The organism is Streptococcus infantis ATCC 700779, assembly GCF_000187465.1.
GTDB lineage: Bacteria > Bacillota > Bacilli > Lactobacillales > Streptococcaceae > Streptococcus > Streptococcus infantis.
In genome coordinates, this window is record NZ_GL732439.1 from 1,379,913 (window position 1) to 1,437,583 (window position 57,671).

The 57,671-nt window shown below is 38.3% G+C and carries 49 protein-coding genes and 3 tRNA genes (1 of these 52 only partly in view); 12 read left to right on the top strand and 40 right to left on the bottom strand.

Going from position 1 to position 57,671, the window contains the following annotated elements:
* On the top strand, window positions 1-30 hold the 3' portion of the coding sequence (locus tag HMPREF9423_RS09305; RefSeq protein WP_006149051.1) for a DUF6574 domain-containing protein. 984 nt of this gene lie to the left of the window's left edge; only the last 30 of its 1,014 coding nucleotides appear in the window; its start codon lies off the left edge, out of view; the stop codon is at window positions 28-30.
* Between the two features lie 104 nt (window positions 31-134).
* Here the strand turns inward: HMPREF9423_RS09305 and HMPREF9423_RS09310 are convergent, their stop codons facing one another.
* The 9 genes from HMPREF9423_RS09310 to HMPREF9423_RS09350 form a co-directional block, all read right to left on the bottom strand.
* A complete protein-coding gene (locus tag HMPREF9423_RS09310; RefSeq protein WP_006149052.1) occupies window positions 135-995 on the bottom strand; it encodes a DUF4299 family protein in 861 nt (286 codons plus the stop codon).
* Window positions 996-1,118: 123 nt separating this feature from the next.
* Window positions 1,119-2,105 (bottom strand): oxygen-dependent tRNA uridine(34) hydroxylase TrhO, encoded by a 987-nt coding sequence (trhO, locus tag HMPREF9423_RS09315; protein WP_006149053.1) that lies wholly within the window; start codon window positions 2,103-2,105, stop codon window positions 1,119-1,121.
* A gap of 293 nt (window positions 2,106-2,398) precedes the next feature.
* On the bottom strand, window positions 2,399-3,883 hold the full coding sequence (locus tag HMPREF9423_RS09320) for an ABC transporter substrate-binding protein (RefSeq protein WP_006149054.1): 1,485 nt from the start codon (window positions 3,881-3,883) through the stop codon (window positions 2,399-2,401).
* Window positions 3,884-3,989: 106 nt separating this feature from the next.
* Window positions 3,990-4,910, bottom strand: coding sequence for a carbohydrate ABC transporter permease (locus HMPREF9423_RS09325; RefSeq protein WP_006149055.1), 921 nt, complete (start codon window positions 4,908-4,910; stop codon window positions 3,990-3,992).
* A gap of 13 nt (window positions 4,911-4,923) precedes the next feature.
* Window positions 4,924-5,853, bottom strand: a complete 930-nt coding sequence (locus tag HMPREF9423_RS09330; protein WP_006149056.1) for an ABC transporter permease — start codon at window positions 5,851-5,853, stop codon at window positions 4,924-4,926.
* 203 nt (window positions 5,854-6,056) lie between these two features.
* Window positions 6,057-7,937, bottom strand: a complete 1,881-nt coding sequence (locus HMPREF9423_RS09335; RefSeq protein WP_006149057.1) for a beta-N-acetylhexosaminidase — start codon at window positions 7,935-7,937, stop codon at window positions 6,057-6,059.
* Window positions 7,931-8,800, bottom strand: coding sequence for an ROK family protein (locus tag HMPREF9423_RS09340; protein ID WP_006149058.1), 870 nt, complete (start codon window positions 8,798-8,800; stop codon window positions 7,931-7,933). Before HMPREF9423_RS09340 ends, HMPREF9423_RS09335 begins: the two co-directional genes overlap by 7 nt.
* Window positions 8,801-8,884: 84 nt before the next feature.
* Window positions 8,885-11,530: an alpha-mannosidase gene (locus tag HMPREF9423_RS09345; RefSeq protein WP_006149059.1), complete on the bottom strand. Its 2,646-nt coding sequence runs from the start codon at window positions 11,528-11,530 to the stop codon at window positions 8,885-8,887.
* Window positions 11,531-11,716: 186 nt separating this feature from the next.
* Window positions 11,717-12,997 (bottom strand): glycoside hydrolase family 125 protein, encoded by a 1,281-nt coding sequence (locus tag HMPREF9423_RS09350; protein ID WP_006149060.1) that lies wholly within the window; start codon window positions 12,995-12,997, stop codon window positions 11,717-11,719.
* 172 nt (window positions 12,998-13,169) lie between these two features.
* On the opposite strand from HMPREF9423_RS09350, the gene HMPREF9423_RS09355 reads away from it, so the two are divergent.
* Together HMPREF9423_RS09355 and HMPREF9423_RS09360 are read left to right on the top strand one after the other, a co-directional pair.
* On the top strand, window positions 13,170-15,254 hold the full coding sequence (locus HMPREF9423_RS09355; RefSeq protein ID WP_006149062.1) for a GH92 family glycosyl hydrolase: 2,085 nt from the start codon (window positions 13,170-13,172) through the stop codon (window positions 15,252-15,254).
* Between the two features lie 427 nt (window positions 15,255-15,681).
* On the top strand, window positions 15,682-17,130 hold the full coding sequence (locus tag HMPREF9423_RS09360) for an APC family permease (RefSeq protein ID WP_006149064.1): 1,449 nt from the start codon (window positions 15,682-15,684) through the stop codon (window positions 17,128-17,130).
* Window positions 17,131-17,247: 117 nt separating this feature from the next.
* Here HMPREF9423_RS09360 and polA read toward each other — a convergent pair whose 3' ends face one another.
* The 9 genes from polA to HMPREF9423_RS09405 form a co-directional block, all read right to left on the bottom strand.
* On the bottom strand, window positions 17,248-19,881 hold the full coding sequence (gene polA / locus HMPREF9423_RS09365) for a DNA polymerase I (protein WP_025170207.1): 2,634 nt from the start codon (window positions 19,879-19,881) through the stop codon (window positions 17,248-17,250).
* A 64-nt stretch (window positions 19,882-19,945) separates the two neighbouring features.
* Entirely contained in the window at window positions 19,946-21,067 is a 1,122-nt protein-coding gene (locus tag HMPREF9423_RS09370) for an SH3 domain-containing protein (RefSeq protein ID WP_006149066.1), read from the bottom strand.
* Window positions 21,068-21,161: 94 nt separating this feature from the next.
* A complete protein-coding gene (locus HMPREF9423_RS09375) occupies window positions 21,162-21,428 on the bottom strand; it encodes a Veg family protein (RefSeq protein ID WP_004250994.1) in 267 nt (88 codons plus the stop codon).
* On the bottom strand, window positions 21,425-22,783 hold the full coding sequence (gene dnaB, locus HMPREF9423_RS09380; RefSeq protein WP_006149067.1) for a replicative DNA helicase: 1,359 nt from the start codon (window positions 22,781-22,783) through the stop codon (window positions 21,425-21,427). Before dnaB ends, HMPREF9423_RS09375 begins: the two co-directional genes overlap by 4 nt.
* 42 nt (window positions 22,784-22,825) lie before the next feature.
* The gene (gene rplI / locus HMPREF9423_RS09385) at window positions 22,826-23,278 is read right to left on the bottom strand and encodes a 50S ribosomal protein L9 (RefSeq protein WP_004250991.1); all 453 of its coding nucleotides are present in this window, start codon (window positions 23,276-23,278) and stop codon (window positions 22,826-22,828) included.
* Window positions 23,275-25,248: a DHH family phosphoesterase gene (locus HMPREF9423_RS09390; protein WP_006149068.1), complete on the bottom strand. Its 1,974-nt coding sequence runs from the start codon at window positions 25,246-25,248 to the stop codon at window positions 23,275-23,277. The genes rplI and HMPREF9423_RS09390 overlap by 4 nt, the downstream gene beginning before the upstream one ends.
* 152 nt (window positions 25,249-25,400) lie before the next feature.
* Window positions 25,401-25,949, bottom strand: coding sequence for a ribosome hibernation-promoting factor, HPF/YfiA family (gene hpf / locus HMPREF9423_RS09395; protein WP_004250989.1), 549 nt, complete (start codon window positions 25,947-25,949; stop codon window positions 25,401-25,403).
* Between the two features lie 79 nt (window positions 25,950-26,028).
* Window positions 26,029-26,691, bottom strand: a complete 663-nt coding sequence (locus HMPREF9423_RS09400; protein ID WP_006149069.1) for a ComF family protein — start codon at window positions 26,689-26,691, stop codon at window positions 26,029-26,031.
* Window positions 26,688-27,986: an ATP-dependent helicase ComFA gene (locus tag HMPREF9423_RS09405; RefSeq protein WP_006149070.1), complete on the bottom strand. Its 1,299-nt coding sequence runs from the start codon at window positions 27,984-27,986 to the stop codon at window positions 26,688-26,690. The genes HMPREF9423_RS09400 and HMPREF9423_RS09405 overlap by 4 nt, the downstream gene beginning before the upstream one ends.
* 55 nt (window positions 27,987-28,041) lie before the next feature.
* Between HMPREF9423_RS09405 and HMPREF9423_RS09410 the strand changes: the two genes are divergently transcribed.
* Window positions 28,042-28,677: a YigZ family protein gene (locus tag HMPREF9423_RS09410; RefSeq protein ID WP_006149071.1), complete on the top strand. Its 636-nt coding sequence runs from the start codon at window positions 28,042-28,044 to the stop codon at window positions 28,675-28,677.
* A 155-nt stretch (window positions 28,678-28,832) separates the two neighbouring features.
* Window positions 28,833-29,759 carry a cysteine synthase A gene (cysK, locus tag HMPREF9423_RS09415; protein ID WP_006149073.1) on the top strand — a complete coding sequence of 309 codons (927 nt, stop codon included), beginning with the start codon at window positions 28,833-28,835 and terminating at the stop codon, window positions 29,757-29,759.
* Between the two features lie 100 nt (window positions 29,760-29,859).
* Here the strand turns inward: cysK and tsf are convergent, their stop codons facing one another.
* The 12 genes from tsf to yfmF all read right to left on the bottom strand — a co-directional run bounded on the left by tsf (window position 29,860) and on the right by yfmF (window position 41,020).
* Window positions 29,860-30,900: a translation elongation factor Ts gene (gene tsf, locus HMPREF9423_RS09420; protein WP_006149074.1), complete on the bottom strand. Its 1,041-nt coding sequence runs from the start codon at window positions 30,898-30,900 to the stop codon at window positions 29,860-29,862.
* Between the two features lie 78 nt (window positions 30,901-30,978).
* Complete coding sequence (rpsB, locus tag HMPREF9423_RS09425) at window positions 30,979-31,761, bottom strand: 30S ribosomal protein S2 (RefSeq protein ID WP_004250981.1); 783 nt, start codon at window positions 31,759-31,761, stop codon at window positions 30,979-30,981.
* Between the two features lie 224 nt (window positions 31,762-31,985).
* The gene (gene pcsB / locus HMPREF9423_RS09430) at window positions 31,986-33,194 is read right to left on the bottom strand and encodes a peptidoglycan hydrolase PcsB (RefSeq protein ID WP_006149076.1); all 1,209 of its coding nucleotides are present in this window, start codon (window positions 33,192-33,194) and stop codon (window positions 31,986-31,988) included.
* A gap of 93 nt (window positions 33,195-33,287) precedes the next feature.
* Entirely contained in the window at window positions 33,288-33,782 is a 495-nt protein-coding gene (gene mreD, locus HMPREF9423_RS09435; protein ID WP_006149077.1) for a rod shape-determining protein MreD, read from the bottom strand.
* A complete protein-coding gene (gene mreC / locus HMPREF9423_RS09440) occupies window positions 33,779-34,600 on the bottom strand; it encodes a rod shape-determining protein MreC (RefSeq protein WP_006149078.1) in 822 nt (273 codons plus the stop codon). The genes mreD and mreC overlap by 4 nt, the downstream gene beginning before the upstream one ends.
* Window positions 34,601-34,630: 30 nt before the next feature.
* The gene (locus HMPREF9423_RS09445) at window positions 34,631-35,425 is read right to left on the bottom strand and encodes an energy-coupling factor transporter transmembrane component T family protein (protein ID WP_006149079.1); all 795 of its coding nucleotides are present in this window, start codon (window positions 35,423-35,425) and stop codon (window positions 34,631-34,633) included.
* A complete protein-coding gene (locus tag HMPREF9423_RS09450) occupies window positions 35,418-36,257 on the bottom strand; it encodes an energy-coupling factor transporter ATPase (protein WP_006149080.1) in 840 nt (279 codons plus the stop codon). Before HMPREF9423_RS09450 ends, HMPREF9423_RS09445 begins: the two co-directional genes overlap by 8 nt.
* Window positions 36,242-37,069: an energy-coupling factor ABC transporter ATP-binding protein gene (locus HMPREF9423_RS09455; RefSeq protein ID WP_006149082.1), complete on the bottom strand. Its 828-nt coding sequence runs from the start codon at window positions 37,067-37,069 to the stop codon at window positions 36,242-36,244. Before HMPREF9423_RS09455 ends, HMPREF9423_RS09450 begins: the two co-directional genes overlap by 16 nt.
* Before the next feature lie 2 nt (window positions 37,070-37,071).
* Window positions 37,072-37,611, bottom strand: coding sequence for a CDP-diacylglycerol--glycerol-3-phosphate 3-phosphatidyltransferase (pgsA, locus tag HMPREF9423_RS09460; protein ID WP_006149084.1), 540 nt, complete (start codon window positions 37,609-37,611; stop codon window positions 37,072-37,074).
* A gap of 11 nt (window positions 37,612-37,622) precedes the next feature.
* On the bottom strand, window positions 37,623-38,450 hold the full coding sequence (gene rodZ / locus HMPREF9423_RS09465) for a cytoskeleton protein RodZ (protein WP_006155809.1): 828 nt from the start codon (window positions 38,448-38,450) through the stop codon (window positions 37,623-37,625).
* Window positions 38,451-38,492: 42 nt separating this feature from the next.
* Window positions 38,493-39,773, bottom strand: a complete 1,281-nt coding sequence (yfmH, locus tag HMPREF9423_RS09470; RefSeq protein WP_006149086.1) for an EF-P 5-aminopentanol modification-associated protein YfmH — start codon at window positions 39,771-39,773, stop codon at window positions 38,493-38,495.
* Window positions 39,770-41,020 (bottom strand): EF-P 5-aminopentanol modification-associated protein YfmF, encoded by a 1,251-nt coding sequence (gene yfmF, locus HMPREF9423_RS09475; protein WP_006149088.1) that lies wholly within the window; start codon window positions 41,018-41,020, stop codon window positions 39,770-39,772. Before yfmF ends, yfmH begins: the two co-directional genes overlap by 4 nt.
* Before the next feature lie 159 nt (window positions 41,021-41,179).
* On the opposite strand from yfmF, the gene yaaA reads away from it, so the two are divergent.
* Together yaaA and recF are read left to right on the top strand one after the other, a co-directional pair.
* Window positions 41,180-41,548, top strand: coding sequence for a S4 domain-containing protein YaaA (yaaA, locus tag HMPREF9423_RS09480; protein ID WP_006149090.1), 369 nt, complete (start codon window positions 41,180-41,182; stop codon window positions 41,546-41,548).
* Window positions 41,549-41,550: 2 nt separating this feature from the next.
* On the top strand, window positions 41,551-42,642 hold the full coding sequence (recF, locus tag HMPREF9423_RS09485) for a DNA replication/repair protein RecF (RefSeq protein WP_006149091.1): 1,092 nt from the start codon (window positions 41,551-41,553) through the stop codon (window positions 42,640-42,642).
* Between the two features lie 54 nt (window positions 42,643-42,696).
* On the opposite strand, the gene guaB is transcribed toward recF, so the two are convergent.
* Together guaB and trpS are read right to left on the bottom strand one after the other, a co-directional pair.
* Window positions 42,697-44,175 carry an IMP dehydrogenase gene (gene guaB, locus HMPREF9423_RS09490; RefSeq protein WP_006149092.1) on the bottom strand — a complete coding sequence of 493 codons (1,479 nt, stop codon included), beginning with the start codon at window positions 44,173-44,175 and terminating at the stop codon, window positions 42,697-42,699.
* 162 nt (window positions 44,176-44,337) lie between these two features.
* On the bottom strand, window positions 44,338-45,363 hold the full coding sequence (trpS, locus tag HMPREF9423_RS09495) for a tryptophan--tRNA ligase (protein ID WP_006149093.1): 1,026 nt from the start codon (window positions 45,361-45,363) through the stop codon (window positions 44,338-44,340).
* Between the two features lie 207 nt (window positions 45,364-45,570).
* Between trpS and HMPREF9423_RS09500 the strand changes: the two genes are divergently transcribed.
* Window positions 45,571-47,193 (top strand): ATP-binding cassette domain-containing protein, encoded by a 1,623-nt coding sequence (locus HMPREF9423_RS09500; protein ID WP_006149094.1) that lies wholly within the window; start codon window positions 45,571-45,573, stop codon window positions 47,191-47,193.
* Between the two features lie 167 nt (window positions 47,194-47,360).
* Here the strand turns inward: HMPREF9423_RS09500 and HMPREF9423_RS09505 are convergent, their stop codons facing one another.
* Complete coding sequence (locus HMPREF9423_RS09505) at window positions 47,361-50,015, bottom strand: YhgE/Pip family protein (protein ID WP_006155806.1); 2,655 nt, start codon at window positions 50,013-50,015, stop codon at window positions 47,361-47,363.
* Window positions 50,016-50,143: 128 nt separating this feature from the next.
* On the opposite strand from HMPREF9423_RS09505, the gene HMPREF9423_RS09510 reads away from it, so the two are divergent.
* Window positions 50,144-50,686 (top strand): TetR/AcrR family transcriptional regulator, encoded by a 543-nt coding sequence (locus HMPREF9423_RS09510; protein WP_006149096.1) that lies wholly within the window; start codon window positions 50,144-50,146, stop codon window positions 50,684-50,686.
* A gap of 39 nt (window positions 50,687-50,725) precedes the next feature.
* Here HMPREF9423_RS09510 and HMPREF9423_RS09515 read toward each other — a convergent pair.
* The 7 genes from HMPREF9423_RS09515 to rlmH form a co-directional block, all read right to left on the bottom strand.
* Window positions 50,726-50,799 (bottom strand) — tRNA-Asn (locus HMPREF9423_RS09515).
* Between the two features lie 5 nt (window positions 50,800-50,804).
* Window positions 50,805-50,876: transfer RNA gene (locus HMPREF9423_RS09520), tRNA-Glu, on the bottom strand.
* Window positions 50,877-50,927: 51 nt separating this feature from the next.
* On the bottom strand, window positions 50,928-51,680 hold the full coding sequence (gene comE / locus HMPREF9423_RS09525) for a competence system response regulator transcription factor ComE (RefSeq protein ID WP_004250949.1): 753 nt from the start codon (window positions 51,678-51,680) through the stop codon (window positions 50,928-50,930).
* A complete protein-coding gene (gene comD / locus HMPREF9423_RS09530; RefSeq protein ID WP_025170208.1) occupies window positions 51,677-52,996 on the bottom strand; it encodes a competence system sensor histidine kinase ComD in 1,320 nt (439 codons plus the stop codon). Before comD ends, comE begins: the two co-directional genes overlap by 4 nt.
* 21 nt (window positions 52,997-53,017) lie before the next feature.
* Window positions 53,018-53,143, bottom strand: coding sequence for a competence-stimulating peptide ComC (gene comC, locus HMPREF9423_RS09535; RefSeq protein WP_006149099.1), 126 nt, complete (start codon window positions 53,141-53,143; stop codon window positions 53,018-53,020).
* A gap of 164 nt (window positions 53,144-53,307) precedes the next feature.
* Window positions 53,308-53,381 (bottom strand) — tRNA-Arg (locus HMPREF9423_RS09540).
* 41 nt (window positions 53,382-53,422) lie between these two features.
* Window positions 53,423-53,902, bottom strand: coding sequence for a 23S rRNA (pseudouridine(1915)-N(3))-methyltransferase RlmH (gene rlmH, locus HMPREF9423_RS09545; RefSeq protein ID WP_006149100.1), 480 nt, complete (start codon window positions 53,900-53,902; stop codon window positions 53,423-53,425).
* Between the two features lie 185 nt (window positions 53,903-54,087).
* On the opposite strand from rlmH, the gene htrA reads away from it, so the two are divergent.
* From htrA to dnaA, 3 genes are all read left to right on the top strand, one after another.
* Window positions 54,088-55,269, top strand: coding sequence for a serine protease HtrA (gene htrA / locus HMPREF9423_RS09550; RefSeq protein WP_006155808.1), 1,182 nt, complete (start codon window positions 54,088-54,090; stop codon window positions 55,267-55,269).
* A 59-nt stretch (window positions 55,270-55,328) separates the two neighbouring features.
* Window positions 55,329-56,090, top strand: coding sequence for a ParB/RepB/Spo0J family partition protein (locus HMPREF9423_RS09555; protein ID WP_006149103.1), 762 nt, complete (start codon window positions 55,329-55,331; stop codon window positions 56,088-56,090).
* A gap of 212 nt (window positions 56,091-56,302) precedes the next feature.
* A complete protein-coding gene (gene dnaA / locus HMPREF9423_RS09560; RefSeq protein ID WP_025170209.1) occupies window positions 56,303-57,661 on the top strand; it encodes a chromosomal replication initiator protein DnaA in 1,359 nt (452 codons plus the stop codon).
* Window positions 57,662-57,671 lie beyond the last annotated feature (10 nt).

Consider the following 57,671-nt stretch of genomic DNA (forward strand, 5'->3'; position numbering starts at 1 on the left):
GACTATCTTCGAATCCTTGCTTTTATGTAGGATAAAAACCTGTCACTCTGACAGGTTTTTTTGTGTACACAAAAAGCAGATCAAGCGACCTGCCTTTTCACATTATTTAAAACCAATCTCTTTCATTTATGCCTCTAGTTACCTTTTACTAAGTTATCAAAATCTTCCCCTGAAACAGGTCCTACTTCTACTTGGTTAGCATCCAAGTCCTGATAAAGTTCTCTTGGCAAAGCTCCTAAAAAGGCTTTGTAATCTAATCTGGCTACTGCTTCATAGTCTTCTGGTTTTGAGCCATCCCCAGAGATTTTTACCAAATCAATCTCCCAAACAAGTTCCTTGCCTACCAATTGCTCAACGTAAGGAGCAGGAATCACCGGTTCTTTTGGCAAAATGGTTTTTACTCCCTGAGCTAGGTGATAGACCCCATGAATCTTACCTTCACCATCTGGATAGAATTTGGCACTGGAAGGATAGGCATCTGATCCTTGAACTCTCTTAACTAGCTCTTCAAAACGTGCCAAGCCATCTTCTTCCAAGAAACTCTCCAAATCCTTCTTATCAAAGTAAATAGTTGATAGAATACCCTGACAGAAACCTAAACGAGCAGCCTTATCAGCTAGATAGTTCTTAACCGTTTCTTGGAAATAGTTTTCCAAATCAAAGTCTGCCAAGCCTTCAACTGCTTCACCAACCTTGCTAGACAAAGCTCGCAAGAGCTCTTCTACTATCTCCCAGTCAGCTCTTGTAATCAAGTCAGGAATGATGACTTGATAGCCGTTTTGAGAGTCAAGGTAGCGAACTTTAAAGAGAAACTGAGATTTTCCCACAACAGCACACTCGATATACTCAAGGCGATTGAGAGGTTGACGGAGGTAGACAGCATCATAACTATGCGACTCTAGGCCTTCTACTAAGCCTAAAATTGATTTAGCTGTATGAATCTCCTGTTGTCCTAAAATACTTTGTTTATTTGGAATAAAAAATGTCTTCACCATAATGGTCTCCTTTGAAATCGTTTACATATAGTATACACCATTTTCCTGAAAGATGCAGAAACAAATTTAAGATTTTTTAGTCAAAAGCATAGAAAAACAGCCCTTTAGGACTGTTAATGTTTATTATACAACTTCAGAATGGTCTAGGCTCTCACCGATTGCTACTAGACGCTCGATGACTTGATCTTGTGTCAATTCATGTTCTAAAACATAGCGATTACGTGGGTGAACACGACACTCGTGTGAGCAACCACGAAGATATTTGTCTTCGTTGTCTTCTGATGCCAAGATACGGCGGTTACAGAATGGATTTCCACAGTTGACATAGCGTTCACATGGTGTTCCATCAAACCAGTCTTTCCCTACAATGGTTGGATTTACATGGTTGACATCGACTGCAATACGTTCGTCAAAGACATACATTTTCCCATCCCAAAGTTCCCCTTGAACTTCAGGATCTTTCCCGTAAGTCGCAATTCCTCCATGCAATTGACCGACATCTTTGTAGCCTTCACGGACCATCCAACCTGAGAATTTCTCACAGCGGACTCCACCTGTACAGTAAACTACGACACGTTTATCCATGAATTTTTCCTTGTTATCACGAACCCATTGTGGTAATTCACGGAAGTTGCGGATGTCAGGACGGATAGCCCCACGGAAGTGCCCAAGGTCGTACTCATAGTCATTACGAGTATCAAGGACAACTGTATCTTCATCTAGGAGGGCTTCTTTAAATTCTTTTGGTGACAAGTAAGCACCTGTTGTTTCAAGAGGATTGATGTCGTTATCAAAGTTATCATCCTCTAAACCAAGGTGAACGATTTCCTTTTTGTAGCGAACAAACATCTTCTTGAAGGCTTGCTCACTTTCTTCGTCAATCTTGAACCAGAGGTCTTCCATACCTGGAAGGCTGTGAACGTAGTCCATGTATTTTTGCGTTGTTTCATAGTCACCAGAAACGGTTCCGTTGATCCCTTCATCAGCGACTAGGATACGGCCCTTGAGGCCGATTGATTTACAGAAAGCCAAGTGGTCTGCAGCAAATTGTTCCGCGTTTTCGATGGGAACATATTTATAGTAAAGTAAAACTCGAATATCTTTTGACATGTGCTTCTCTTTTCTAAGATTAAATTATCAGAATTTTTCATTCAACTATACCAGTATACTCTCCCAAGAAAGCGAATGCAATTTATTTGACCGAAAAATAAAAAACAAGACCCATTTTCAGATCTTGTTTTAATTAAATATTCGATGAAGAAAAGTTAACAAAAAGATATCCATGGCCTATCTTGAATAAAATACTAATCATGATGCAAAAAAGAATCACCACCCCGTCTGGAAAACTCCAGACAAGGCAGTGATCGCATCTTTTAGGAATGAATACACGAAATCAATCTATCTTAAGATTTTTTGTTTTTCAAGAATTCGTCGTATTGTTTTTGCATTTCATCCAATACTTTTTGGTAAGCACCTTCAGATTTAAGTTTTTCCATCAATTCTGGAATAGCTTTTTCTGGGTCTACAGTACCAGTGTTGATAGCTGTATCGAATTGTTGCATAGTGTTAGTGATAGCTGAGATTTCAGATTTCACGTTGTCAGTGTTGAAGATGAATCCAAGCGCTGGAGATTCTTTTGCAGTTTCCAAGTCTTTCTTAGATTGTGCAATTTGTTCATCTGTAACATTTTCGTTGATGTAAAGGATCCAGTTGTTACCAGTGTTCCATCCTGACATGTGAGTGTTTCCTTTGTATCCGTCAAGGACTTTAACACGGTTTTCTTTACCTGCAACTTTTTCCCAGTTCTTGCCTTCTGGTCCATAAACAAGTCCGTTCAAGAGTTCTGGGTTAGTGTTCAAGAGGTTCAATACTTCCATTGCTTTTTCTTTGTTCTTAGAGTTGTTTGAGATTACAAAGTTTGCAACTTGAGTTGTTTGGTTTTTCTTGATGAAGTTAGTAAATGGTTTGATTTGGATGTCTCTGTTAGCAACACGAGAAAGCAAGCTGCTACCGTAGTCAGCTGGTCCTACTGTTTCTTCACGAACAAGCCAAGTATCTTGAGTAAGATCATATGAAGTTTCACTTGTTGCTACGTCTTTTGGAATGTATCCTGCTTCATAGTATTTGTGAAGTGTCTTCAAGTGTTCTACGAAACGAGGAACTTCGTAACGGTTTACGATCTTAGTAGTATCACCTTCAAGGTCGATAACGAATGGAAGACCATTTGCAACTGGGTAGTCAAAGTTTTCTGATGGGATAAAGTTTTTACCAACAGCGAATGGCATTACGTCTGGAGCTTTTTCTTTGATTTGTTTCAATACTGGTTCAAGTGTTTCGTATGAAGTTACACCTGAGATATCGATTCCATATTTTTCAAGAAGTGGGCCGTTGAAAGCAAAGTTTTGTGAAGATGCTACGTTAGCTGCAACTGGAACAGAATAAATCTTACCGTTTATAGTGTTACCTTTGATGTAAGCTGGGTCAAGCGCTTTGTAAAGCTCAGCTCCTTCTTTTTTGTACAATTCTGTCAAGTCAGCATAAGCACCTTTTTGAGCGTTTACAACGTAGTTATCTGCAAATGCGATATCATAGTTTTCACCTGATGAAGTGATAACTGACATTTTCTTACCGTAGTCACCCCATCCAAGGTATTGGATATCTAATTTAGCACCAACTTTTTCTCCGATGATTTTGTTTGCATTTTCTAGCAACTCATCCAAGTTATCTGGTTTGTCACCGATTTGGTACATTTTGATAACAGTTTTGTCACCTGAAGCTGAGTCAGCAGCTTTTTGGTTGTTACCTTTAAGGTTTCCACAAGCAGCGAGGCTAGCAGCTAAAGCTACAAGGCTAGCAGATGCAAAAGCATATTTTTTCCAGTTTTTCATGATAAAAACTCCTTTTTTTATTTTTAAATTTAAAACAATTTTAGTGATCTACTTTTCAACAAAGAAAAGTTAGATAGGGTAGAGAAAGCTTGTTTCTCAGCGTCTCTTATTCTTTAACACCACCGATAGTTAAACCTTTTACAAAGTAGCGTTGGAAGAATGGATAGAGAATCGCAATTGGAACAGTCGCAACTACGACCATGGCCATACGACCTGTTTCTTTTGGTAGGGCAACTGCAAGTTGTCCTGACATCCCAACTGACTTAGCAATGTAATCCATGTTGTTTTGAATTTGCATGAGCAAATATTGCAATGGATACAAGTTGTCACTCTTGATGTAAAGAAGGGCATTAAACCAGTCGTTCCAGAATCCAAGTGCTGTCAACAGTGTGATAGTCGCAATCCCTGGAAGAGAGAGTGGTAAACAGATTTGGAAGAAGATACGAGCCTCGCTGGCACCATCGATACGAGCTGATTCGAGGATTGCTTCTGGGATGGTCTTCTTGAAGAAGGAACGCATCAACATGATGTTGAATGGTGATAGAAGCATCGGAACAATCAAGGCCCAAATAGTATCACCCAAGTGAAGTAACTGAGTTACCACGATATAGCCTGGTACCAAACCAGCATTGAACAACATACTAAGAAGAGCAAAGATTGTAAAGAATTTGCGATACTTAAATGTTGAACGTGAGATGGCATAAGCGTATGTTGTTGTGATGAATACGTTTGTCAATGTACCGACAACTGTCACAAATACTGAGATAAAGAGCGCTTGTAAAATCTTATCTTTGAACTGAGCTAAAAACTCAAAACCATCTAATCCAAACTGTGATGGGAAAAAGCTATATCCATATTGAACAATACTCTTCTCATCTGTAACTGAGATAATGATGACAAAGATGAAAGGCAAGATACAAGAGAAGGCTAGCAATCCAGATATGATACTAAAGAAGATATCTGCTTTCTTGCTGAAGGAGTGTATGCCAACATTATCAATTTTTTCTTTTTGAATTTTTTTTGCCATATGCTCCTCCTTTCTAGAATAGTGCTGAGTTAGGATCAACACGTCTTGCAAGTAAGTTTGATAGGATAACGAGAATCAAACCGACAACTGACTGATAGAGACCGGCTGCTGAAGCCATACCGATATCTGCTGTCTGAGTCAATCCGTTAAAGACATAGACGTCCAATACGTTTGTTACACTATAGAGCTGACCAGCGTTGTGAGGGATTTGGTAGAAGAGACCGAAGTCTGCACGGAAGATGTTTCCGACTGCAAGGATGGTCAATACTGTCACAAGTGGTGTCAACTGAGGAATGGTTACGTTGCGGATACGTTGCCATTTGCTAGCACCGTCCACTGTCGCTGCTTCGTAGTAAGTTGGGTCAATACCCATGATAGTTGCGTAGTACATCACACTACTGTATCCAAACCCTTTCCAAATTCCTAGGAAGAGGAGAAGATAAGGCCAGATACTGATGTCAGCGTAGAAGTTAATCCCCTTCATGCCAAGAGCTTCCAAGGTGTGGTTGATAAGCCCTTTATCGATGTTTAGGAAAGCATCTGTAAAGAAACTGATGATAACCCAAGATAGGAAGTAAGGGAACAACATAGAGGTTTGGTAGATTTTAACCATTCTCTTAGAGCGAAGTTCACTAAGGATAATGGCGATACCAACTGACACAATCAAACCGATAAAAATAAATCCAAGGTTGTAAAGAACAGTGTTTCGAGTGATGACAAAGGCATCTTTCGAACTAAACAAGAATTTAAAGTTATCTAGTCCGACCCATTTACTATTTATAATACTGTGGACGAATCCTTCACCAGTCATATGGTAGTCTTTGAAGGCAACCACATTCCCAAAAACTGGAATGTAGAAGAATAAAATCAACCAAATTGTTCCTGGTAAAACCATTAAGAGAAAAATCCAATTATCTCTTAAAGTTTTTGAAAACTTGTTCATAATTTCCTCCCTTTTTATTTTTCTAAAGCTTCATAATCTCACATTTTTGCATTTGATAACGTTTACAAAAATAGTATACTCTTATTTTTAGGACAGTTTAAACTACAAATTATAGAAAAAACTCCACAAATTATTTTATGTGGAGAACTTTTTTATATGAGAAGTGTGTTTCACGAGAAACATTCTTCCTGAATAGAGTTTTTCTAGGTCGTATAAATAGTAGATGCTGTCGCAATAGTATGCCACTGGTTGGCTGTCGTTGCTGCGAAGTCCTTATCTCCATAGAAATCATTAAATGGCAAGATGTCTACTTCTAGTTCGTCGATACGAGAGATTTCGCCTGCTAGATAGTTTTCAATGCGACTTTCTGCGCGCTTGATCCGTTGCAAGAGCCCACCCATACGAATGTCTACTGTATCCAAGCCAAAGACCTTGTTTTCTTTCAACCATTGCTGACTAAAGAGCTTGTGGAAGGTTTCAATCTGGCTTCTGAGTTTTGGTAATTCTTCCCTAGCGATTTGTTGCAAGCTCTCTTTATCATCTGCTTGATAGGCTTGACGGATACGTCGTCCCACATCAACCTTGCCACTTAAAATGGCATTCAACTGTGCCTGAGTTTCAAAGAGATAAGCGTAGGCGCCTGCTTTTTCTGTAATGTCAGAAAGGGTTTCAGCTGCCTGGGTAAAGTGAGGCTTGTCCTGTTCAGGAGTCATGTGCTTATCAAGAATCGGGCAAAGAACATCCTGGTAAAAGACATATCGGTTAGGATTGATGCCACTGAGATTGTCTGGTAGATCTGGCAAGAGATTGGCTAGGTCAAGTTGCATGAAATCTTCGACCGATAGACCTGTATTGGTCTTGAAGTGAGCAGACAAGCGTTCTAAATCATTGCGATAGCTGAGCTCGGTCCAAATTTGCAAGCTTGGTAGGACCGAAAACTGGGCAGTTTCTCCACCATTGTCTCCCCAACCCGTCACAATGACTTCCTTGATCTGATTAGCACGGCAGGCTTTGTTAGCTTCGACAGCGATGAGACGACTGAAATGGTTGTGTGGTGTGAAACCAATCCACTTCCAAGCACCACCTGCAAAGGCAATATCCCGGCTAATCTTGTGGTGGTTACCGAAGTTACGATTGTATTTTTCTTCGCTATCCTGATAATAATCCCAGTAAACCAAGGTCACACGGTCTTTGAGACGGTCAAGATAAACTCGTGTTTCTTCTGGAATTTCGACATCACGGTCGTACTGGCCATCTGCTGACATGAGTTTAAAGAACATATCGCTCCACATCTGGCAGTGGAAACCATACTTGTCTGCAATATCCAGCACGCGCTCCAAATGTTGACACATGAGGAGGCTACGGTCCACAACACCGTTTAAGATGAGATAGCGTCCCAAACCAACCAAGTGGGCTTCGTCCATGCCGATATTGACCTTACGTGTTTGTAGCTTAGACAAAGTCGCAAACATGCCGTCGATTAGGTCGTAAACTTTTTCTTCGCCGATGAGGAGAATGTCCTCTACATCACGAAGTTGCTGGACTTCTTTAACACCCCATTTAACAAAGGCTGATAAGTGGGCCAAGGTCTGGATACATGGTACAAAGGTCATGTCAAACTGCTGGGCGTAGGCTTCAATTTCCTGTAATTCTTCAGCTGAGTATGCTCCACGGAAATAGCCAAAGTAAGGTTGCCCTTCAATCTGATAGGTGTCTTCCATGTAGAGCTCAAAGGTTGAGTAGCCCATGAGAGCCAAGACTTCAATCATCTGCTTAGCAGATGAAACATTTAGAACCGCATTACGGGAACAATCCGCCATGTAGGCTAAGTCTTCGTAAGCCGCTTGCTCCTCAATCTCCACCTTATCACCTTCTACTAAAGCTGTTGCTAGAACAGATAAGGCGCGATAGAGTTGGTGAGGTTTGCGATAAGTCAATTGATATTCTCCGCCCTCACCCTTGATAGAGATAGAAGCTTGGTCAGACTGAGCGACAGCCACTTCTACATCTGGTAGAGAAATGTGCTTTTGAAGTAAGTCTATAGCTTGCTGTTGTTTACTGCTAATTCCGGTAAAATTTACCATTGGTTTTCCTCCTGTAACCAGTTGACAAGGGCACCGTAGAGATTGGCATCTGCCTGATAGGTGCAGGCTTGGATCACTGGCGCAATTGTATACTCTTCATATCTTTCCACAAAGACGTCTACCGCTTTTTGCACCCCTTTGATAAAATCTGGGTTCTGACTGATAGAGCCACCTAAGCTAATGACATCTGGGTCGATTAGATACTGGATATTGAGCAAGCCTTGAGCTAGATTACGATTCATACGCTCAATGGCTTCTTGGCAAAGGGCATTACCTGCTGCAGCCTCTTGGTAAACCTTTCGGCCATCCCAATCGGTTTGACCAGATTTTTCGATGACATAGCGAACCATGTTTCCTGTAGAAGCTAATAGTGACCAGTTGTTGAGTTTCTCTGCTGGTTCGATAGTGGTCATGTAACCAAACTCTCCACCCAAGCCATGGCGACCACGATGAATTTTGCCATTGATAATCATGGCCCCACCGATCCCTGTACCAATGACAACACAGGCTGCATTTTCAATCTCAGGATGAGCTAGCAGTTCACTAAGTCCAACACAGTTGGCATCATTTTCTAGATGGACAGGGAGTTGGTGATGAGCAAGGGCCTGGTACCATGAAAAACCATGGATATAAGGAATAGCACTAATTCCCTCGATCACTCCTGTTTCTTGATTGACCGCTCCTGGCACACTCATGGCAATCCCACGATAGTCCTGTTCTGACAAGCGTTGGTCCAACCAAGCCAACAAATCTTCTAGAGTTTCTGGAGTTGGGGTGCTGGTCTTATCTAAAATCTTTCCATCAGGAGTTAGACTAGCAAACTTAATGCCAGTCCCTCCGATATCAATCGTTGCAATGGTCATTGCTTTTACCTGCAAAAAGGAGCGAATCAGCAGTTGGTTCTTACTTTTTCGCTCCTCCTTTCTGTTTATGTTTACTTTTTGAAATTAAATTTCTTCTTTTTGAATGAGTTCTGTACGAATTTCCTGTGGTGCCAATAGTCCTGAATGGACTGGGTATGGGCGTTCCAGTAAGTCAAGAATGGTTTGTTGTTTTTCAGACACACGGATATTTTCTTGACTCATGTTGTAGTAACGAAGGACGTATCCTTCTTCATTTTCAGCAACTTTAAAGGCTGTTGGGCAGACTTGTGGCAAACTGAGTGCCGGATGGTTAAAGAGGCTACCCGTTGCTGCAACGCTACCTTCTTGTTTTGCAACTTGAAGAGCTGTAAATGGCACCTGGAAGGCTTTGGCACGACGGAAAGCTGAGAAGCGTTCCCCTGCTTGGTGGCATTCTACTGCAAATTCAACTTCGATATCACGCAAACACTGAGCTTCCGGCGTTGGGAAGTAACCCCAGTCACCGAGTTCGCCTGAAGCACGAAGAAGGGTTACAGCCATGGTGTCGTCTCCAAGAATTTCATACTCGTGCAATCCTTTATTGGATACGGTCACTCCTTTTACATCATCATACAAGCTGACAAAGGCTTGTTGGTGTTGTGGATTTTCAGGATTTTCCCAAGAAGCTGCTGGTTTATTTGGTCTTGTCACAACTTCATAGATGCTTTCAGAATCATTGCTTGGACGAGTGTTATGAGTTTTCACCAAGAGACGGATGCGGTGATCCTTGGCTGTGTTGGTAAAGCGAGTTTTAAAGCGAATCTGTGGATTGTCCACAAAGACGGTCATCTCAGTTTCAAGAGGAATGGTTGTCAACTCTTCTGAACGACCTGCATCTCGTTTCATGAACTCGATGATGCCTCTTTGTTCTGCATCCAATTTTTCATCTGCACTGACTGGAATAGTCAAGTCATGTTTGAGCAATACCTTAGCATAGCGAGCATTGTTTTCTAAGACTTCATAACCTTTCAGTTGAGCATAGATTGGATCAGTTCCTTTCGGCTGGAAGTAAATGTACTCGTTACCAATATCTCCACGGTCCTCGAATTGGATGAAATCTTCGTAAGCTTCATTAGTAGTCTTGTCGTAGAGTGTAATTCCTTCATCTACACTCACTGTTACGAATGGTGTATCAATGACTCCATTTTGGTAAATACCATCACGGTGATTTACTTGACCTTCGACCAATTGGAAGCTTGCCCAAGAAAGCGGTGCAAGGTGGACTGGGATTGTCACGCACACTTGGCGTGCAATATATGGTTGGCGGAATTTATCCTTAGGCAAAGTATAGCCAAAACTTGCTCCCAAATCTTCAATCTTGGCTTCAAGGATATGGCCGTCCAAATCTTCAACATGGTAATCTGGCAAGGTCACGGCTGCCATTTTCTTGTAACCTTCAGTCGGATGCAATTCTTTAAAATCACAAGTCACAACATCCACTACAACACTAACTGTATCAACCTTGTCATGTAAAGCTGTGTTGACAACGGTAAAGAGGTGGTCGCTTTGCGCATTTTGAGTAGCTAATTTACTCTTCCATTCGTTAAGAAGATTAGTCTTAACAAAATTCCCGACTTGATTAACCTTTGCAAAACGAGTTTCCATTTCACGGTGAACTTCGTCAATACTACAACCACAGATACTATCGTGCGGTGCATTTTGCAGAAGTACTTTCCAAGCATAGGTCAATTGATCCTTGTGGTTGTGGCCTCCAGTGATAATGGTTAATGGTTCCACGACCTGCTCTAACAAGTTGCTATTTTCTTGGAAGGCTTGTTTGAGGTAAACGCGTGAAGAAGAAGTATTGGCAAGGGTGTACCAGCCATCCGTTTCCTGACTGGTCAACTCACCTGTGACCGTTGATAATTGTTCAGGAAGGGCACTTTCCAGTGCTTGGACATATTCGTCAAATGAACTATGAATAAAGGTCACGTCAGGGAAGAGTTCATTTGCCACACGAATGGCTTCGCTCAGATTTCTCTGAACAGGCTGGTGGTCACAGCCGTTCATCATCAACCATTGGTTGGTCGATGCATAGTCACGAACGTCTGCTAATTTTTGCTTCCAGAAAGTCAAAGCCTCGTCTTTATCCACTGGAATTTCATTCCCGTTACTGTACCAGTTAGCAAAAAGAATACCGAGTACACGGCTACCATCAGCCCCTTGCCAGTACATCTCAGAAAATTGAGAGGTAAACTGTTCATCTTCAAGGACTTGATTGTCAAATCCGATTGGCTTGACACCGCGACCAAAGGCTGCTACGTGAATCCCTGATTTTTGAAGGATTTGAGGAGCCTGCCCCATATTTCCAAAGGTGTCTGGGAAGTAACCGATTTGAGTAGATTTTCCCCATTTGGCACATTCCGCTTGTCCAATCAAGGTATTGCGGACGTTAGCCTCACTGGAAATCAAGTAATCATCCTGCAAGATATAGAAAGGCCCAATTTTCAATTTGCCTTCGTCGATATAACGCTGCACCTTGTCACGGTTTTCAGGGCGAATTTCCAAGTAATCATCAAGAACAATGGTTTGTCCATCTAGGTGGAAGCTCTTGAACTCAGGATCATTTTCAAAAAGATCAAAAAGATTATCAAAAAGTTCCACCAATTGCATACGGTGACTTTCAAAAGGTAGATACCACTCACGATCCCAGTGACTGTGAGAGATAATATGTACAACAGCATTTTCCATGAGTAAAACCTCATTCTAACTTAAATTTAAAAATATATTTGTGATTCTTTCCTAGAATCAGTTGAGCAAAGACGTGCTCCTTATACTCAATGAAAATCAAAGAGCAAACTAGGAAGCTACCCGCAGGCTGTACTTGAGTACGGCAAGGTGAAGCTGACGTGGTTTGAATTTGATTTTCGAAGAGTATTAGCGAATATCTAGGTAATCCAAGACCAATTCGCAGAACATCATGTTGGCCCATGAAAACCATTCACGAGAGTAGAGAGTCGGGTCATCTACGTGGAAGCTTTCATGCATAACACCTGTTCCGCCATCACATGCAACTAGTTGGTCTAGCAAGTATTTTTTCTCAGCTTTATCTGTAGCTGTTAAGCCTTGAATTGATAGGGCAATCGGCCAGACATAACGATAGAAGGTATGAGAACTTCCGAGACCGCTAGTGTATTCTCCTTGGTAGAAGTAGGGATTTTCAGGGCTGAGAATGGTGCGACGAGTTGCTTGATAGACTTCGTCATTGACATCACAGTAACCAAGATATGGAGCAGCTAACAAACTTGGTACGTTAGGGTCGTCCATGATGCTAGCATTTCCTAGACCATCCACTTCAAAGGCATAGATCTTCTCGCCCTTGCTGTTAGTCGTGTAGGCGTAATTTTCGATCCCTTCTTGAATCTCAGCCTGCAGACGTTTAGCGTCAGCAATCATGCTTTCACTATCAGCTAGATTCAATGTAGCAAAAATTTCCTGGACATATCCCAAAACAACCACCGCAAACATATTTGATGGAATCAAGTAACTATATTGACAGCAGTCATCACTCGGACGAAAGGCTGACCAGGTCATTCCTGTCACGGCAAAATCAGGACCAAAGCCGTCATTTACCAAGGTATCTTCCTTACGATCGGTATCACGGACGAAACGGTATGGTGAGTTATTGTGATCTTGCTCCACTGTCCAGAGATGAAGGATTTCCTTGGTCGCTGTGACAAAGGTTTCATCAAATTGGCTAGTTTCACCAGTTTCTTTCCACAGAAGATATGCTAACTGCAAGGGGTAGCAAAGTGAATCTACTTCATACTTGCGTTCCCAAATCCAGCCATTGAGGTCTGTATGGTCTGTCTCGTGATGACCCTTCCAGTTCTCCTCAATATTGAAAGAGTTGGCATAGGGATCCTTGAGAATCAAAGTCATCTGACGTTTAACCAAACCAGCAATGGTCTGGCGCAAACGAGGATCTCTTTTTGCCACATGAAGGTATGGTCTAAGCTGAGCAGTCGAGTCCCGAAGCCACATAGCTGGGATATCCCCGGTCAGTACAAAAGTTGAGCCATCTTCTAAAATTTCAACTGTATTGTCTAGAGTGTCTGTATAGCAACGCTCAAAGACATCCACCCATTCAGGATGTTCCTTGGCTCTCTCCGCTACCTCATCTAGCCACTCTCTGACAATTTCTTTAGAATAAACCATAAACTATTTTGCCTCTTTCAAACAAATTTTCATTTTCAGTATATAGCTTTTAACCCAGAAAATATATACACAAATGTTAGTCATTATTCTACAAAATTGTTATATTTTAAAGTCACTTTCTAAAAGTATCCTTTTTCTGATATAATGTAGAAAACTACTGAAGGAAATCGCTATGAAACCTATACTTGAAACCATAGATACCCGATTTGGCACCGCTAGCAAGCATGCCTTTTCACGAGGCAATACACTACCATACACTGGAGTGCCTTTTGGGATGAATTACTTTGTTCCACAAACGAGTGACCAGGAAGGATCTTGGTTTTTTGATCCCCATCTTCCCATATTTCAGGGCATTCGACTAACCCATCAGCCTAGCCCTTGGATTGGTGATTATTCTTGGTTGCTACTGACTCCTATTACAGGAGAAATCAGTGGCGACACCCTCTTCCATCGTCAGTCTTCTTATAACCTTGATCGTGCTATTTTCAATCCCCATTATCTCAGAATTTTTTCTGAGCGTTATCAGATTGAAATCCAGTTAAGTCCGACTTGCTATGGGGCTTCTATTCAACTAAGACAGATACAAGGCAAGAAGCTCTCACTCTATCTGCATGCAGCTGATGATTTATCATTAGAGCAAGTAGATGAGCGTACTGTCAGCCTTGGTCAAAGCGGATTAACCGAAACCAACAAAAGTCCCCTCGTCATGTTTACTGCTCTCGTATTCTCTACGGATATTCTATCTATCAATCAAGTAGGGCAAGACTGGCGTATCGACTTGGCTGGAGCAGAAGTTCTAGTTCAACTAGCTACTTCTTTTATTTCTAAAGAACAGGCCCTCTTTAATCTGCCTAGAAAAAACTTTGAAGAAACGAAATCAGAGGCTAAAGCAAGTTGGGAAGATCTTCTAGGCCGTTTTGATGTCGTGGAAACTGGCTCTGTAGACCGAACATTTTTTGATCACTGTCTTTATAGACTCTTTCTTTTCCCACAAACCTTCTATGAGATAAATGAACAAGGCGAGACTATTCATATAGACCTTGCTTCAGGAACGATCAAGCCTGGTCTACTCTATACCAACAATGGTTTTTGGGATACATTCCGCACTTCATTCCCTCTCTTTGCCTTGATTATTCCAGAGTACTATCGTCAGTTCCTTGAAGGCTTCCTCAATAGCTACCGCGACACTGGATATCTTCCTAAGTGGCTTGCCCCTGACGAACGAGGAATGATGCCTGGTACTTTGATTGATGGCCTTCTTGCAGATAGTGCCTGCAAGGATATGGCACCTGAGCTTGAAGAAGAATTTCTCAAAGCCATGATCGAAACTGCAACCAAGGCAGATCCAAAAGCCATCAACGGACGACACGGCCTGGCTCAATACCAAAAACTAGGATACCTATCCACGGACTTCCACGAAAGTGTCAGTCATACGCTAGATTATGCTTACAGTGACTTTTGTATCTCTACTTGTGCAGCAAAATTAGGTCAAGAAGAGCTAGCCCAAACCTATGCTCAATATTCTAAAAACTATCAAAACCTCTTTGACCCTGAGACAGGCTACATGAGGGCGCGTGATGTAGATGGCAACTTCCGTCCTGACTTTTCTCCCTATAGTTGGGGTCGTGACTACGCTGAGTGTTCAGCTATTCAAGCCAGTCTCGGTGTCCTACACGATATTTCTGGACTTAGCCAACTAATGGGTGGAAAAGAAGCCTTTAGCAACTATCTTTTGAAAGCTTGTCGAAGTCTCCCACTTTTTGAAACGACCGGCTATGGATATGAAATTCATGAGATGAGCGAGATGGCAACAGCGCCATTTGGTCAACTAGCCATTTCAAACCAACCAAGCTTCCACATCCCTTATCTGTTCCGCTACAGTAGTTATCCCCAATATACCAGTCTCTTAGTCAAGACTCTCCGTCAAAAAGCCTTTCAAGCTGGCTGGGATGCTTATCCAGGCGATGAGGATAATGGTAGTCTATCGGCTTGGTATGTATGGTCTGCTCTCGGACTTTACCCAACCTGCCCAGGAAAAGCAAGTTATGACCTTGGAATTCCACTCTTTGATCACCTTCGTGTCTATCTGGCAGAAAAAAATCAGTGGTTGGATGTTCGTACTCAGCAAAATCATGCACACTTCCACTTTGTCCAAAGCTGTCAACTGGACGGAAAAGAAAAACAAAGTATCAGCCATCAGGAACTGCTCAATGCTAAGACTCTTGACTTTACCCTCAGCTGGTTGCCAAAGCATTAATAACCTAACCCCTTTGTCAGAGGCAAAGGGGTCTTCTTATCCATATAAAGTTATCCACAAACTGTGAATAACCTTCAACCTTTTTTTGGAAAAGATTTTCAAGTTTTTCCAAAATATCTTTCCAGTCCAAGTTCATAGGATGTACAAGAGAACAACGTCTATAAACCTTGTCCTAACAAGGTTTATAAAAGATTGATTTGTTTCCTACTCTATAAATTTCGTCTCTCTTTTTCCTATTAAAATTATAAAGAGACAGTTGTTGTTGATACCTTGACTTATCCACAAGTTGTGGATAAGTTTTTTCTCAACTAAGCAACCCTATTCCCTATCTGTTAGCTAGCTTTTACTTTTTTACAGTAAATTTCAAATTTTGTTAGGCGCTTTCAAAAAATCATGATATACTGAAATTATCAGAAAAGGAGACATTATGAAAAAAGATCAACACCAACTTAATTGGCTGATGGTTTCGCTGATTGCTTTCAACATGGTTTGGGGGCTAGGAAACGTCGTCAACAACTACTCTCAACAGGGAATTTCAGTAGTCGTATCTTGGGTTTTAATCCTCGCACTCTACTTTATCCCATATTCACTCATCGTCGGACAACTAGGTTCTACCTTCAAGGAAAGCGGAAGCGGTGTTAGTGACTGGGTTGAAAAAACATCAACCAAACGTCTCGCCTACTTTGCCGCTTGGACCTACTGGGTTGTGCATATCCCTTATCTGGCACAAAAACCTCAAGGAATTCTAATTCCACTTGGATGGGCCTTGCAAGGTAACGGACAATTTCTAAAACAAATCGACATCCACTGGATTGTTATTCTCTGCTTGCTAATCTTTGGGCTTTTCCTCTACCTTTCTACAAAAGGATTGACAACACTGAAAGTCATCGGTAGCTTGGCAGGAAGTGCCATGTTGATTATGTCTTTACTCTTTGTGCTTTTGGCTGTTGGCCTGCCTTTCATCAAGCCAGATATTCAGTTTGCGACACCACACATGGATCAACTGAGCACCTACATTCCAAACTTTGATTTTTCTTATTTCACAACGATCTCATTACTGGTCTTTGCCGTTGGTGGTTGTGAAAAAATTTCCCCTTATGTGAATCAAACTCGCAATCCTGCAAAAGAATTTCCAAAAGGTATGATTGTCATGGCTATCATGGTAGGACTCTCTGCTATCCTTGGTTCAGTTGCCATGGGAATGCTATTTGATGGTAATAACATCCCTGAAGACCTCATGCGTAATGGTGCTTATCAAGCCTTCCAAATGTTAGGAAATTCTTGGGGAGTTGGAAATCTTTTCGTTGTGATTTACGCTCTTACAAATATGGTCGGACAAATCGCTGCGCTTGCCTTCTCTATTGACGCACCATTGCAAATCCTTCTCAATAACGCTGATGAAGACTACATCCCAAGCTGGCTTCGCAAACGTACTGAAAAAGGTGTCCTCATTAACGGCTACCTCCTTACAGGCGTCCTTGTCAGTCTCATCATTATCCTCCCAATTTTTGGTATTCAGGAAATTGACGGACTTGTAAAATGGATGACAAACCTCAATTCGATCGTAATGCCAATGCGTTACCTCTGGGTATTCCTTGCCTATATGATGCTTAATCGCGCTTGGAAGACATACAAAAATGCCGAATACAAGTTTGTGAACAATCCTAAACTTGGCTTTATTATCGGTACTTGGTGCTTCCTCTTTACTGCCTTTGCTTGTATCCTTGGTATGGTTCCAAAAATTAGCTATGCTGAGAATCCGACTGCTTGGCAATTCTCGCTTCTTACAAACATCTTGACCCCAATTATTCTGATTGGATTAGGTGTGATTCTACCAGTACTTGCCAAAAAAGAACAAAAGAAACAAATCAAATAAATTCTACTACTAGCTAGATAAAATCGCTTTTATCTCTGCTTGCAAGAATTTTATCAGCAAAAATCCCCTTAAACGTTACTGTTCAAGGGGATTTCTTTTTGTTTAATAGTCTATTTTCTACTTGGCTTCATACCAAGTTACGCCTTCATTTTCATCAGCAATCAGGGGCACACTGAGTTGAATGGCTTCTTCCATGGTTTGTTTGACAAGTTTTTTAATAGATGCCAATTCTGACTTAGGCACTTCAAGAACAATTTCATCGTGTACTTGTAACAGCATCTTAGTTTGATAACGACCTGCTACCAAGGCTTTATCTAGCTGAATCATGGCGATTTTGAGAATATCTGCAGCCGATCCTTGAATAGGTGAGTTGATAGCTGTACGCTCTGCAAAACCACGAATGTTAAAGTTACGCGAATTGATATCTGGCAACTCACGACGACGTTTGAAGAGAGTCTCTACATAACCCTTATCACGCGCCTCACGAACCACTTCATCCATGTAGTTTTTAATACCTGGGAAACGTTCAAAGTAAGTGTCGATGTATGCCTTAGCCTCTTTACGGCTGATACCTAGGTTATTGGATAAACCAAAGTCTGAAATTCCGTAAACCACTCCAAAGTTGACAGCCTTGGCATTGCGACGGTCGTTTGGAGTCACATCCTCAGGACGTTCAATTCCAAAGACACGCATGGCTGTCGAGGTATGAATATCAGCTCCCTCTTGGAAGGCCTTGATTAAGTGCTCATCTTTAGAGATATGAGCCAAAACGCGCAACTCAATCTGTGAATAGTCAGAGCTGAGAAGGACACTATCCTCCCACTCTGGCACGAAAGCCTTACGAATGAGGCGACCTTGTTCCAAGCGAACAGGAATATTTTGCAAGTTTGGATCCACACTAGACAGACGCCCTGTCTGAGTCAAATCCTGCACATAGCGCGTGTGAATCTTGCCATCCGCTAAAATCCAATCCTGCAAACCAATCACATAAGTCGATTGAATTTTAGCAATCTGACGATAATCTAAAATTTTCTTGACGATTGGGGCAATAGGAGCTAGGCGCTCTAACACATCCACTGCTGTTGAGTAACCTGTCTTGGTTTTCTTGGTGTATTCTATAGGGAGACCTAGCTTTTCAAAAAGTAGTTCCCCCAACTGCTTAGGCGAGTTGATATTAAACTCCTCACCAGCCAATTCATAAATCTCTTGAGTCAGCTTTTCAATGACAAGCTCATTTTCAGCTTGCATCTCGAGTAGAGTTTCTTTTTTAACCTTGATTCCAGCGATTTCCATCTTAGCAAGAACAAGGGCCAGAGGTTGCTCCATGTCATAGAGAAGGTCTAATTGTCCGTTTTCACTTAACTTTTCAAGCAATACAGGCTCTGTCTCAACCAGCACAGCAACCTTACGAACTAAGTGCTCCAAGAAGGTTTCTCTCTCAGGGATAGCTTTCTTGACACCCTTACCATAGAAGGTTTCATCATCAACCAAATAAGTTTGGCCGTAGAGATTAGCAATGGTTGAAATTTCATTATTCTCTACTGTAGAGAGAAGGTATTTGGCCAAGCGACTGTCAAAAGCAGGAGCCTGCAAGTCCAAACCAAAGCGATTTAAGAGAACTTTAGCTTTCTTAAAGTCATATACTTTCAGAGGTGTTTTTTCTAGAAATTCCTTGAGAATCGGATCCTGCAGAAGTTCCAGCTTATCTGTAGCATAGAGCTTGTCTCCGCATGACCAGGCAAAACCAATCAAGTCATCTGTATGGTAGTTTTCACCAAAAAGTTCAAAGTGAAAGATAGAGTCGGCACTCAGCATGTCTTCACTCACTTTGTCCACCATGGTGAAATTCAAAGCCTCAGATTGATTCGCCTGAGAAGCATTCAAGGCTTGTTTGAGCTGTTTAAAGCCCATCTCATCGTAGAATTTTCCAAGGTTTTCAATATCTGGACCGCTATAAACCAAATCATCTAGACTGATTTCAATTGGCGCTTTCGTATCAATGGTCGCTAGTGTTTTAGACAGAAAGGCTTGTTCCTTGTCATTGACAAGATTTTCCTTCATCTTTGAAGCCTTCATGCTGTCAATATTTTCATAAATACCTTCCAGCGAGCCGTGTTCTAACAAGAGCTTGATCCCAGTCTTTTCACCAATCTTAGTCACCCCAGGGATATTATCAGACTTATCCCCCATAAGGGCCTTAAGATCAATAAACTGAGCTGGTGTAATTCCCATCTTTTCCATGAGATATTCTGGTGTAAAGGCCTCAAACTCAGCCACACCTTTCTTAGAAATCTCAACCACTGTATGCTCATCCGTCAACTGAATCAAGTCCTTATCTCCGCTGACGATGGTCACATCAAAAGAATCCTTTTTAGCCAAGCGACCAAGAGTTCCAATGATATCATCCGCCTCATACTGGGCTAATTCATAGTGGCGAATCCCAAGATGGTCTAGCAACTCACGAATGAAGGGAAATTGCTCACGAAACTCATCTGGAGTCTTAGCACGACCACCCTTGTAGTCTGCATACATCTCTGTACGGAAAGTCGTTTTCCCCGCATCAAAAGCAACCAAAATATGACTCGGTTGGACACGCTCCAGTAGGTGATTTAGCATCAGATGAAATCCGTAGATTGCATTGGTATGTAGTCCATTGTCATTTTTAAAACGATCCAGTTGCTGATAAAGAGCAAAAAAAGCTCGAAAAGCAACTGAAGATCCATCAATCAATAATAATTTTTTCTTGTCCATACACCCATTATAAAGGAAAGCAGGGAAAAATACCATTGCTAAGAGTTAGATTATCGGTCAATGTTTATTGGGGTGATTCTTCTACTCGCGCACCATTGCTGTCAACTTGGAACCCATCGATAGTCATATCTACTGCCAATTCTCCAGATGCATTCACGTAATAATATTTCCCTGAGACCTGGAACCACTGACTAGTCTTCATAGCTCCCGAGTTTTCAAGATAATACCAAATGCCCTTATCCTTCAACCATCCTGTCTGCATTTCTCCAGATGATTTCAAGTAGTACCACTTAGAACCGTCTTTTAGCCAACCTGTTCTCATTGAACCATTAGTTTGGAAATAGTACCAACTGCCGTTTATCTTTTTCCAACCAAGAGCGACTTTCCCATTTTCATAGTAGTACCATGTTATCCCCTGTTTTTCCCATCCATTCTTAGCAGTTGCTGTTTTAGCTAGCTGGACATATCTGCGATTTCCAGTTCGGGATAGATAACTAATCCATTTATAACCATCTTTTTCAAGAGTCTGATCGTAATGAACACTTTCTCCAGGGTAATAATAGTCAATAATCGCAGCCGCTTGTGATGGCTGGTTCATAATAGCAGCTTTTTCTGTAAAAACATGGGTTCCACTAGATACTAAAGTTGACTGATGATTTCCTGTACTAGCCTGTCCGACATCTTTAAAATGAATGAAACCAGACATAGAGCTTGCCTTCACAAGTCTACGATTGTACTTCTCTCTAATACCATAATTGTACTCCTCAATTTCAATCATATCACCAAAAACATTAGAAACCCATGCAACGTGGCCATATTCTCCGCTTCCGTCCCAAGCAATCGAACCAATTGTTGGAGTCTTGTCCACACGATAACCTTCTCGTTTAGCACGATAACCCCAATCCTTAGCATTCCCGTACGCAGCAGGCAACTCAAAACCATTGACACTACTTAAACGAAAGGCAGCGAAAGATGTACACTGTCTGGAGTATAGACGCCATTTATCAATTTCTTGACTTCCATTTTTATAATAATAGGGATAATCATCTCCTCGTGCCAGTGAGCCATTGTTTGCCTGATTGGCATGAACAGCTCCTCCACCAAACAAAAAAGCACCTGCTAACAGTAGGGAAGCTGTCCCCACTGTCGTTCTCTTAAGAAAAGTTCCCTTTTTACTATATGTCATTCATTCTCCTTCGAATAGATAAATTTTTGAGGTTGACCTCATTTATATCATTCGAAAGAAAAAGAAAAAAGTGAGAAAACTCCCACTTTCAACCTTAATCCAAATAGTGAATCAAATTCTTTTCCGTTAAAATATCAGAATACGTGAAGGATTCAACGTAGACGTTGGCCTGTTTGTCCCCTTCAACATCCCCAAATTCAACGATAAAGAGTGATGGATAGACTTCAATAAGTCTTCCTAAGCGGTTCTTTTGGCGTTTACGACCATTTTCCAAGGTCATTTCCACCACTTGTCCTTCATGCGCCTTGATTTCTTCTTTGATTTTTTTCATCTTGGCTACATCTGTAAATGCATCTGTCATCTTTGTTCCTCTCTCTTCGAAATACTTGAAAACTTGTTATACTCTTTTTGAAAAATCAATTCTACCGTTCCACGCGCACCGCTACGGTTCTTCTCAATAATAACTTCTACTTTGTTATTAGGAAGACCTTCCTCTTCTTCGCCACCACGTTCATAATAGTCATCACGATAGAGAAAGGCGACGATATCCGCATCTTGCTCGATAGATCCTGACTCACGAATATCTGATAGTACAGGCCTTTTATCTTGACGTTGTTCAACACTACGTGACAGCTGACTTAGCGCAATTACAGGCACCTTCAATTCCTTGGCTAGAATTTTCAACTGACGTGAAATCTCTGACACCTCTTGCTGACGGTTCTCACGACCAGTCCCTGTAATTAACTGCAGGTAGTCAATCAAGATCAATCCAAGATTGCCTGTTTCCTGAGACAATTTTCTGGCGCGTGAACGAATCTCCGTAATTCGAATCCCTGGTGTATCATCGATATAGATACTTGCTTTTGCAAGATTACCTTGAGCAATCGTATATTTACGCCACTCTTCCTCAGTCAATTGCCCTGTACGGATAGAGTGGGACTCCACTAGTCCTTCGGCAGCCAACATACGGTCGACCAAACTCTCTGCCCCCATCTCGAGAGAGAAAATTGCAACGGTCTTGTCAAGCTTGGTTCCAATATTTTGAGCAATATTCAAGGCAAAAGCAGTCTTACCAACCGCAGGACGAGCAGCAAGGATAATCAACTCCTCCTCGTGCAAACCAGTTGTCATATGATCCAAATCTTGATAACCAGTAGCAATCCCCGTAATATCCGACGTTTGTTGTGATCGAACTTCCAGATTCCCAAAATTAAGATTTAAAATGTCACGAATGTTTCTAAAACCACTACGATTTGCATTCTCACTGACATCGATCAAACCTTTTTCTGCTCGCGCAATGATTTCATCTGCAGGACTAGAGGCTTCATAAGCTTGGTTTACAGACTCTGTTAACTTAGTAATCAAACGACGAAGCGTGGCTTTCTCTGCTACAATTTTTGCATAGTATTCAGCGTTTGCAGAGGTTGGTACAGAGTTGATAATCTCAACAAGGTAGGACAAGCCACCAATATTTTGCAAATCACCTTGATCATCTAATATCGTACGAACAGTCGTTGCATCAATGGCTTCGCCTCGATCTGACAAATCAACCATGGCCTGAAAAATCAAACGGTGAGCATACTTAAAGAAGTCTCGAGAGTCAATATATTCTCGAACAAATACGAGTTTACTCTCATCGATAAATATAGCTCCCAATACCGATTGTTCTGCCAAAATATCCTGGGGCTGAACTCGTAGTTCCTCTACTTCTGCCATCAGACTTTCCTTCCTTTTACAAAATCATTACTCAAATCTAGCTTATCCTTCTTTTACACGAAGATTGATGACGCTAGTTACATCCTGATAAATTTTTACCGGAACATCAATCAAGCCAACTGCTCGAATTGGAGATTGAACTTGAATATGACGTTTATCAATTTTAATTCCAAATTGTTTTTGGAGTTCTTCAGCAATTTTCTTGCTAGTAATTGAACCAAAAGTTCTTCCATCTGGACCAACTTTTTCAACAAACTCGACGATTGTTTCTTCTGCTTCAAGTTTCGCCTTAATTTCTTGTGCTTCTGCAAGAAGTTGAGCATGTGCTTTTTCTTCAGATTTTTGCTTCCCGCGCAACTCCCCAATTGCTTGAGAAGTCGCTTCTTTAGCAAGGTTTTTCTTAATCAAAAAGTTTTGCGCATAACCTGTTGGCACTTCCTTGATTTCGCCTTTTTTTCCTTTGCCTTTTACATCTGCTAAAAAGATTACTTTCATTCTTCTGTCTCCTTTTCTCTAATTTCATTAGAAATAACGGTTTTTAGTTTATCACCTGCTTCTTGCAGAGTCATATCTGTCAGTCGGGCAGCTGCCAGGTTGAAGTGGCCTCCACCTCCCAACTCTTCCATAATCCGTTGCACATTGATCTTACTTCGACTTCGTGCAGAAATGGAAATATCCCCTTGGCTGTTTTTAGCAATGACAAAGCTAGCTTCAATACCTGACATAGCTAACATAGTATCAGCCGCTTTACTAATCACTACAATATCATACTCCTTATCATCCTTGGCCTGAGCTACAAGAATAGAAGGTTGTACGGCCTGTCCTTGCAAGATTAGCTCATTAACCAATCGATACTCTTCAAAGTCAGTCGCCGCAAGTTCTTGAATTACAATACTATCACTACCACGTGTTCTTAGATAACTTGCCACGTCAAAGGTTCGGCTAGTTACACGAGAAGTGAAATTCTTAGTATCCAGCATCATACCGCCCATAAGAACACTAGCTTGGATACGACTTAAGCGTGCTTTCTTAGAGTTTTGGAATTGAATTAACTCTGTTACAAGCTCGCTCGCGCTACTTGCTCCACTCTCGATATAGGTGATAACAGCATTTTCCGGGAAATCTTGATCTCGTCTATGGTGGTCAATAATGATGGTTTGTGTAAACAAATCATAAAACTCTTTTGACAAGGTTAAAGCTGTCTTAGAGTGGTCGACCATCACTAGCAAGGAACGATTAGTGACCATTCCCATAGCTTGAGTTAGAGGGATGAGTTTTGTTACTCCCTCATTCTCTAAGAATTGAATGGCACGATGAATGTCCGGAGACATTTGTTCTGCATCATAGACCACATAACTTTCATCCAAGACGTTACTCGAGAACAATTGCATACCAACAGCAGAGCCTAAAGCATCCATGTCTAAGTTTTTATGACCAACTACGAAAACATGGTCAACACTTCTCAACTTTTCAGAGATTGCCGTCATCATTGCTCTTGTACGTGTTCTTGTTCGCTTAATAGAAGCTGCAGAACCACCACCAAAATAAATTGGATTTTTCGTCTCATCATTTTCTTTTACAACGACCTGGTCTCCACCTCGAACTTCTGCAAGGTTGAGATTTGATAAAGCAACTTTACCAATACCCTCATGATCGCCATCACCGTATGACAAGCCCATACTCATGGTTAAGGCTAAATCTCTCTGCTTAGCTTCTTCACGGAAGGTATCAATTACAGAAAATTTATCCTGCATCAATTGCTCTAATACCGTATAGTCGGTAAATAAGTAAAAACGATCCATGGTCACTCTACGAGAAAACATCTGATATTTTCCAGTAAATTCTGATACAAAATTTGCGACAAAACTATTAATTCGACTGATGTCAGATTCAGATGTTTCGTTCTCTAAATCATCGTAATTATCTACCGAAATAATACCAATAACAGGGCGACTCGTCACCAATTCAACTGTGGCTTCGTACTCTCCAGAAACGTCAAAAAAGTAGAGGACACCAGAATTTCTATCTAGATGTACCGCATAACGTTTTTCTCCCACATTTGCATAAATCCCAGGAGAAGATATGGATGTTTTTATAATTTCTTGAACTTGAGGAAGGTCAATTTCTCCATCTTCCGTTGTCAACATTAACTCTGCGTAGGGATTGAACCACTCAATCTCACTGCTTTCCATGTTTAGCTTGACAACTCCAACAGGCATCTGTTCTAAGAGTGAACTTAAACTATCTTCCGCCTGATGGTTTACGTATTGGATTTGTTCAATTTCTGTTTTTTGATAAGATTTCCTCTGAAAATAAAATAGCAAAAGAAATGCCACCATCAAGAAAAATAAGCATGCTATTGTGACTAGGTTATTTTGAAGAAAAATAACCAATACAGTCATGATTATAAAGGCAATCCCAACAAATAAGTATATAAAAAAGGGATTCATTTCATTTTTTTTCATTACAAACCTCTTGCGCAATATTATACCATATTTGCACTGAAAAAGCGACCTTTAAAGAAGGAATAGCACTTGTGCTCAAATGTAGTATTCATGAACACAAAAGGTGGTTTACACTAGTGTAAACCACCTTTTTAATCTAAGCATATTAAGTATTATGATTCTTTCACTTCAAGAAGACCAATATCTCCATCTTCGCGTCGATAAATGACATTTGTTGTTTCATCTTCAACATCGATATAAATGAAGAAATCATGGCCCAATAAGTCCATCTGAAGAAGCGCTTCTTCAAGGTCCATTGGTTTTAAATCAATTTGTTTTGAACGAACAACTTTAGGTTGAGCAGCATCTGTCTCTTCTACCAAGGTATCTGTAAATAGTTGGCTAGTAGAAACTTTATTTCTGTTCTTACGTTCAATTTTAGTTTTATTTTTACGGATTTGACGTTCAATCTTATCTGTCACCAAATCAATAGATCCATACATATCTTGAGAAACGTCTTCTGCACGAAGAGTTATAGACCCAAGCGGAATTGTTACTTCTACCTTAGCAGTCTTTTCACGATACACTTTCAAATTGACACGCGCATCTAGTTCTTGATCTGCTTGGAAGTATTTTTCGATCTTTTCGAGTTTAGAAACTACATAATCACGAATTGCTTCAGTTACTTCTAGGTTTTCACCACGGATACTATATTTAATCATATAAGTACCTTCTTTCTAAACATATTTGTTTTTCTACATTTATTATAACGCTTTCATTATCTTTTTGCAATCTTTTTCCTCATCTTACGAGGGAAAATGTTTTAACCTCTTCTGCTCCTGCATTCTCTAGCATACTCTTGACACGGTTAACAGTCGCTCCTGTCGTATAAATATCATCAATCAATAGAATCTTTTTTGGAATCCTACTGTCTTCTTTAATAAAAAACGGAAGTTCCGTGGCCAAACGCTCCGAACGATTTTTAGAAGAACTGGCTTTCTCTTCTCTTTTCCCTAATACATCCAGATGGGAAAGTCCTGCCGCTTCTATTAGGCCTGCAACCTGATTAAAACCTCTTTTTGCATACCTCTCAGGGCTTAAGGGTATTAAAATAAAATGATAATCCTTGTATTTTTTTAAATTCTCTTTTAAAATCATAGCAAAAACTTTTCGGAGCATATAATCACCATCAAATTTATAACGATTAAAGAAGTCTTTCATGGCTTGATTATAACTAAAAATCGCTTCATGGCTTACTTCAATCCCTTCTTTACACCAAAGTTGACAATCTTGACACGAACTTGACACTCCTTTTTTATAACAATTTGGGCAATGTTCTTCCCCAATCATTTCAAAACTTGAGTAACAAGCTAAACAAAGTGTGCTCTCCTCCTTTTTCAAAAAAAGAAGCTCTCCAAAGGTTAGATTTTTCTTCAAATGTTGGGCACATAGTAAACAAATCATAGGCCTGCCTCCTTGTTCATCAGTTTAATTTCCTTTATAGCATTCTTAATCGAACGATTTAATCCATTATGAAAGAAAATTAGATCTCCTGTAGGTCTATCCATGCTACGACCTACACGTCCTCCAATTTGAATGAGACTTGATTTTGTAAAAAGACGATGGTTTGCTTCTACGACACAGACATCAACACAAGGGAAGGTAACTCCGCGCTCCAATATTGTTGTGCTTATCAATATGGTCAATTCCCTATCCCTAAAAGCTTGAACTTGCTCTAATCTATCTTCAGTAACTGAGGATACGAAACCAATTTTCTCATTTGGAAATTTCTCTTGTAAGATTTCCTTCAACTTCTCTCCCTTTGTAATTTCTGATGCAAATATTAGTAAGGGGTAGCCAGTTCTTCTCTGGTTTTCAACATATCTTTTTAGCTTTGGTGGTAGGCGAAACTTATCCAAACATTTATCCAGATCAGATAGCCAAACGGGTTTTGGAATAATTAAAGGATTTCCATGGAACCGCCTTGGCAGGCTTAATCGTTTTAGCTCCCCTAAGCGAACCTTCTTATCCAACTCATCTGTAGAAGTTGCAGTGAGAAAAATTCTGAGTCCATTTTCCTTTACACAATTCTTTACAGCTTTGTAAAGCATCTTGTTGTCAACATAGGGAAAAGCATCTACTTCATCTACTATTAGTAAATCAAAAGCGTGGTAAAACTTTAATAATTGATGAGTTGTTGCAACAACTAGTGGTGTCCGAAAGTATGGTTCAGACTCACCATGCAGTAAAGCTATTTCGCAAGCAAAGTCATTCTGCAATCGCTTATACAATTCCAAACAAACATCTATCCGTGGACTTGCTAGACAAACTGCGCCACCATCATTAATAACTTTCGCAACAACTTTATAAATCATCTCTGTCTTCCCAGCGCCAGTCACTGCATGAACTAAAGTCGGTTGCTGGTTCTCTACTGCTTGAAGTAAGCCTTCTGATACTTTCTCTTGAAATGGAGTCAATTGTCCCTTCCATTTAAGAACATCTTGTTTAGGATAATCTTCTTGAGGGAAATAATATAAGGCCTGATCACTCCTAACTCGCTTCATCAACAAACATTCTCGGCAGTAATGAGCATTAATAGGTAGAGACCATTCATCTTGAATCATACTATCACATCGTTGACAGAAGAGTTTCCCCTTCTCTTTTCTCATGCTTGGCAGCTTCTCCGCCAGTTGTCGTTCTTCAGGGCTTAATTCTTGTTCTGTAAAAAGTCGACCAAGATAATTTGGATTTATTTTCATACTTCTTTATTCGTAAAATCTAGAACTTTAGACTATTTTTTAGTACAATAAAAATATGGAATTTAGAACGATAAAAGAGGACGGACAAGTCCAAGAAGAAATCAAAAAATCACGATTTATTTGTCATGCAAAACGTGTCTATAGTGAAGAAGAAGCTCGTGCCTTTATCACTGCTATCAAAAAAGAACACTATAAGGCTACTCACAACTGCTCTGCTTTTATTATCGGTGAGCGCAGTGAAATCAAGCGAACCAGTGATGATGGGGAGCCAAGTGGAACTGCTGGTGTACCTATGCTAGGAGTTCTAGAAAATCACAATTTGACCAATGTTTGTGTAGTTGTTACCAGATATTTTGGTGGTATCAAACTGGGAGCAGGAGGTCTTATTCGCGCTTATGCAGGTAGTGTTGCCTTAGCTGTCAAAGAAATTGGAATTGTTGAAATTAAAGAACAAGCAGGAATTCAAATTCAAATGAGCTATGCTCAATATCAAGAGTATGGAAATTTTCTTAAAGAACATAATCTTATGGAACTCGAAACCAACTTTACAGATCAAGTTGACACAATTATCTTTGTTGATAAAGAAGATAAAGAGGATACCAAAGCTGCCCTCATAGAATTTTTTAATGGGAAAGTTATCCTAACAGATCAAGGCTTACGAGAAGTTGAAGTTCCTGTAAACCTTGTGTAAAGCACGTTTAAATATCTTCCCTCCATTTTTAGATTTACACTAACTATTTTTCTGATTGTTATAAAAAAATCCTATCGCTTCGATAGGATTTCTATATTTTACAAAAGTCAAAGTTAGCGTTATACTAGAAGCATCTTATATAAAGAGGTGCTAACATGGCTATTTATAACAATATCACAGAACTTATCGGAAAAACACCGATTGTTAAATTGAATAACATTGTACCAGAAGGTGCAGCAGACGTTTACGTAAAACTAGAAGCTTTTAACCCAGGTTCATCCGTTAAAGACCGCATCGCTCTTAGTATGATTGAAAAAGCAGAACAAGAGGGTAAATTGAAACCAGGCTCTACAATTGTTGAAGCAACAAGTGGGAATACTGGTATCGGTCTTTCATGGGTTGGCGCTGCTAAAGGTTATAAAGTTGTCATCGTTATGCCTGAAACAATGAGTGTTGAACGCCGTAAGATCATCCAAGCTTATGGTGCTGAACTAGTCCTCACTCCCGGTAGTGAAGGAATGAAAGGTGCGATTGCAAAAGCGCAAGAAATTGCTGCTGAACGCGATGGTTTCCTACCATTACAGTTTAATAACCAAGCTAACCCAGAAGTTCACGAAAGAACAACAGGAGCTGAAATTCTAGCTGATTTCGGTGCTGATGGTTTAGATGCCTTTGTTGCTGGTGTTGGTACTGGAGGAACTATTTCAGGTGTTTCTCATGCTCTTAAAACTGCTAACTCAAACATTCAAGTTTTTGCAGTTGAGGCAGACGAGTCAGCAATCTTATCAGGTGAAAAACCAGGACCTCACAAAATTCAAGGTATCTCTGCAGGATTCATCCCAGAAACACTTGATACAGAAGCTTATGATGGTATCGTTCGCGTGACATCAGACAATGCTCTTGCACTTGGTCGCGAAATTGGTGGAAAAGAAGGCTTCTTGGTAGGTATTTCTTCTGCCGCAGCTATCTATGCAGCAATCGAAGTTGCTAAAAAACTTGGGGCAGGTAAAAAAGTCCTTGCGCTTGCACCAGATAACGGAGAACGTTACCTATCTACAGCGCTCTATGAGTTCGAAGTATAGTCTCTTAAATACACAAAGCCCTTTAACAAGGGCTTTTTAATTTTTTTTATAAAGTTTTTCTATATGAAAAAGGAAGCAAAGCTGCTTCCTCTTTTTATTATTAGTTATTCAAAGCTGCTGCCATTGTAGCTGCAACTTCAGCTTCAAAGTCATTTGCAGCTTTTTCGATACCTTCACCAACTTCAAAGCGAGCGAACTCAACTACTGAAGCGTTAACTGATTCAAGGTATGCTTCAACTGTCTTGCTGTCATCCATGATGTAGACTTGTGCAAGAAGTGTGTATGCTTGGTCAACTTTAGTGTTGTCAAGCATGAAGCGATCCATTTTACCTGGAATGATTTTATCCCAGATTTTTTCTGGTTTACCTTCTGCAGCCAATTCTGCTTTAATGTCAGCTTCAGCTTGAGCGATAACTTCATCAGTTAATTGTGCTTTTGATCCATACTTCAAGTGTGGAAGAGCTGGTTTGTTAACCATTGCACGGCTTTCGTTATCTTGGTCGATTACGTGGTTCAATTGAGCCAACTCATCTTTAACAAATTGCTCATCCAATTCTTTGTATGAAAGAACTGTTGGTTTCATCGCAGCAATATGCATTGAGATTTGTTTAGCAAGTGCTTCGTCTCCACCTTCGATTACAGAGATAACACCGATACGTCCACCGTTGTGTTGGTAAGCACCGAAGTGTTGTGCATCTGTTTTTTCAATCAAAGCAAAGCGACGGAATGAGATTTTTTCTCCGATAGTCGCTGTTGCAGACACATAAGCTGCTTCAAGAGTTTCACCTGAAGGCATTGTCAAAGCAAGAGCTTCTTCGTTGTTAGCTGGTTTTCCTTCAGCGATTACTTTTGCAGTTGCATTTACCAATTCAACGAATTGAGCGTTTTTCGCAACGAAGTCAGTTTCAGCATTTACTTCAACTACTGCTGCAACGTTACCGTTAACATAAACACCAGTCAAACCTTCAGCAGCAACACGGTCAGCTTTCTTAGCTGCCTTAGCCATACCTTTTTCACGAAGCAATTCGATTGCTTTTTCGATGTCACCGTCAGTTTCTACAAGTGCCTTTTTAGCGTCCATAACACCAGCACCAGATTTTTCACGCAACTCTTTAACAAGTTTAGCTGTAATTTCTGCCATTTTGATTCTCCTATATTTTTTAAAAATAGGAGAGCCGGGCTAAGCCCCGCCCTCCTAGGTAATTACTATTTATACGAATTAAGCGTTGTCGCCTTCAACAACTTCAACGATTTCTTCGATTGAGTCTGCTTGAGCTTCTGAAGCTGCAAATTCTGCTTCAACTGCTGCTACAGCATCTTCACCTTGGCGACCTTCGATGATAGCGTCTGCCAATTTAGCTGTGATCAACTTAACTGCGCGGATAGCGTCATCGTTAGCTGGGATGATTACATCGATATCATCTGGATCAGTGTTTGTGTCAACCATCGCTACAACTGGGATACCCAATTTTTTAGCTTCTTTAACAGCGATTTGCTCTTTATGTGGGTCAACTACGTACATTACATCTGGGATGCGAGGCATGTCTTCGATACCACCCAAGAATTTTTCAAGACGAGCGCGTTGTTTGTTAAGAAGTGCAACTTCTTTCTTAGGAAGAACGTCGAAGATTCCTTCTTCTTCCATGCGTTTGATTTCTTTCAAACGAGCGATACGTTTTTGGATTGTTCCCCAGTTAGTAAGGGTACCACCCAACCAACGGTGGTTGATGTAGTATTGACCTGAACGTTCTGCTTCTTCTTTAACAGCGTCAGCAGCTTGTTTCTTAGTACCAACAAACAATACAACTGCATCGTTAGCTGCTGCATCACGCATAAAGTCGTATGCTTGGTCAGCGTATTTTACAGTTTGTTGCAAGTCGATAACGTGGATTCCGTTACGCTCAGTGAAGATGTACTTAGCCATCTTAGGGTTCCAGCGACGAGTTTGGTGACCAAAGTGTACACCAGCCTCAAGAAGTTGTTTCATTGAAATTACTGCCATGAGTATTTCTCCTTTTTTGTTTTTTCCTCTTCTCGATTTCAGCTTGCAAAACAACCTTAAGGCAACAGTTTCACAATTCATCAAGAATGAGTATTATCGTTCACACGACAAAGTTCATTTTACCACAATTTCTCAATATTATCAAGCTATTTTGATGGTTTTTTAGCAGAACTTCTCAATTTAAAGACAAGAAAAGAGACTCGGAAAGAGTCTCAATTTTTTCATTAGTTTGGATAGATGTAAGTAACATAACCTTCAGAAGTTGTAGTTGGGTTGAACCATCCACGTTTGTTACCGATTGTACGATCTCCACCGTAGTTAGATTCTGATACTTGGATACTTGATGATGATGAAACAGCTGTAACAACCGCTACGTGTCCATAGCCACCATCATTCCAACATGCAATCGCACCAACTTGTGGTTGAGAACCAGTACGGAAACCTGCTGCAGCTGCACTTGTTGCCCACTGCGCTCCGTTACCCCAGTAATCTCCAGCCCAAGGTGCCAATGTTTTAGCTCCCCATGTACATTCACCTGTTGGATAACTTGAAGCGTTTGTACTATATGTAGGACGTTGGCTTACAGGAGTTGGTGCAGGTGTGTAACTCGAGTCATCATCTGATGAAGATGAAGAACTTGAAGCTGCTTGTACTTGTGCTGCAAATGTTGTGTTTGCTGAAGCTGCAACTGTTTGTTGTTGACTTGTTTGTTGAGCTTTGTAAGCCGCTTCTGCTTCTGCCGCTGCTTTCGCTTCTGCCTCAGCTGCCGCCTTTTGCTCTAGCAAGGTAGCTTTTTCACCTTCTGCAGTAGCTTTTTCTGCTGCAAGATTCAACTCAGCCACTTTCAATTCAGCTTGTTTTGTTGTCAAAGCTTGGGCGTCATCTGCAAGTGTTTGTTGGTTAGCAATAACTGTGTTGATTGCTTCATTATTAGCAACTTGTTTCTCAGCAATAGCTTTTTTATCTTCTTTTTGTTGTTGCAACATTTTGTTGTTAGCTGATACAATTTCACTCATTGCTGCTACACGAGAAATAGCTTCTGTGATTGAGTTAGAGTTAATAATTGTATTAATGTAGCTTGTAGCAGTTCCGTTAGTTTGTGCACTACGAGCTTGGTTTTCAAGCGATTCATTACGAGCTACGATATTTTTTGAAAGCTCTGTGATTTCACCTTCAAGTTTTTTAGATTCTTCTTGAAGATTTTCATTCTCAGTTTGCAACTTTTCTTGTTCTGTTTGAATAGCTGTAACTTGAGTTTGAATCTCATCAACTTGTTTTTGAGCTTCCTTTTGTTGCGTTGTCAACTCACTAATTTTGCTATCTTGAGCTGCAATTTTTTCATCTGTTGTGTTAGCTTTAACACTTGACAGAACAGCTCCTTGTGAAACCAATACTGTACTTAACAAAAGTGATGCTAGAATTTTTTTCTTCATAAGTGTAAATACTCCTTCTTTAAAAAGACATTACTAGTATATCAAAAAAAGGCCTAATAAATATTACGCCTTTATTACAGTTTTGTTTCTTTCTTATAGATATATTTTTTCAAAAATATATTGGAAAACTAACATCCATATAAAATTCAATATCATAGTAGGACCCAGACTATAAACTATAAAAACAGGTAGATTTTCTGAAGTCAATCCTACCACATGTGCTAGAATAAAGCTACCAAATTCAAATGTAAAAGTCATCATTAAAATAGCTAATAATCTTGTCCATCTATTTAACAAAATAACAGAGTTGCTTTTATATACGATTGCTCCAATAATCACAAAAAGAAGACTGGCTATCCCTATCAGATGGAAGAAATAGATGTCGTATATAAGTCCTAGAACCAAGCAATAGGCCAAAAACAGATATTCTGATACTTCGATTGTCTCGAATAGTAAGAAGATGAAGATGAAGTGGCTTACTATTTGAAAATGCGGGAAAAAGCTATTTACAAATTGTCCTAAGTGGCTATCTATTAAAATGATTACGGGCAAGAGCAAAAACATCCCTATTTGCTTAAAAAGTCTCATGATGGATTCCCCACTATCTCTACGACTTTAAGATTCATTGGATCAGCATGCATTTTGACCATAACTTCTCTTGTCAGATAATCATTAGTAGGGGTCACAGATACGACTTCTCCTACAGGAATGTCTGTAGTATTGAAGTTCCCCAAACCTCCAGTTACCACTTTATCACCTTGACTAATATCTCCACTATTATTTAGCTGGCTAATTTTCAACAGTTCCTTTTCCTTGTCATAGCCAACGATAATACCATAAATACTATTAGACCCATGCTGGATTTTAACAGAAATCTTCTCTGTATTTTCAGCATTCGTTAATAAATTGACCACAGTTGAGTTGTCTTCTACGTTTTCAACGCTTCCAACCAATCCTCCACCAGAAACAACAAGCATACTAGTTGTTACACCTTGTTGCGAACCAACATTAACTGTTAATTCTTGTTTCCAAGTCGCCGGAGTTCTCATGATAACATCCGTAGCAATTAGCTTAGTCGCATTCAATTTTGACTTCATATCTAGTAATTGACGCAGTTGTTCATTTTCTTCTTTTAAGCGATCTGCTTCATTCTTTTCCTTTTCCATTTGATAGAATTCTTTTTTGAGAGTTTCATTCTCATTGTAAGCTCTCGTCAAATTTCCTAAATCTGACTTTGTAGATTCTAACCATTGAAATGGTTTTTGCACAATTCTATCTATCAGAGAAATGCCATCTCCAGCTTTTGTCACAACTGTACTTGATTGTGTCGTCACTAAAAAAACAGAAACTACTAGTATAACGACAAATAGAACAATGATATATTTTGATTTTTTAAAACGATTCATACCTCTACCCTATCTCATTCTATCTTCTCTTTAGGATTTCAACAAAAATAGAATCAAACCCAACACACATACAAGGAGTAAGGCCACACTATCTTTATTCATCCAATTCAACTGCCGGTACTGACTGCGTCCGTTACCACCTTGATATCCTCTAGCCTCCATGGCTGTAGCAAGAGAATCCGCTCGTTTCAAACTCGTAGCGAATAAAGGAATCAAAATAGGAATCATAGCCTTAACTTTTTGGATTATATTCCCTTCTCCAAAATCAACACCACGCGCCTTTTGAGCGTTCATAATTCGAATCGTATCATCCATTAAGGTTGGTACAAAACGTAAACTCATAGACAACATGAGCCCGATTTCATGAACAGGAACCTTAAATCTTTTCAAGGGTCCAAGCAAGGACTCAACTGCTGTAGCCAGGCTTAATGGCATGGTTGTCAAGGTAAGCAAAGTTGAGAAAAAGATAATCAACACAAAGCGGCAAAAAATGATTCCCGCCTGCTCAATGCCATGACTCGTGATTTTAATAAACCCCATCTCGAACAAGACATCTCCACCAGAGATAAAGAAAAGTTGAAAAAGGGTTGTAAAAGCAATCAGAAAAAACATAGACCGCAAACCTTTTATGAAAAAGGATAAGGGAACCTCAGATAAGGCTACAAATATACCTGTTACAACGAAAAGGATCACATTAGTTATTGGATTATTGGCCCAAAAAACGATCATAATCAATAAAATCATTGCCACTAACTTACTACGAGGATCCAAACGATGAACAATCGAATTTCCTGGTATGTAACGACCTAAAATCATGTTATCCATTGATGAACTCCTTAAACTCCTCTATCGTTATCGGCAATTGTTTAAAAGAAACTCCTCGTTCAGCTAGCCTTTGAGCAAATCTTGTGATTTTTGGAACACCTAATTGGATTTTTTCCATGAATTCGACATTTTGAAAAACAAGACTTGGCTTCCCACTCTTGACCAACTTTCCTTTTTCCATCACATAAACTTGGTCAGCAAATTCGGCCACGTCATCCATCAGATGGGTCACTAAAACAATCGTGATACCATCCTGATGAAGTTTTTTAAACAAGGCCATTAACTCTTTTCGACCAATTGGATCCAAACCAGCTGTTGGCTCATCTAAAACCAAAATGCTAGGCTCCATCGCCAAAATACCAGCAATCGCAACCCTTCTCATTTGTCCGCCTGAAAGCTCAAAGGGACTACGTCCAAAGAGTGACTCATCAATTCCTACTAAAGCTAGTTTTTCACGCGCAATAGCTTCTGCCTCTTCTATAGAAACTCCAAAATTTTGAGGTCCAAAAGCCACATCTTTTAAGACAGTCTCCTCAAAGATTTGATTTTCTGCAAACTGAAAGACTAAGCCCACTTGTTTGCGAATTTGACGAATTTGCTTATTGACGGATCTTGATGTAATTAATGTATCAAAGACACGAACACTTCCCTTTGTGGGAACCAACAACCCATTCAAAAGTTGAAGGATTGTAGATTTCCCGCTTCCTGTATGCCCAATAATTGCTGTATAAGATCCGTCCTCTATTGACAAATTAACATCGGACAAGGCAGCTGAGGCAAAGGGGGTTCCTTCCTGATACGTATAACTCACATTGTCTAGAATAATTCCCATAAAGCCTCCTCGAGCTCCTCTTCGGTCAGGTAGTGCTCTGGTAATTTCAAGCCACTAGTACGTAGTGATTCTTTTAATTGGTTGACAAAGGGTTGATCTAAACCAATTTGATCTAAATCTGACCTAGAAAATAGTTCTCTAGGAGTACTAGTTGATTCGATTTCTCCTTTTTTCATCACCAAAACACGGTCACTCATGGCCACCTCATCTAGGTCATGCGTAATGGAGATTACTGTCATTTGGTGATCTTGGCGAATCTTTTGGACAATCTTAATCAACTCTAGTCGTCCCTCTGGATCCAACATGCTTGTAGCCTCATCCAAAATTAAAATGTCTGGTCGCAGAGCAACAACTCCTGCGATAGCCACTCTCTGTTTTTGGCCACCTGACAAGCGAGCTGGTTCCTTTTTAGAAAATTCAGCCATCCCAACTAATGACAGAGCTTCAGAAACTCGCTTCTTCATCTCTTCAAGTGGAATCCCTTGGTTTTCTAGTCCAAAAGCAACGTCATCTTCTACGGTTGCCCCCACGAATTGGTTATCAGGATTTTGAAATACCATACCAATCTTACGTCTTTTTTCCCAGACGTTTTCCGGAGTTAGGCAATCACCGTCTATCCAAATTTCTCCAGATTCCGCTTCTAGCAAACCGTCAATCAAGCGAACAGTTGTTGATTTCCCACTACCATTATGACCAACGATAGACAACCATTCTCCACGTTTCACGTGAAACGAAATGTTATGAACATCATAGTGTTCTTGATCTGCCTGGTATCGAAATGACAGATTCTTAATTTCAATAATCGATTCCATATCTAGCGAAAGGTTCCTTTAAACAAATACGCGCTTCCCTTGAAGTAATCATAACCAGAATAAACTGTAAAGAACAAAGCGATATAAAGAGTTATCTGACCAAGTAAATTCCAATGAAATAACAAGAAGATAATCGCAAACATCTGACTAAATGTTTTGATTTTTCCTGGCATTGCTGCAGCTAAAACAGTTCCGCCAGTTTCAACTAAGAGTAGGCGCAACCCAGTAACTGCAAGTTCTCGGCAAATGATAATAGCAACTACCCAAGCAGGAGCCATATTTAGACCTACTAGCATGATAAAGGCCGACATAACTAACAACTTATCTGCCATTGGATCTGCGAATTTCCCAAAGTTGCTAACTACTTGCCATTTCCTAGCTAAATAGCCATCTAGATAGTCAGTGATACTGGCAATGGCAAAAATAATTGCTGCTATTTTATGTAACACAGGAGACTGTCCAAATGATAGAAGGAGAACAAAAATCGGAATAAATAAAATTCTACCAAGCGTAAGTATGTTAGGAATATTCTCTTTTTTCATGTTATCCTTCCTTAATTTGAACTTAATTTCAATGTAATCCAGCCAGTTTGACCAGTTAATTTCGAAGTATCAATTTCCTGATTATCGATCTTGATTTTCACGCCTTTGACAACACCTAATGTGATAGTTACTGGAGAGCCTTTAGAAACTGTTGTTTTGGCCATCTTATTATTAGGCTCAAGAGTTGTTCCTCCAGCCAATTCAGTATCTGAAACACTAATCCAGCTTGTTGCATCCGTCACAGATAGTTGAAGTTCGGCAGTATCTTTAGCAGTTTTATATTCTACCGATATAACATCTCCCTGACCAGAAACCGTCACAGTTGATGCGTCGCTCGAACTTGATGGGCTAGTGGTTTGATTGCTAGTTGTCGTTTCACTACTTGTTGCACTTGTTGTCGTAGTCACAACATTATAGTTGGCTGAAGTTGTTGCTGTCGGTTGTGTTTGAATGTAATTCCAAACATAATAAGAAACAAAAATTATAATAGATAAGGAGAAGAGAATAAAGTAAAACAGAGGGAGCAAGGAACGTTTCTTGCGATTAGAACGTCTACGACCTGATAGTTCTATCTCATCAACATCAACTTCCTCATAGGTAATCATACTCCCTGAATCATATGCGTCTAAAACAAGATTTTCATCCAACTCAACTGCCCAAGCATACTTCCTCAAAAAAGAACGTGTATAAAAAGGGCTTGGCAACTGGTCGAAATCATCTGATTCTAAAGCCTCAAGCAGATTCAGTTGAATGTCTGTCTTGCGCTGCAATTCCTCTAAACTCAAACCTTGATTGATTCTTGCTAAACGTAACACTTCACCAATTGTTTTTTTTCTCATACTTACCATGCCTTCTTTCTAGTTTATTTTATATTTCGATGGCTATAGTGGAAAAATTGTAAATTCAACTATTTCACTATTATCGATAAAATGATGTCCTACCTCAAGAACATCATCCAAGGTCATTTCCTGTATAATCTTTGGTAAATCAAACAGGGTTGTTTCGTCAGAATGTGACTGATATTGGGTCGCAATAAATTCTAAAGAGTTCATACTATGGATAAATTCTCCATAAATTTCACTTTTGATTAAATCAAGATGTTCTTCCGAAATATCTGCATCAGTAACAAAACTCTGAATCGCCTTTCGGAATTGATGCGAAATTGACACAGGCTCCTTCGTGTCCATTGTCAGCATCAAAAAGTTAAAACGTCGATTGATTTCAACTTCTAAAGATAATGAAGAATCTAATTTCCCGGTTTCATACAAACTCTGAAATCTTTTAGAGGTCCAACCAAACATCATCGTAAATAAAGCTCTTAGTAAGACGCTATATCGATAACAATCCTGGTGACTCATATCAGAATTCGTTCGAACTCCTATTGCTAATTTAGGTGATGCAACATCCATGCGAATGCTCTCAACCTTCTTTACAGGGTGTAAAGCGATGGGTTCTTTTGGATTTTGAACTATACAACCTCCAACATCCTTTTGCGAGAAATAATTCTGTATCAACTCTAAATCAAAATTTCCAACGAGGAAAATTTGGCTATTGACAGGAGTGTAAAATTCATCAAAATTGTCCCGTAGATCCTCTAAACTAATATCTTCTATCGAATCTTCAGTCCCAACAATATCTGAAGCTAGTGGAGTTTCCGGATATAGATTTGCAAGTGTTTTAAAGAACAAGCAAGAATCAGGATCATCCTGATACATTTCGCGTTCTTGTTGAATAATATCCTTTTCTCGTTCAACAGATTCTTCAGTAATTTTAAAGCTAGTAACAAGCTCGTCAAGCAAGTCCAAACACCCAGCCACATTGTCAGAGGTTGAAAAAAGATAACTTGTATTTGTAAAGCTTGTAAAGGCATTACTATCTGCACCTAATTTAGTAAATGCAGCCATGATATCTTCAGAATTTTCTCTTTCAAAAAGTTTATGTTCTAAAAAATGAGCAATCCCCTTAGGATATATTTTCTTTTTACTATCTCTAGCTGTAAACTCAGTGTCAACTGAACCAACATAGACAGTTACTACACCATAAACTTCGTTAAAATCATTTTTAGGAAGTAAAGAAACTGTCAATCCGTTTTCTAATTTTGCTTGATAAAGAGTTTCCTTTACAGCAGGATAATATTTCTCTTGAAAAGTAACTCTAGTCATTCTGCTCCTTCCATAAAATAGATAGCCTGCAATTTCAAACTAGATGCCGCCCTACAGATTTCATCCTTGTCAACTTGCTCTAGTCTCTCTATCAAAGTATCCAGGTCTAAAACCGATTTACCAAAAAAGAGGCTTAAGTATTCTCTATCTATAATCGAATCTTGATTATCCTGACTTAACAACATCGTCCTACGAATCATTTCCTTAGTTTGATTAACTTCAGAATCTGTAAATCTACCATTTTTGATAGCTAACAATTGATCATTCATCAATTTTCTTACCTTGTTTCGGTTTTGACGATTTATCCCAGCAAACAATCTTAAAAATCCACTAAAGAGATCTAAGTGACTAGAAACAGTGTAGGCCAACCCTTCCTTTTCCCTAACTTGGGTAAACAATTTAGAGTGCGGGAAAGCTCCAAGCAAACCATTCACAAGAAGCAAGGCCATCTTTTGATCATCTCCATAACCAATTGTGTTATGATAACCCATTTCTAGAATAGACTGACCTAGGTTTTTCCTAGCAATTCCTTCTCTAAGAACATTTGAATAACCTTGCTGATATTGAATATTTACAGTTTCTTTACGACCTGTCAAGTTAAATTTCTTCAAGTTTTCTAAGACTTCAATTTCATTAAAATCACCTAAAAATAATAAATCAATTCTATCTTCCTTCAGCATTTTTTGAAAACTTGAATAGCAAGATTTAGAAGTCTCTTCGGAAATTCTGGCAATTAAATCTCTAGGAACTAACTGCATTGATTCCTCTTGGAAAAACAACTGATCCAATTCTTTATGGGCAAAGAAGAAAGGATCCTCTAATTCTGATTCTAGTCTCGCCAACAATTGTTTTTTTTCAATTTCAAAGGCATTGTTCTCAAATTCATCTTCATTTGACAATGGATTAAATATGACTTGATACAATAATTCTAAAATCTGAGCAGTTAATACGTTTTTCTTACTTAAGAATTCATCTCGAACATAAGTCAAACTCACGTCTACTAAGTGACTTTGTCCCCTTCTATAAGCATGAGTTGACAAATCTGCACCATACAATGCCGCCAGATGTTTTCTAAGAACCTGAGCAGTCGGATAGCCTTTATTAGCAGTTTCAAGCATACTGGCACTTAGCATGCGACCAGAAATTAAATCCAGAGATAATGGAGCTGTGAAACGCATGGTTATTTTATTTGTCTTAAACTTTTTAGATTGGATAAAATGCACTGCAATTCCAGGGAATAACTCCATCTTTTACCTCCTTTTACATAGAGTTCTATTATACCATGAAAACGAAAATTTTTCCTGTTCTCTTTGACTCTTTTGAAATTAAAATCGTTTTCATATCAGTAGTTTCTTCTCAACTATTTTGAGCAAAATATGGTATAATACCAAAGATTGAGGTGAACTATGGAATACAAATTATTTGAAGAATTTATTACTCTCCAATCTCTTTTGAAAGACCTTGGGATTATACAAAGTGGCGGTGCTATTAAATCTTTTTTAGCGGACCATCTTGTATATTTTAATGGAGAATTAGAAAATCGTAGAGGCAAAAAAATTAGAATCGGGGATTCTATTGAAATCCCTGATTTAAAAACTCAAATTATTCTAGTTAAACCAACATCAGAAGAACTAGAGGAATTTCGTCTAGAAAAACTTGAGAAAGAACGTGTAGCTAAGCTTGTCAAGGAAATGAATAAAAAGGTACAAAAAAAGCCAACAAAAAAAGCTCAAGCAACAAAAACAAAACCTGCACCACGTTTCCCAGGTAGATAAATATGTGGCTGAAAAATCTATCCATTAAACAATTTCGTAACTATCGAGATGTTGAAGTTAATTTCAATCCAAAATTAAATGTATTTGTTGGCCGAAACGCTCAAGGAAAAACCAATCTTCTCGAAAGTATTTACTTTTTAGCCTTAACAAGAAGTCATCGAACAAAGACAGACAAAAATTTAATTCAATTTGAAGAAGAACAACTGCAAGTTTCTGGAATCTTGCAAAAGAAAACAGCAAGCATTCCACTTGAAATTGACTTAACACAAAAAGGTCGAATTACTAAAGTGAATTACTTAAAACAAGCTCGCCTATCAGACTATATTGGTCATATGAATGTTGTCTTATTCGCTCCAGAAGATTTACAACTTGTAAAAGGCGCTCCGGCCATTCGTCGTAAATTCATTGACATAGAATTAGGGCAAATTAAACCAATTTACTTGTCAGACCTGTCAAGTTATAACCACGTCCTTAAACAGAGAAATACCTATCTCAAATCTACACAAAACATAGATGAGACTTTCCTATCTGTTCTTGATGACCAACTGGTAGAGTATGGCTGTCGTGTAATGAATCATCGAGCTGACTTTATCCAGAAAATGGAACTCTTTGGCAAGAAAAAACATTTTGACATCTCAGATCAGTTAGAAAATCTGTCAATCCGTTATCAACCTTTTGTAAACTTTGTTGACAAGAAACATTTGGCTGAATCTTTCCATATAGCACTTCAAAAAAGTAGACCCAGAGATTTATTTAAGAAGAATACTGGAGTTGGTCCTCATCGGGACGATATGATTTTCATGATTAATGGAATGGAAGCAAGTTTCGGAAGTCAAGGGCAACATCGTAGCTTGGTGCTTTCTATAAAACTTGCTGAAATCGAATTGATGGAGAGCATTACCAAAGAATCTCCCATTCTTTTACTTGACGATGTCATGAGTGAACTTGACAATACTCGTCAACTTAAATTATTGGAAACTATTTCTCATAACATTCAAACTTTTATTACAACTACTAGTTTAGACCATCTTCAAAACTTACCTGATAACTTGAGCGTCTTTACAGTAGATAATGGTCAATTGACTGTAAATTAAACTTTACATCTTTGTAAAACAAAAAAATCTCCCGTTTAACAGGAGATTTTTTTATTACATTGAATAGTTTGGTGCTTCATTAGTGATTTGCACATCGTGTGGATGGCTTTCTTTTAGACCCGCACCTGACATTTCGATAAACTGAGCATTGTCATGTAATTCTTTTAAGTTAGCAGCACCACAGTAACCCATACCAGAACGAATACCACCAATCATTTGGAAAACAATATCAGCTGCTGCACCTTTATAAGCAACACGACCTTCGATTCCTTCTGGAACGAGTTTGTTTGCTTCATTGACAGAACCTTGGAAGTAACGGTCGCTTGAACCCTTCTTCATAGCAGCGATTGAACCCATACCGCGGTATGTCTTGAACTTACGCCCTTGGAAGATCTCAGTTTCACCTGGAGCTTCATCTGTTCCTGCAAACATTGATCCGAGCATCACTGCGTTTCCTCCAGCAGCAAGGGCTTTTACAATATCTCCAGAATATTTGATTCCACCATCAGCGATAATTGTTTTACCATATTCACGAGCAACTGCTGCTGCATCGTAAATTGCTGTTACCTGGGGAACTCCTACACCAGCAATAACACGAGTTGTACAGATTGACCCTGGACCAATACCGACTTTAACAACGTCAACACCTGCATCATAAAGAGCACGCGCACCTTCAGCAGTAGCGATGTTCCCAGCAATCAGTGTACGGTCTGGGAAATGAGCACGAATTTCAGCGATTTTACGAAGTACACCCGCTGAGTGACCATGGGCAGTATCGATAACAATAGCATCAGCTCCTGCTTCAAAGAGGGCTTCTGCACGTTCAAATGTATCAGAAGTAACTCCTACCGCACCAGCAACTAGAAGACGACCGAATTCATCTTTTGCCGCATTTGGGAACTCAATCACTTTTTCAATATCTTTAATGGTGATTAAACCAGAAAGACGACCCTCTTCGTCAACTAGAGGTAGTTTTTCAATACGGTGTTCTTGAAGAATACTCTCAGCAGTTTTTAAATCTGTACCAACCGGAGCAGTAACTAAGTTTTCACTAGTCATGTGTTTTGAAATTGGTTGGTTGTAGTCAGAAATGAAACGCAGATCTCGGTTGGTCAAAATACCAACTAACTTACGGTTTTCTAGAGTTTCAACCACTGGGATACCACTGATACGGTAACGGCCCATGAGTTCATCTGCTTCAGCGATTGTATGTTCAGGAGTCAAGAAGAATGGATCAATGATAACACCATTTTCAGAACGTTTTACCTTACGAACTTCGTCAGCTTGTTGCTCAATAGACATGTTTTTATGGATAACTCCAAGTCCACCTGCACGTGCGATTGCAATGGCCATTTGGCTTTCTGTTACAGTGTCCATTGCAGCTGTAATAATTGGGATATTTAAAGTCAAATTATCTGCCAATTTTGTTGTTAAATCCGCATCATTAGGCAACACATGACTCTCTGCTGGAATTAGCAATACATCATCAAAGGTAAAACCTTTTTTCAAAAATTTAGTGTCCCAATTAGACATTGAAGTTTCCTCTTTTCTTTCTTTATTGAGCTAAACGCTTTTTGTATTGTATCTATCATACCATTCTATGAAAATTTGTCAATTAAATTTATAAGAGAATAAATAAAAAACTATCCCTCTTATTTTAAAGAAGAAATAGTTTTATAGTTCATATTTTATCCATTAGTGAAAGTAATTTAGACCCATTGCAGCTTTTACTTCTGATAGTGTTTGTCCAGCAACTTCTCGAGCTTTTTCACTACCTTTTTGGAGCATATTATAAACCTCACCCATATCTTTAGCATATTCTAGGCGACGTTCACGGATTGGACCAAGTTCACGTTCTAGGATTTCAAGTAGGTAACGTTTGGTCTTAACATCACCAAGGCCTCCACGTTGATAATGTTCCTTCATTTCAGCAATTTCTTGAGCATCCTCAGGTCGACCGAATACGTCCAAGTAATGGAAAACCATATTTCCTTCAATCTTACCTGGATCCTCAACACGAATATGGTCTGGATCTGTATACATACTCATTACTTTTTTACGCAAAGTATCTGCATCATCAGCTAGGTAAATTCCATTATTAAGTGATTTCGACATTTTGGCATTACCATCAAGACCTGGTAAACGTCCCGCACCTTCGTGCTCAGGGTAAATTCCTTCTGGTTCTACTAAAACATCACAGTTATAGGTATGGTTGAAAGAACGCACAATTTCACGTGTTTGTTCAATCATCGGCTTTTGATCATTCCCTACTGGAACCAAGTTAGCCTTAAATGCTGTAATATCTGCTGCTTGCGCAACAGGATAAACTAAAAATCCAGTTGGAATACTTTCACCAAAGCCTTTTTGAGCAATTTCAGTCTTTACGGTTGGATTTCGTTCCAAGCGAGCTAATGAAACTAGGTTCATATAATACATAGAGAGCTCTGCCAATTCTGGAATCTGGCTTTGAATGAAAATCGTTGCTTTATTAGGATCTAATCCCACTGCAAGATAGTCCAAAGCAACATTCCCAATAGACTCTACAATAGTTTGTGGATCTTTTGCATGGTCTGTTAGTGCTTGCTGGTCAGCTAAAAAAACAAACATGTCATATTTATTTTCTTCTTGTAGTAAGACACGATTTTTCAAACTACCAACGTAGTGCCCAATGTGTAATTTCCCCGTTGGACGATCTCCTGTTAAAATAATGGGTTTACTCATCTTATTCTCCTTTGATATGGTCCTTTCAATTATAGCATTTTTTTAATAAAAAGACAGATAATTTTTTTATTGAAACAATAGAGATGTTACCCCTTTCAATCGTAAAGGGGTTGTCAACTTTGTTTACAAAAAATTGACAAATAAAAATTTGAATAATTGATGATTTTCTAGTAGAATTAGAGTATTACATATAATAGGAGAAAAACTTTGCTAACAGTATCTGATGTTTCACTACGTTTTAGTGATCGCAAACTTTTTGATGATGTAAACATCAAATTTACAGAAGGAAATACCTATGGTTTGATTGGTGCCAACGGTGCTGGAAAATCAACCTTTTTAAAAATCTTAGCTGGAGATATTGAACCAACAACTGGGCATATCTCTCTTGGACCAGATGAACGTCTTTCAGTACTTCGTCAAAATCACTTTGACTACGAAGATGAGCGTGTTATTGATGTTGTTATCATGGGTAATGAAAAACTATACAACATCATGAAAGAAAAAGACGCCATTTATATGAAAGAAGATTTTTCAGAAGAAGATGGTGTTCGCGCAGCTGAACTTGAAGGAGAATTCGCTGAACTAGGTGGTTGGGAAGCTGAGAGTGAAGCTTCACAACTCTTACAAAATTTGAATATTCCAGAAGAACTTCATTACCAAAATATGAGTGAACTAGCAAATGGCGAAAAAGTAAAGGTTCTCCTTGCTAAAGCCCTCTTCGGTAAACCAGATGTCCTTCTTTTGGACGAGCCGACTAATGGTCTGGATATTCAATCCATCACTTGGCTAGAGGATTTCCTAATCGACTTTGATAATACTGTCATTGTCGTATCCCACGACCGTCACTTCTTGAATAAAGTTTGTACTCACATGGCTGACCTTGACTTTGGAAAAATCAAACTCTATGTCGGAAACTACGACTTCTGGAAGGAGTCTTCTGAGCTTGCTGCTAAATTACTAGCAGACCGTAATGCTAAAGCAGAAGAAAAAATCAAACAACTTCAAGAATTCGTTGCTCGTTTCTCTGCTAATGCTTCTAAATCAAGACAAGCAACTTCACGTAAAAAAATGCTTGACAAGATTGAGCTAGAGGAAATTGTTCCTTCTAGTCGTAAATACCCTTTTATCAGCTTTAAAGCTGAACGTGAAATTGGGAACGACCTCTTGACAGTAGAAAATCTATCTGTAAAGATTGATGGTGAAACTATTCTTGACAACATCAGCTTCATCTTGCGTCCAGGTGACAAGACAGCTCTTATCGGACAAAATGACATCCAAACAACTGCCTTGATTCGTGCCATTATGGGTGAAATTGACTATGAAGGGACTGTCAAGTGGGGAGTTACAACTAGTCGCTCTTACTTGCCAAAAGACAATTCAGCTGATTTTGCTGGCAGTGAATCTATCCTTGACTGGCTCCGTCAATTCGCAAGTAAAGAAGAAGATGACAACACTTTCTTGCGTGGTTTCCTAGGTCGTATGCTCTTCTCTGGAGACGAAGTTAACAAACCTGTAAACGTCTTGTCAGGGGGAGAAAAGGTACGCGTGATGCTCTCAAAACTCATGCTTTTAAAATCAAACGTTCTTGTACTTGACGATCCTACAAATCACTTAGACTTGGAATCTATTTCAAGTTTGAACGATGGATTGAAAAATTTCAAAGAATCTATCATCTTCGCCAGTCACGACCATGAATTCATCCAAACTTTGGCTAACCACATTATTGTCTTATCTAAAAACGGCGTCATCGATCGTATTGATGAAACCTATGATGAATTCTTAGAAAATGCTGAAGTTCAAGCAAAAGTAAAAGAACTTTGGAAAGACTAAAAAAATAAAACTCAGTTGGGTTCCCAATTGAGTTTTTAGTTGATAGTTCTGTCAATCTGATTCTATTCAACCTATTCATTGTTTCACGTGAAACATTCTATTATTAGATTTATAAATTCTTGACAAGATTCATGCACATAAAAAATCGACCAAATTGGTCGATTTTTTTAATCTTCTTCCATTTTTTTAGGTTGATAAGCAAGCATACCTAATCCTATAAATAGGACTAAAGTTACGAGAAGGAAAATTATCTGATTATGAACATTCCCTGTCATAGAAATTGTTTGTCTCAATCCTGAAACTGAATAACTCATTGGTAACCAAGGATTGACAGCCTTAAAGAAATCATTAGTCAAAGCAAGTGGATAAGTTCCTGCACTTGATGCTAATTGTAATAATAGTAAAATAAGAGAGAAGAAAGCACCTAAGCGACTATTCCATGTCGTTAACGCGGTTACCATAGACATAAAGGTCAAACTTGCGATGATGATTAAGAACAAGGTTCTCATTTCATGATTTGCCGTTAGACCGATAAGATGAACTCCTCCATAGACTAAGACAGCTGCTAAAACAGCTATGACGCCATTTATTTCGAAACGAGATTTAACCCAAGCCCAACGACTTTCAGGATGACGACCTGAAGGTAACTTAGCAAAAATCATATTTGTTGATAACGCAGCAACAAAGAGAGCAACAGATATCATATAAGGAGCCATAGCAATCCCATTTACAGGAACCTGATCATTGTCTGTTTTTGAAAGACTCAAGGGCTCAGATAATACTTCTGCATTGTTAGGCTCTGTTGATGCTGTTTTTAGTTGATTGCTAGCACTATTTAATCCTTCTCCTAGTCCTGTAGATCCTACTTGCAGACTTTCAATACCAACAGTTAAAGTTGTTCCACCATCTGCTAGTTTTCCAGCACCATCAGCAATTTTCATTGCTCCACTTTCTAACTGAGAGCTAGCTGAAAGCAATTGACTTGATTTATCTGTTAATTGACTAGAACCTAGCTGTATTTTATCCAGTCCTGCAATTAAGTCTGAACTCTTACTGTTTAATTGATTAGAACCAGATGAGAGTTTTTCGATACCTGTTACTAATTCTGGAGTTTTCCCAGCTAGCGAATCCAAACCAGTTGTCAAGGTTGAAGAGTTTTCTGTCAACTTACTTGATCCAGAAACCAATTGATCCAAACTTGTTGTTAAAGTTGTATTCTTTTCACTTAGTTGGTTTACACCTAAAGAAATAGTATCCAACCCTTTAGTATAATCATTAACTCCATTTTCAATCGATTGACTTCCAGGAACTAACTGATTATCTACAGCATTTTGCAACTGTGTAAATCCACTTGACATAGATATCAAGGAACTAGACGCCACAGGTAATACTTGATTTGCTTTAGTCTGTAAAGTAGAAAGATTAGAGACTGGTTGGTTTACACTTCCCAAATTTTCTTTTAAATCTCCTACCGTCGTTAAAATTGCTTTTGCTGACTCTATCGTAGAATTAGAATTATTTGAAACAGCTGCAGTCAGTTCTTGTTTCTGAGTATCAGTAAGAGATTGATAAGTTGCTGTTGCTTGAAGATTGGTAAGAGTTTTCTCTTGCTCTGTTTGACTATTAGTCACAATAGTTTGAGCAAGAGTAGATATATTCGCTAAATCATTAGATATTGTACTTTTAAGTTCAGTATTATCTGAAATAGTTACAGCTTGAAGTGCTTTATTCAATTCATCTAAACTAGTTGCTAATTGAGTGATTTCCTCTTTTTGTTGAGATGAAGTATTCAATTGAGTCGAAATTTCTTTGATTCCTTTATTTAATTGAGTAATACCGTCTCTCAATGTATCTGATTGACTTGATAGTTGGTTTGTACCAACAGATAATTTGTCAACTCCGCTTGTATAGGCATTGACACCAACCGAAAATTGACTGAGTCCTGAATTGAGTTGTGAAACTCCACCAGCATATGACTTCATCCCTATATTTAACTGGTTGACACCTGCAACTAATTCTGGAGTCTTGGAAGATAATTGATTAAGTCCTGTGTCAATCTGTGAAACCGCACTTGTATAGTTCTGTAAACCATCATTAAATGTTCCTAAGCCACTATTTAGTTGCTTTACTCCAGTGACATATGTTGTCAACCCTCTTGTAAATTGTTCACTTCCATCAGAAAAAGTTAAACTTGAGTTAGCTAAAGTATTAAGATTTGAAGACAATGTTTGACTTCCTACAGCCAATTGACCAGCTCCGTTGGCTAATTGTTCACTTCCATCTGCAGCTTTGGTTAAACCGGATTTTAAATCACCCATCTTTTGAAATAAAGCTTTCGTGTAAGTCTCAGTTACACTGGCAGAAACATTTTGTTTTAACTGTGTCATAGCAGAATCACTCATCTTACTTGCAATGAAGCTATGTCCACTAGAAGTTTGATAGTCAATGTTCATTTGTTCTGGGTGATCTGTTAAAATAGAAGCAGCCTTTTCAGACAAATCACTTGGCAAAGTTACTACCATATAGTAATCGCCATTCTCTAGTCCTTTTTTTCCTTCTTCCTCTTTTACAAAATGAAAATCCAAGGATTTATTTTCCTTTAAATTAGACACCATGTCTTTTCCGATAGCCATCGTATTTCCATTGTAAGTCGCTTCCTTATCATTATTTACAACCGCTACAGGCAACTCAGATAATTGACCATACGGATCCCACATAGATGATAAAAATATGATATTGTATAAAGCTGGAATGAGAGAAATCCCTATCATTACAATGATAAAGGTTGGTTTTTTAAAAATTGCTTTCCATTCTTTAAACATATTGTCTCCTTTTTTACACATATTGTCTAAAATTTTGATATAATAGATTATACATTAAAAATTCTTATTTACAAGTCAAAATTATCATTTTTAGACACTAAGTCTATTTTTGTTCACAAGGAGGAACTATGAAAGAGAGCAACAAACGCTTAAAAACCAAACGTATTATTGAGAACGCCATGGTTCAATTATTAACGGAACAACCATTTGATCAAATTAGCACTATTAAGCTGGCAGAAAAAGCCGGGATTAGTCGTTCTAGTTTTTATACTCATTACAAGGATAAGTATGATATGATTGAACATTACCAAAGTAAGCTTTTTCATACATTTGAGTATATTTTCCAAAAACACGCAAATCATAAAAGAGATGCTATTTTAGAAGTGTTTGAATACTTAGAGTCTGAACCTTTACTAGCTGCTCTTCTATCTGAAAATGGTACAAAAGAGATACAAAACTTCCTGAGAAATAAACTTCACATTATGCTTAGCACTGACCTCCAAAAACGCTTTATGCAATTAAATTTAAACAATATTGAGTTAGAGTATAGCAGTATTTATCTAACAAACGCACTATTTGGTGTATGCCAAACCTGGATTGCTCATGGAAAAAAAGAAAGTCCACAAGAAATGACAAACTTTCTTATGAAAATGTTGGGAGATGCAAATTAGAGACAAAAAAAGAACACCAATGGTGTTCTTTTTGTTTAACTCCGCCAGTAGGACTCGAACCTACGACATCATGATTAACAGTCATGCGCTACTACCAACTGAGCTATGGCGGATAATATAGTCCGTACGGGATTCGAACCCGTGTTACCGCCGTGAAAAGGCGGTGTCTTAACCCCTTGACCAACGGACCATCTATCTGTAGCAGATATAACCATTATATCAATTTCTTACTAATTGTCAATCACTTTTTAGATTTTTTCTCCAGAATATCTCTTAATTTCCGTACCTTTAGACGGGTAATTGGACAACGATGATCCTCATAAAAAACCACTTCTAAATTTTTTCGATCAATTTCCCTAATATTTCCTACATTGACAAGAAATGATTTATGAGCAGAATAAAATCTTTGAGTATCTTTATCTTTTTCTTGAATATCCGCCATAGTACCATAAAATTCTTTGGCAAAATTCTTACCAATAATCCTTAATTTATGAGATACTCCTGTTGTTTCAATATATAAAATATCATGGTAGGGAATTTTCAAATCATTTCCCTTGTAATTATAGTCAAAATAATCCACAACATCTTTATTTTCAAGCAGCATACTTTTGGTATATAAGATGCTCTGTTCGATACGTTTTTTAAATAATTCATCATTGATATCTTTATCAACAAAATCCAAGGCTGATACTTGATATTTGTAAGTTAAGGTAGCAAATTCTGATCTACTAGTGATAAATACGATAATTGCATAGGGATTGTGGCGACGAATAAACTGTGCTACCTCAAATCCTTTTTTCTCAACGCCATGAATATCAATATCTAGAAAATAAAGCTGGTTTACTTCATCATTTTCGATATATTCCTTAAATTCTCGTTCTTTACCTGTTGTTTTATAAGAAATAGGAATATTCAATTCCTTTGAAATTTCATCCAAGGTTCTTTCTAGTCTGACTTGATGTTGAATAACATCTTCCAAAATTAATACTTTCATTCAAACTCTCTCTTAAATCTAATAATCTGTCTAAATGTACTATCTTCCATCTCTGTTTCTAAAATGATATTTTCATACTGATCCAAAATTTCTTTAACATTTTTAAGCCCTATTCCTCTATTTCTACCTTTAGTAGAAAAACCTAGTTCAAATAAATCTTCTGAAGGTATCATGGTAATTTTACACGAATTTTGAATCACGATAACTGTTTCCAAATCCATTTTAATCACTGCAACTTCCATTTGTTTCAAATAACTTTCTGCAGCACCTTCAACAGCATTGTTCAATAATACACTCATAATACGCACAAGATCAAGTAAATCAATTGACAACCTTGTGATAATATCCTTTACTTCTAGTGTAAACTCTACGTCATTATTTCTGGCATATACAATAGATTGAGCAATCAAACTTCGTAAAGCTGAGTCTTCTATATTGTTTAAATCAAAGTATGTATACTTATCTGAACGTAATTTTTGATTAGCTTTTACTAAGACTTCATTGTAAATTCTGTCAATTTCCTGTAAATCTTTACTGTCAATAGCCATTTGCATACTGACAAGCATACCTGCATAATCATGACGAAAACCACGGATTTCATTATACAAAGCCACAATTTCATCTGTATAGGTCTGTAAATGTTCTTGTTCAAATTTTTTCTGTTTTAGGGCTATTTCTTTTTCAACTCGCACCTTATAAGAATTCATAGCGAAGAAGATTAGTAGTAAACAAATAAATACAATTGTTGCTAAAATACTACCAAAGCTATTAAAATGTGCATGAGTACTTACCATATCTGAAATGAATGATAGAATATGTAAAGTAAAGAAACCAAGTATAACTTTTTTTAAAAATGGATAGAGGTAATCTTTATCAAAATAATTAAGTTCAAGATGAAAATAAGTAATAATTTTTTTAATAATAAAATAAGTTATTAATAAAACTACTAAAAAAAAGATTTCTTTATATTTTGATACAAAATAATCACCTGTTATAGAGGATATGATTACTGCTATAAAAGTATGAGTACTATGATATAGTAAAGACAATAGTAGACTGATAAAAATAGCCTTGTACTTATTATACTTTTTTACCCCTATTAGATAAACATATATAATAAAGGGAAACATGAATTTTTCTAAACCTAACCCATGTAAAAAAACAAAATAAAAGATAATTTCAACTACGGACTGCAATATAAAAATCCAACATATGAATAGAAATCTTTCTTTTTTTGTTGCTCTACAAATTAGTTTATAGCTATTTATTAGAATAAAAATATGAAGAATAACTATGAATATTTTTAATAAATCCATCATGTCTCCCTATAATGTTTTCTATTTTTTCCTTTTAGGAAAAAGATTAGTAATAAAGTAAGTTAATCTTTTATCCCCACCTTGGATTTCCTGTAATTCTTTTTCTGTAAGTTTTTTGAACTGCTCTAATTTAACTGTTTTTTCCATATTAAATTCTCCTTTATTGTTTTTTTCTTGTAAATTAACTTACAAGCCTATTATACAAAACGGAGTCTGTTTTAAAACATTTCATTCTCAACTGCACATTTTTGTACCTGAACTGTCAATTTTTACAAAAAACGCTGGGTTTCCCCAGCGTTAAATCTAGTATATGATCCCAGCAGGATTCGAACCTGCGACCGTTCGCTTAGAAGGCGAATGCTCTATCCAGCTGAGCTATGAGACCTAACTAGTTTATCTTATCAAAATAATCGAGAATAGTCAATCCTATTTATGATAAGGAGAACCTTGTTGGATCGTAAATGCTCGGTATATCTGTTCTACAAGAACTAGACGCATTAATTGATGTGGAAGAGTTAAACGACCAAAACTTACTGATAGGTTAGCTCGTTTTTTCACTTCATTGGATAATCCTAAACTTCCACCGATCACAAATGTTAAGGTTGAATAACCATTAATAGATGCTTGTTCTAACTGTTTACTGAATTCTTCAGAAGATAATATCTTCCCTTCAATAGCCAAAACAACAACAAATTCTCTATCACCAATTTTGGAAAGGATTCGATTTCCTTCTAAATTCAAGATTTTTTCATTTTCTGAATCGCTGGCACGATCTGGTGTCTTTTCATCAGCTAATTCGATCATTTCTACGGCAGCAAATCGTGATATTCTTTTAGAATATTCTGCAATTCCATCTTTGAGATACTTTTCTTTTAGTTTTCCAACTGTTACAATTTTTATTTTCATGCTTCTATTTTATCATAATCGCATTCTATTCACATCTTATTCACAAATGAAAAAGGTGAAAAAACACAATAAATTCACAAGTTTTAATCAGTTATCCACAGATTGTTAAAAACTTAAACTTTTTTAAGCTAGGATTAAGTTAATAATTTTATACTTTCACTAATTAATCAAATATGGAGGATTCTATGAAAAACTTAAAGAAGTTTTCAAAAACAATTGGACAACTTTTACTAGTTATTCTCATTAGCTTTTTTAGTGGTCTATTAGGAAGTTTGGCTGTTCTTCAGTTCAACCAAAAGCAAGGAGGTGGAGAACAAAATAGTGCAGCGGTCACTCAGACTGCTTCGAAAAATGAAAATTCTACCACACAGGCTGTAGATAAAGTTAAAGATGCAGTTGTATCGATTATCACTTATTCAGAAAACTCTCAAGGTAGTTTTGTTGGAACTGATGATACTGATACAGATTCAAACACTGAACAAATTAACAGTGAAGGTTCTGGTGTTATCTATAAAAAAGATGGGGATGATGCTTATATTGTAACCAACACTCACGTTATTAGTGGAGCTAAAAAAGTTGATATTCGTCTAGCAGATGGAACAAAAGTACCAGGTGAAATTGTTGGTTCTGATACCTATTCTGATATTGCAGTAGTGAAAATTTCTTCTGAAAAGGTCTCTACAGTAGCTGAGTTTGGTGACTCAAGTCAATTATCTGTTGGGGAAACAGCTATCGCAATCGGTAGTCCTTTGGGGTCAGAATATGCAAATACAGTTACACAAGGGATTGTTTCAAGCTTGAACAGACACGTTTCTTTGAAATCTGAAGATGGTCAAGCTATTTCAACAAATGCCATTCAAACAGACACAGCTATTAACCCTGGTAACTCTGGAGGACCTTTGATTAACATCCAGGGAGAAGTTATCGGTATTACATCAAGTAAAATCGCCTCTAATGGTGGAACATCCGTAGAAGGTCTTGGTTTTGCTATTCCTGCAAATGATGTTAAGAATATTATCAAACAGTTGGTAAAAGATGGAAAAGTAACTCGACCAGCTCTTGGTATCCACATGGTTAATTTGACAAACCTTAGCACTGCCGATCTACAAAAATTGAAACTTCCTGACAACGTTACTTCTGGTGTAGCTGTTCGTTCTGTTCAAAAGAACATGCCTGCAAATGGACATTTACAACAATATGATGTTATCACAAAAATAGATGATACTAAGATTTCTTCTACTACTGAATTGCAAAATGCACTTTACAGTCACTCTATTGGTGATGAAATGACTGTAACTTATTACCGTAATGGTAAAGAAGAAACAACTAAAATCAAACTAGATAAGAGTACAAGTGATTTAAATTAATAGTTTACATATTTGTAAACCTACTTTACAGAATATTAAAGATATGATACTGTAGAGATATGGAAGAACTTAAACTAATTCGTATCAGTGATATTCAAAAAAATCCCTATCAACCTCGTAAAGAATTCTCAAAAGAAAAAATTCAAGAACTTGCCCAATCTATTAAAGAAAATGGTTTAATTCAACCCATTATTGTCCGTCAATCTCCAGTTGTCGGATATGAAATCCTAGCTGGAGAAAGACGGTATCGGGCATCGATAGAAGCTGGGCTATCAGAAGTTCCTGTAATCATCAAAAAATTATCTGATCAGGAAATGATGGTTCACTCAATCATTGAAAATTTACAACGAGAAGACTTAAATCCGATTGAAGAAGCAAAAGCTTATCAATCTTTAATTGATAAAGGATATACTCATGCAGACATTGCTGAAAAAATGGGGAAATCACGCCCTTATATCACTAATCTTGTTCGATTGCTAACGCTCCCTGATTTTATTTTAACAGAAGTAGAAACTGGAAAATTGTCTCAAGCACATGCTAGACTTCTAATCCAACTACCTTTGAAAGAACAAAAAAATTTACTCAATCGCATTCAGAAAGAGGATTTATCAGTTCGGCAGGTGGAACACCTACTTAAAGAAGAAAAAAATAAGAAGAAAAGCAAAGAAAAAGATCACTTTATCAAAGAAGAAGAAGAAAATTTGAAAAAATTGTTGGGATTAGATGTCCAAATCGTCCTTCAAAAAAAAGAGGCAGGAAAAATAACTATCTCTTTTCATAATCAAGAAGAATACCAACGTTTTATTAACAGCCTGAAATAAGGCTGTTATTTTATTTTTCTAAACTCACATACTTATCCACTGGATTAGTATAGAAAAAGACTATTAAATCAAAATCTAGACCTTTTATCCACAAGTTGTGGATAAATCTTTTAAACATTGTGGATTGTTTTTCACAAGTTGTGGAAAAATTGCTTGCTATGTGATAAAATAGTGTTTAAGATTACACCATTTAGAAAAGGAGGAGTTTGTTGTTGAAAGAAAAACAATTTTGGAATCAGATTTTAGAATTAGCTAAAGAGAGATTGACACGATCAATGTTTGATTTCTACGCAACACCTGCTGAATTAATAAAGGTTGAGGGAAATATAGCTACCATATTTTTGCCAAGATCTGAAATGGAAATGGTTTGGAGTACAAAACTCAATGATATTATTGTAGCTGTCGGTTTTCAAATCTATGACACTGAAATAAAAGCTCAATATGTATTGACTAAAGAAGATTCTAATACCTCCGATATAGCAAGCAATGTTGAAAACAGTAATCATCAACAGGAAGAAATTAAAAAATCTATACCCTATTCAGAAACAGGATTAAGAGATATCTATACTTTTGATAATTTTATCCAAGGTGATGGAAATATTTGGGCTAAGTCTGCTGCTTTAGCCGTCTCGGAAGATCCTGGACTAACTTATAATCCTCTTTTTATATATGGAGGACCTGGTCTAGGGAAAACTCACTTGCTCAATGCTCTGGGTAATGAAATTCTCAAAAAAAATCCTAATGCGCGTGTAAAATATATTCCTGCTGAAAGTTTTATTAATGAATTTTTAGATCATTTAAGACTCAATGATATGGATAATTTTAAAAAAACCTATCGAAGTCTAGATCTCCTTCTTATTGATGACATTCAATCTCTCAGTGGAAATAAAGTACAAACTCAGGATGAATTTTTCAATACATTCAACAAACTTCACAGTAATAATAAACAGATCGTTTTAACGAGTGACCGTAGGCCAGAACAACTAGAAAATCTACCTGAACGACTTGTCACGCGCTTCTCATGGGGATTAACAACGGACATTACTCCACCTGATTTCGAAACTCGTATCGCTATCTTAAACAGTAAAACAGAGGATTTAGATTATCATTTTCAACCTGACACAATCGAATATTTGGCTGGCCAGTTTGATTCAAATGTACGTGAATTAGAAGGTGCGCTCAAAGATATTAGTCTCATGGCTAAAGTCAAACAAATCAACACTATAACTGTGGATATTGCATCTGAGGCTATACGTGCTCGAAAACAAAGCGTCAGCACCATGATCGTCATTCCGATTGAAAAAATCCAAGAGGAAGTCGGAAAATTTTATGATGTGAGCGTTAAGGAGATGAAGGGAACTAGACGTGTTCTGAATATTGTTCTAGCTCGCCAAGTTGCTATGTACCTAGCTAGAGAATTAACTGATAACAGTCTTCCAAAAATCGGAAAAGAATTTGGTGGTAAAGATCATACAACCGTCATTCATGCTCATGCAAAAATCAAATCTATGATTGAAACTGATGATAAATTACGTATAGAAATCGAAACCATCAAAAAGAAAATCAAATAACTTGTGGATA

Coding starts and splice junctions, on each gene's coding strand:
- HMPREF9423_RS09330 (WP_006149056.1), bottom strand. CDS start 5,853: ATGAACAAGTTTTCAAAAACTTTAAGAGATAATTGGATTTTTCTCTTA.
- HMPREF9423_RS09400 (WP_006149069.1), bottom strand. CDS start 26,691: ATGATTTGTTTACTATGTGCCCAACATTTGAAGAAAAATCTAACCTTT.
- HMPREF9423_RS09370 (WP_006149066.1), bottom strand. CDS start 21,067: ATGACATATAGTAAAAAGGGAACTTTTCTTAAGAGAACGACAGTGGGG.
- HMPREF9423_RS09360 (WP_006149064.1), top strand. CDS start 15,682: ATGAAAAAAGATCAACACCAACTTAATTGGCTGATGGTTTCGCTGATT.
- dnaB (WP_006149067.1), bottom strand. CDS start 22,783: ATGGCAGAAGTAGAGGAACTACGAGTTCAGCCCCAGGATATTTTGGCA.
- HMPREF9423_RS09390 (WP_006149068.1), bottom strand. CDS start 25,248: ATGAAAAAAAATGAAATGAATCCCTTTTTTATATACTTATTTGTTGGG.
- HMPREF9423_RS09505 (WP_006155806.1), bottom strand. CDS start 50,015: ATGTTTAAAGAATGGAAAGCAATTTTTAAAAAACCAACCTTTATCATT.
- yfmF (WP_006149088.1), bottom strand. CDS start 41,020: ATGGAGTTATTCCCTGGAATTGCAGTGCATTTTATCCAATCTAAAAAG.
- HMPREF9423_RS09335 (WP_006149057.1), bottom strand. CDS start 7,937: ATGGTAAATTTTACCGGAATTAGCAGTAAACAACAGCAAGCTATAGAC.
- HMPREF9423_RS09455 (WP_006149082.1), bottom strand. CDS start 37,069: ATGGAATCGATTATTGAAATTAAGAATCTGTCATTTCGATACCAGGCA.
- HMPREF9423_RS09310 (WP_006149052.1), bottom strand. CDS start 995: ATGGTGAAGACATTTTTTATTCCAAATAAACAAAGTATTTTAGGACAA.
- yaaA (WP_006149090.1), top strand. CDS start 41,180: ATGGAATACAAATTATTTGAAGAATTTATTACTCTCCAATCTCTTTTG.
- HMPREF9423_RS09345 (WP_006149059.1), bottom strand. CDS start 11,530: ATGGAAAATGCTGTTGTACATATTATCTCTCACAGTCACTGGGATCGT.
- guaB (WP_006149092.1), bottom strand. CDS start 44,175: ATGTCTAATTGGGACACTAAATTTTTGAAAAAAGGTTTTACCTTTGAT.
- polA (WP_025170207.1), bottom strand. CDS start 19,881: ATGGACAAGAAAAAATTATTATTGATTGATGGATCTTCAGTTGCTTTT.
- HMPREF9423_RS09355 (WP_006149062.1), top strand. CDS start 13,170: ATGAAACCTATACTTGAAACCATAGATACCCGATTTGGCACCGCTAGC.
- mreD (WP_006149077.1), bottom strand. CDS start 33,782: ATGAGACTTTTTAAGCAAATAGGGATGTTTTTGCTCTTGCCCGTAATC.
- HMPREF9423_RS09350 (WP_006149060.1), bottom strand. CDS start 12,997: ATGGTTTATTCTAAAGAAATTGTCAGAGAGTGGCTAGATGAGGTAGCG.
- HMPREF9423_RS09405 (WP_006149070.1), bottom strand. CDS start 27,986: ATGAAAATAAATCCAAATTATCTTGGTCGACTTTTTACAGAACAAGAA.
- HMPREF9423_RS09325 (WP_006149055.1), bottom strand. CDS start 4,910: ATGGCAAAAAAAATTCAAAAAGAAAAAATTGATAATGTTGGCATACAC.
- HMPREF9423_RS09340 (WP_006149058.1), bottom strand. CDS start 8,800: ATGACCATTGCAACGATTGATATCGGAGGGACTGGCATTAAGTTTGCT.
- rplI (WP_004250991.1), bottom strand. CDS start 23,278: ATGAAAGTAATCTTTTTAGCAGATGTAAAAGGCAAAGGAAAAAAAGGC.
- HMPREF9423_RS09410 (WP_006149071.1), top strand. CDS start 28,042: ATGGAATTTAGAACGATAAAAGAGGACGGACAAGTCCAAGAAGAAATC.
- cysK (WP_006149073.1), top strand. CDS start 28,833: ATGGCTATTTATAACAATATCACAGAACTTATCGGAAAAACACCGATT.
- comC (WP_006149099.1), bottom strand. CDS start 53,143: ATGGAAAAAACAGTTAAATTAGAGCAGTTCAAAAAACTTACAGAAAAA.
- rlmH (WP_006149100.1), bottom strand. CDS start 53,902: ATGAAAATAAAAATTGTAACAGTTGGAAAACTAAAAGAAAAGTATCTC.
- pcsB (WP_006149076.1), bottom strand. CDS start 33,194: ATGAAGAAAAAAATTCTAGCATCACTTTTGTTAAGTACAGTATTGGTT.
- hpf (WP_004250989.1), bottom strand. CDS start 25,949: ATGATTAAATATAGTATCCGTGGTGAAAACCTAGAAGTAACTGAAGCA.
- tsf (WP_006149074.1), bottom strand. CDS start 30,900: ATGGCAGAAATTACAGCTAAACTTGTTAAAGAGTTGCGTGAAAAATCT.
- HMPREF9423_RS09555 (WP_006149103.1), top strand. CDS start 55,329: ATGGAAGAACTTAAACTAATTCGTATCAGTGATATTCAAAAAAATCCC.
- HMPREF9423_RS09450 (WP_006149080.1), bottom strand. CDS start 36,257: ATGGGAATTATTCTAGACAATGTGAGTTATACGTATCAGGAAGGAACC.
- trpS (WP_006149093.1), bottom strand. CDS start 45,363: ATGAGTAAACCCATTATTTTAACAGGAGATCGTCCAACGGGGAAATTA.
- HMPREF9423_RS09375 (WP_004250994.1), bottom strand. CDS start 21,428: ATGACAGATGCATTTACAGATGTAGCCAAGATGAAAAAAATCAAAGAA.
- recF (WP_006149091.1), top strand. CDS start 41,551: ATGTGGCTGAAAAATCTATCCATTAAACAATTTCGTAACTATCGAGAT.
- trhO (WP_006149053.1), bottom strand. CDS start 2,105: ATGTCAAAAGATATTCGAGTTTTACTTTACTATAAATATGTTCCCATC.
- HMPREF9423_RS09510 (WP_006149096.1), top strand. CDS start 50,144: ATGAAAGAGAGCAACAAACGCTTAAAAACCAAACGTATTATTGAGAAC.
- pgsA (WP_006149084.1), bottom strand. CDS start 37,611: ATGAAAAAAGAGAATATTCCTAACATACTTACGCTTGGTAGAATTTTA.
- rpsB (WP_004250981.1), bottom strand. CDS start 31,761: ATGGCAGTAATTTCAATGAAACAACTTCTTGAGGCTGGTGTACACTTT.
- comE (WP_004250949.1), bottom strand. CDS start 51,680: ATGAAAGTATTAATTTTGGAAGATGTTATTCAACATCAAGTCAGACTA.
- htrA (WP_006155808.1), top strand. CDS start 54,088: ATGAAAAACTTAAAGAAGTTTTCAAAAACAATTGGACAACTTTTACTA.
- HMPREF9423_RS09445 (WP_006149079.1), bottom strand. CDS start 35,425: ATGGATAACATGATTTTAGGTCGTTACATACCAGGAAATTCGATTGTT.
- yfmH (WP_006149086.1), bottom strand. CDS start 39,773: ATGACTAGAGTTACTTTTCAAGAGAAATATTATCCTGCTGTAAAGGAA.
- mreC (WP_006149078.1), bottom strand. CDS start 34,600: ATGAATCGTTTTAAAAAATCAAAATATATCATTGTTCTATTTGTCGTT.
- comD (WP_025170208.1), bottom strand. CDS start 52,996: ATGGATTTATTAAAAATATTCATAGTTATTCTTCATATTTTTATTCTA.
- rodZ (WP_006155809.1), bottom strand. CDS start 38,450: ATGAGAAAAAAAACAATTGGTGAAGTGTTACGTTTAGCAAGAATCAAT.
- HMPREF9423_RS09320 (WP_006149054.1), bottom strand. CDS start 3,883: ATGAAAAACTGGAAAAAATATGCTTTTGCATCTGCTAGCCTTGTAGCT.